We start from the raw sequence: 57671 nt of genomic DNA on the forward strand, positions 1-57671 counted from the left end.
ACGATTTAGCTAAGTCTCTTGGATCAGACTTGTGATCAAGAGACAGCTTTTTAGCGCCTTTTTTATTAACTTTCTCAACCTCAATGTATTTTTAACCTATCAGAAATTCCTCAACGTCTTCTTTTATATCGGTATAATCATCATCACTTAAATCCAAAGACAGCATCACATCATCTCGAAACGCATACCAATCCGCACAACTTCTGAAATGCTTTATTTCGAACGTAAAATTTTCTGCAAGTTTTAGAATCGCCATAGTCTGTTTTTCTAATTCTGATTCGCTGTCTTGAAAGAACATCGCATCGTGATGACGTAAAATAATTTGGCAAACACGTTTTGGTAAATGCCAAGAGCTCGCTAAGTAATATCCCACTACTGTGTGGTTAGTTGGATACTGTTGCTCTTCATACTGCATTAACGTGTGCTCGGGTCGCTGTGCTGCTTTTGACAACACATCCCCATAATCATCAAACCTCATTGCCATTGCAGGAATGCCGGCATCGTGAAATAGGCCAAGTAATTGTAAGTCTTCAATAGGCGTTTGTGCGCGAACTTTCTTACCGATCAGCATCGCCACTTGAGAAATTTCAGATGCGCTATCCCAAAAACGCTGCAAAGAAATACAGCTATCATTTTGATCAAACGCGCTTTTCAATAAGTGCCCTGTCACTACTTGAGTGATGCAATTCATGCCAAGGAACATAACGGCCTGCTTAATGTCCGTAATGGTTCTTGACATACCATACGCCGGCGAGTTTATTACCTTCAACACGGCCGCCGAGGTAGCTACATCTATTGAGATGATATCGGCAACTCGGTTTAATTCAGGCTCATCTTGATTTAATTCATTTTGCAAACTCTGCAAAATCTCAGGCTTAGCAGGGAGATTAAATCCAGATCGTAAATCCGCTAGAACCTTGTCATCAATATCTATCATAGGTCAACAATCGGGTGGCTTTGATTTTAGTGTAGTAGATGAAAATTACCCTGTCGCCACTATTTCAAAATCCATCACAATCACCGGGAAGTAACGTCCAATCAGTAAACAATATAGGGCTTTCAGACAGTCTTATTTTTAAAGAATCTAGCATGCTCTTGGTATTTTTGAGTGATGCCATATTTGCTATCCAGTTTGGTACAGCGCCATTGAGCTTGGCCTGCGCTATATAAGTGATGTTCAGGCCGGAGGAAACTTCTAAAAATACCCAATTGATATCTATGTCTGTGATTTGCAAACGTGACATAGTCCCACTTTTAGTTTCTACAGAACGTACTTTCAAAATATATTGATGTTCGCCTAATTGGCTAAAGCAGGACAGTGTGAGCATCTCTCTATCTGCAACAGGCCAAGGAAGATTCAACTTAGTATGGACAAGGGATTGATGTGATTCAGGTTGTGCTAATAATGTGACTGATTGCACATTGCTGACCCATTCAGGAATAGACTCAGTGTCGGTAAGCACATTGATAACCGACTTCGTTGAAGTATTTTCTAACCTAGCTTGTCCTTTAACTTTCGCAAGCCCATTTGGTAGTTCCTTATAATGAATTTCTAGCCAATCATTAGATTTATACAACGTCCATGACTCACTTCCATTCGCAGTGCTCATGGTTGCGGCGCACATTAATGCGCCGACTAAACAACTTCTACCAGTATGGCTCACAATTAAGCGAAGCATGTCGGCTCTGCTCCATCGCGCTGATTAAGAAATCAGCTTTTTGTTGAAGCCAAGTCAGGATTTCTACAAAAGAGGTCTCTTTTTGTCCTTCACATAACTGTTTTAGGTAATGCAATGTTTCTAATTCATGAATACCAAATACGATGTCCACCCAAGGCGCTCTAAAGTCATGCCGTTGTGGCGAATCATACAAGCTACCAAAACAATTACCGCTCAGCAGCATCTCTTCTAGCACTCCCCTACCCTGCAAATACTCTCCCACAGACAGTGATTTGCTTTCAGAAAAGGTATTGCGCAAACTCTTCCAATCTGTATCAAAAGTTCTTTTAGCTTTCGACTTTGCACTACTTTGCGCAGCTTTTATAGCTTGTTGATCCCAATTCTGACGCCAACTTTTTTCCAGTAACCAGCGCGTTAAATCGAGTATCAACTTGTTGTATCTAGAACAGTGAAACAAATCTTCTAAGTCAGTTGGAGTTGGCTGTACATCTTTAAGGTCATTGATCACTTGCGCCAATTCTGGTGCACCATTAATACGTTTGTAATACGCATGACGCTTGGACGTGTAGGTTTTTAAATAGCTTGCGCTTTCAACCCACTGAAGTTCACCTAACAGCCATTTAAGTTCTTTCTTTAGTGACTCTGTTGACTCCTTCGCAACGAAGTCATCAAACAACCAAAAAGCATGCCTGATCAGTTGTACTCCATCAATGATTCGCTTCAGCGCTTTTAGCGTCGGTTCATTGACATAGCATTGTTCGTGTTTTTGTACAAACTCAATCGCGTAGTTCACTGTTGCAATCAGTGCTTGCTCCTGAGTACAATCATCGGCCAACGGCACGAAACCAATCGCTTTATCGACCGTCAATGGTAAGTTATCTGCCAGTCGATAACCCCTTGCCGCTTTCGAATAAAAGCCCAACCTCAGACCAATATGAGAGAGTAATTGTTCGGCCAGCTTAAACAAGTCACTTCTATCACCTTCGACCAACTCGATTTCTAGTTCACAGATCTGTTCTGTTTGGCCTCTAGCCGAAATCTCACCTTTATCTAAAACAACCTCAATTTTACCGCCGTTGTTGGTTTCAATAAGCCAAGTTCTGCGAATAAAGTTAGTGCTAAATATAGGGTATAGATTTTGCGCTATTGATTCCAAACGCATGCCCATTGGCCAGATATTGGCATTAAAAGCAAAAATATCTGGTTTATTACCAGACAACGGTAAATTATATTCTGGACGTTGATGAAGTCCCCCAACGACTTCTCCCGAGAGCTTAATCGTCTGCTCACAATTGTTATCAGCACATCTTGTACGCAGACCGATATCTAATGCGCGCAATTCTCGACTTGGAGAATCATAGTAGGCATTTTGAAGGTTTTTTGCTGGCTTATTATTTACCCGCTTTGCAAATTGTGTGATTAAAGCCGGGATCAAGGGAACTTCATTATCTGAAACCAAAAACTTCAGTTCTATTTCAGTGTCCATTAGGGCGAGATTTACCTTTGTAATTTGAGAACAACCAAAATATACAAAGGTATCCACATTTGCAATCTTTTTACTCTTACAGCGACCTAAATGCACTAAAAATTACAGAGTGTTATCATCTTAGATATATATGTCACTATCAATCCAATCAGCAGGTCAATTTAGCCAGATTTCCCTTAATCAGAGCGCTAAATACATAATCAACATAATAATATATCAAACATACCAATTAGCGATTGATTACATATGTGCTAAAAGCGCCTGTTTGTGCTTTAAGCGCTTGCCAAGCGCTACTTAAATCCATACTATTTTGATAATTGTATATAAAACTTAAAAATAAAGGCTCGCGAATGTTCAAAAAGCTCGCACTGCCACTTTTGTTTGTTTTTACTCCTCTTACGTTGCATGCACAAGATTTAGAAGAGGCAAACCTACAAGAACAAACGGCACAGCAAAGCACGCCTAACGGCTATATCGTTGATAACCTCTACTTATACGTACATTCGGGTCCAGGTAAAAACTATCGCATACTAGGCTCCGTCGAAGCAGGAACCGCGGTGACAATTACGAATGAACAAAATAATGACTTTGTCCGTATTATCGACGATAAGAACCGTAGTGGCTGGGTAGAATCTAAGTTTGTAACAGCTGATCCGGGTCTCAAGCAGCAAGTCAACGATCTGACTCAGCAGCTTGCTGTGTCACAAGAGCAGTTGACAACTTTGCAAACAACAATGCCACAGTTGCAAAATGATTATGACTCGCTAGAAACACAAAATAGCGAACTGCAGAAAACAATAAGAGATTTAAATCAGCAAGTCGAACTAGAAGCTCAACAGAACCAAAACAAAGTAGAGCGAGAGCAGCACCAACTTTTGACATATGGCGGTGCAATCGCCTTAGGTGGTGTTCTGCTAGGAGTGATACTCACCTTACTACTGTCTCGTCGTAAGAGGTATGACGGCTGGAGTTAATAAAAAAAACCCACTTTGATATGAAAGTGGGTTTTCATCTAAAGTACGAGTATTAATAGAGAAAAGAAAAAAATAGCGCCCAACGAGAAAAATATACATCCTACATCAGCGAAATACTTATCTAAAAGTAACTCTTTTAATCTTGTATCATCTAGATTGTGTAATTTGTCTTTAAGTGAAGGCTTTGACAGATTAAAAGCAAACGCTTCTGCCTGCCCAATATCAAACCTATCTACTGAAAGCTCGTAGTAAAAATTTGGGTAAGAAGAAGATAAGTAATTTTGAATTATCATCAGTTTATTATTACTTGCTCTTCGACAATAAATCCCTCCCATAAAACTACATATAATTAAAAACAGATACCCCAAGTATCACCTCCTTGCCATTGACGATACCTGTCCCCATTAAAATAACAAAATAATCAAAAATCAAGCTTTATTTTACATTTAAATGTACATAACAACCGAAAATAGATTATTTAATCTTGAGCAATTCCACCTCAAAAATTATTAGAGAGCCAGCACCTATCTTTCCCGCAGCACTGTCTCCATACGCAAGGTCCGGATGTATGAATAAACGAAACTTATCGCCTTCAACCATCAGTTGCAACGCTTCTGTCCAGCCTGTAATCACCTGCTTTGGACTAAACGTAAGCGCTTCGCCTCTGTCTACCGAACTATCAAATACCATCCCACTGAGCAAGGTGCCATGGTAGTGCACCGTCACTGAATCATTTATAGATGGTGAGGCACTGCCCTCACCTTTGTGAATAATTTCATACTGCAGCCCACTTGCAGTTGTGATGACGCCTTCTTTCGAGGCATTTTTTGCTAGAAACTCTTCTGCATCAATACGGTTAATCTGCGCTATTTGTTTTTGCTTTTGATTACCACTGTAAATGAACCATGCAAGCCCTAAAGCCAATACAGTGACAATAATACTCGTTACTGACATATCTACCTCTATTAACCTTCTTCCGAAGTGTCTTTATCTTCACCATTTACGACTTGTGCAATTTGCTCTAGCCTATTCAACGCTCGCTGATTTATTGAACCTTCAGGGTACGCACCAGTTTGCGTGTCACCAGCTGGTACTCCCATTAACAGCTCTAATGCTTCATCCACATTTTTCACTGCATAGATTTGAAATTTGTTGGTTCCAATCGCTTCAATAACCTCATCTTCTAGCACTAAGTTAATCAAGTTAGAATGCGGAATAATAACGCCTTGTTTGCCAGTCAGCCCACGCATTTTGCACAGTTTAAAGAACCCTTCGACCTTTTCATTCACACCACCAACCGCCTGAACTTCACCATGCTGATTAATTGAACCTGTGAGCGCTAATGATTGATCAATAGGAATTTGAGTTATCGCCGAAATCAGTCCACACAATTCAGCCAAAGAGGCGCTATCGCCATCTATGTATCCATAGCTTTGCTCAATCGCAATATTTGCACTTAAAGTCAAACTGAAGTTTTGCGCGTACCTGTTGCCTAGATATCCAGTTAACAACATAACGCCTTTAGAGTGAATTGATTTACCAAGTTCAGCCTCTCGCTCAACATCAATCACGCCATCGGAACCGGCATACACAGTCGCGGTTATCCTCGCAGGGTTACCAAATGAGGTGTCGCCAATATGTAATACGGTTAAACCATTCACTATACCTACAACTTTACCCTGAGTCGCAATTAACGTATGACCCTCTTCGATATCACTGAGCATATTTTCACTCAGCTGCCCTGTTCGATATTGCTTACCGACAAGTGCTTCATTGATGTGGTGTGCATCAATTTCATCTTCATCGTCTTGTTTAGCGTAGTAACTCGCTTCTGCAACGAGCTCTAGCACATCTGCAAACCGTGCAGATAACTTACTCTGATGCTCTGCTTGGCGATAACTAAACTTTAGCAGTCGCGCTAAAGCTTCTTCTGATAAGCTGCATTTGAGCGTTTGCTCACAATAGTCCTGAACCTTGGACACGAACTGATATTGTAGTCTGTCACTTGAAGGCAAGTAATAATCGAAGTCTGACAAGACTCTAAATAACTCTCCGAACTCCTCATCATATTCGCTAATCGTGTAATACAAATCTCTGGAGCCAAGCAAAATAATTTTTACATCCATCGGGATTAACTGGGGCTTGAGAGTAAAACTGCTACCAACCGAACTGTCTTGGTATGGTAGATCATTTTTTATTTGGTGTGTCTTTAACGACAGCTTCAACCCATCCCAAACCTGTGGTGATGAGATCACCTTGTCCGCATCCATTATCAAATAACCACCATTTGCTCTGTGCAAAGCACCAGCTTGAATAGAGCGATAGCTAGTGATCAGAGAGCCTTGTGCGCTTTCATACTCAATTTTGCCAAAAATGTTACCAAAGGTCGGGTTTGGCTCATAAACGACAGGAGCAGGCGCGCCTTCTTTGTACTCAATTAAGATGTTTGGTGCAAAAAAGTCCGTCAGCATCCCTTTCGCGTCAAAATCGTCTTTTTGCTCTTCGGATGCTGCGGACTCGTCATCAAGCCAATCCAAGACCGCTTCGACAACTTCTACTCTCAAGTCTTTTAAATATCGAATTACGCCAATATGACTCGCATATTTGTGCTCAAGCGCTTTGAGTAATGGCTTGGTAGCAAGCTCAATAGTGGTTTTTTTAAGCTTTCGCAGCTTCTCTGATGACTCGCGCTTCCAACGTGGCAACTCAATGAGCGCCTCGATGAGTCCATCTTCCAATTCATCTATTGAATCGTAAAACTGCGCTTGTACTTGCTCTTCTAATGCGGCGAATTCATTGTCATCTAATTGCTTACCATTGATAACTGGAGCAAAACTCACTACACCGTTTTCTTCCATCATGACAACGCTTTTCTCTATTGCCATTTGTTCGACAGCGGCTAGCGCCGCGTTGTATTTATTATCAAAGTCTCTATCTATCGACTTTTTCTTACGCTGATAACCTGGGTTATCAAATGCTGCTGGAAAAGTATCCACAACCTCATCTAAAAGTGCGTCAACATCATCTGCGAGTTTGCGACTTTCTCCAGGTTGCATGAACATGGTAATTGGCTCACGGTGATCTTCGTAGTTATTAACGTAAAGCCACTCTTTAGGGGTAGGTCTAGATTTACTGTGTGCTTCGAGTTTTTCCTTTACCATTGTAAAGCGCCCAGTAGCAGCCTCTCCCATTACAAACACATTGTAACCGGGTAAGTCCATACCAAGTGCAAAATCTAAGGCGCTTTGCGCACGCTGCTGACCTATGAAGGGCAAAGACTCTGGGTAAGGGTTTTGCATGCACGAGCGAATGTGTTGCAAAGAAACACTCGGTGCGAGTTGCTCCGAGAGAAGCGGCTTTATTGTCTTAGTCATTCCTGAATTCTTTATTGTTAATACCCGATTGATAACGAGTTTTTAGGGGGTCAGCGCCTTACGATTGAAACTACCGTGTCCACACTCGCTACAAGCTGTGATCTCAAAGGCGTGATATATATCAATTTTATTCCCGCAATTCTTACATACTAATTGCCCCAAAGCTATCCATTCACCTTGTTTATAAACTCCATCATGTTCAAAATCAGACATTAGCGCTTGCCACTCCAGTTGAGTACGATCTTCGAGGTAAGCCAACTCGTATAATATGGATGCTTTAAATTCTTCCCAAGCAACTCCCTCATAATGCTCATGGTGGTTATTAATATGCTCCAAGTCACGCTTGAAATAGTGACGGTAATCATTGATTTTGTTTTGTCCGAATTCTCGCCACTTTTCCTCTTCTTGAATGAAGTTGTCCACGAGTTTTTTCAACTCATGCTCTTTAATATCTTTCATCCAAGTCGAAAAATCGCTTAGCCACTGCTTATAATCAGCCATTGCGCCTCCTTATCAAGCTCCCCAATTAACTTAAGGATTTGATGGGTTAAGTTTGGCACTCTCATTCAGTTAGTAATCAATGTAAAATCAACACTCTCGATATCAAAGTGATACACGCTTACATTAGACACATATACAGAGAACATCACACTATTAAGAGTATAGAACAGTCACCCAAAAGAGCCATTTTCCGTGCTCTGAGGCCACATATATCCAGTCTGCCAAATGGAAACCGGCATTTCTGCCAAAAAACTCACAATTACTTGCAAAATGACCATATGGAACTGTGATCAGGTCAAGTTTTCGGGTATGCTATTGGCCAATTTTTATTATTAGTTTGCAAGAAGTCTGGAAACGTCAATGCAAGAGCAATACAACCCACAAGAAATCGAACCCAAGGTTCAGTCCTATTGGGAAGAAAACAAAACATTTAAAGTAGTCGAAGACGAAAACAAAGAAAAATACTACTGCTTATCTATGTTCCCTTACCCAAGCGGTCGACTCCACATGGGTCACGTTCGTAATTACACAATCGGCGATGTGGTATCACGCTTCCAACGTTTGCAAGGTAAAAATGTCATGCAGCCAATGGGCTGGGATGCATTTGGTCTACCAGCAGAAAACGCAGCAATTAAAAATAATACTGCACCTGCTAAGTGGACTTATGAAAATATCGATTACATGCGTAATCAATTAAAGCAACTTGGATTTGGCTACGACTGGGATCGCGAAATTGCTACCTGTCACCCAGAATACTACAAGTGGGAACAATGGTTCTTTACCAAACTTTATGAAAAGGGTTTAGTTTACAAGAAAATGTCTACCGTAAACTGGGATCCAGTTGACCAAACTGTACTTGCAAACGAGCAAGTAATTGATGGTCGCGGTTGGCGCTCAGGTGCACTTGTGGAACAAAAAGAAATTCCGCAGTGGTTTATTAAAATTACAGACTATGCACAAGAGTTACTTGACGATCTTGATAAACTAGAGCACTGGCCTGAACAAGTCAAAACCATGCAGCGCAACTGGATTGGTCGTTCTGAAGGCTTAGAGATTGACTTCAAACGCGCAGACAATGGCGAACACTTCACGGTTTATACAACTCGTCCAGATACTTTTATGGGTGTTACTTATGTTGCAGTAGCGGCTGGGCACCCAATCGCGTTAGAAGCGGCAGAAAACAATACAGCAGTTGCAGAGTTTGTTGAAGAGTGCAAAAACACCAAAGTGGCTGAAGCTGACCTTGCGACTATGGATAAAAAAGGCATCGCGACAGGCTTTACAGCAGTCCACCCTCTAACAGGGCAAGAAGTGCCGATCTGGATCGCAAACTTTGTACTGATGGATTATGGTTCTGGCGCAGTGATGGCAGTACCAGGACACGATCAGCGTGACTACGAGTTCGCAACTGCATACGGTCTTGAGATTAAACAAGTTATCAGCGCAGAAGAAATTGCAGATTTAGAAAACGCCGCATTCACTGAAAAAGGCGTATTGGTTAATTCTGGTGAGTTTGATGGTCTAGACTTTGACGCTGCATTCAACGCGATTGCAGACAAATTAGAAGGTCTAGGTGCAGGCAAACGTAAAGTAAACTTCCGTCTTCGTGATTGGGGGGTAAGCCGCCAACGTTACTGGGGTTCACCGATCCCAATGCTAAACAAAGAAGATGGCTCTGAGCTGGCTGCAACCGAAGACATGTTGCCTGTTCGTTTGCCTGAAGATGTCGTTATGGACGGCGTAACATCGCCTATCAAAGCAGACCCTGAATGGGCAAAAGCAACCGTAAATGGTGAGTCTGTATTCCACGAAACAGATACCTTTGATACCTTTATGGAATCGTCTTGGTATTACGCACGTTACTGCAGCCCACGCTACGATGAAGGGATGCTTGAGCCTGGTGCTGCAAATTACTGGCTACCAGTTAACCAGTATATCGGTGGTATCGAGCATGCAATTCTACACTTACTATACGCTCGCTTCTTCCACAAGTTACTACGTGACTTTGGTTTAGTTAACTCTGATGAGCCATTTGAGCGTTTACTATGTCAAGGCATGGTATTGGCTGAAACCTATTTCCGTAAAGACGAAAAAGGTGGTGATATCTGGATCTCACCATTGGATGTAGAAACAGAAAAAGACGACAAAGGCAGAATTACAAAAGCTTGGCACAAAGGCGACGAAGAGCCAGTCATCTCTGCAGGCATGAGCAAGATGTCTAAGTCTAAGAATAACGGTATCGACCCTCAAACTGTAATTAAACAGTACGGTGCAGATACAGTTCGCTTGTTTATGATGTTTACAGCACCACCAGAGCAAACGCTTGAATGGTCTGACTCTGGTGTAGAAGGCGCACAAAGATTCTTGCGTCGTATCTGGAAATACGCAGTAGACGTTAAGAATGCAGGTGCATCAAGCCTAGATTTAGCTGCGTTAAATAGCAACCAAAAAGCGCTTCGTCGTGAAGTACATAAAGCAATTGCTAAAGTCACCGATGACGTAGAGCGTCGTCAGACATTCAACACAGCAATCGCAGCTATTATGGAACTTTCTAACAAGCTTGCAAAAGCGCCGTTAGAAGACGCACAAGATATCGCGCTGGCGAATGAAGCACTTAATGCAATTGTTATCATGCTGGCACCAATTACGCCGCATATGTGTCATGAGTTGTGGGAGCAACTTGGCCATGAGGGTGACGTACTTGATGCAGCTTGGCCGCAAGTAGACCAAAGTGCGCTTGTAGAAGATGAAAAGCTCATTGTTGTGCAGGTGAATGGTAAACTTCGTGCCAAACTGACAGTGGCAGCAGATGCGACTAAAGAGCAAGTTGAAGCACTGGCATTTAGCGAAGAAAACGTGACTAAATTTACCGATGGTAAAACTATTCGTAAGGTTATTTACGTGCCAGGTAAATTACTCAACGTGGTTGCCAACTAATGGTCGCCTTTACGCCGCGAGTAAAAATAGCAGCAAGCCGTCGTGGCTTGGCTGCTTTGCGTGCGCTACGAAATGGACTGGCAATGTTGCTGGTCTGTTTCTTAATCACAGGTTGTGGATTTCACTTAAAACAGGCTTCTTATTTGCCTGAAGACCTACGAACACTGCAATTAACTGGTGATGATCAAAAGTCAGCGTTGTACGAACAACTAAAATACGAATTACAGCGTTCTCAAGTTAAAATCGATGAGGCCGACAGTGCTACACACACTGGCCCTGCGCCGGAGCTGCACCTCTATAAAGACTCTCTTAGCAGACAGACTCTTAGCCTATTTTCAAATGGTCAGGTAGCACAGTATGAACTGGCGTATGTCGTTTCCTATCGACTAACTCGACCTGGCCGAGAACCTTATGAGCAAAGCTTTGAGTTATATCGCAACTATCAAGACGACCCAAACAACTCGCTTGCCAAATCAAAAGAATTAGAAATCATTTTGAGTGAAATGCGCAAGCTAGCCACAAAACGAATCCTTCGAGAATTGTCACAACTCTAATGCGCTGTTATGCAAATCAATTAGCAGGCCAATTAAAACAAGGCCTGCAACCATTCTATATCATTTTGGGCGAAGAACCTTTTCAAGAGGGAAACTGCGCGTTAAGCGTACGCAAAGCTGCTAAAAAACAAGGCTTTGATGAAGTTATCAAGTTTGCGATTTTACCTGGCTTTGACTGGCAAGAACTCTTAGCTCAATATAACAGCATGTCACTTTTTAGCGCAAAAACGCTCATTGAGCTGGATTTAAATCAACAAAAGCCTCCAACACAGGGCACTGCTATCCTCAAAGAGATAGCCAGCAATATCAACCCAGATGTCATCTTGATTGTAAAAGGCAACAAAGCCAGTCAAGAAATACAGCGTACAGCTTGGTTTAAGGGCCTTGAAAAGAGTGGTGTATTCGTTCCCTGCTATCCACTAACAGGATACCACCTAGAAAAATGGCTCGACGAAGAGTGTAAACGTCTCAAAGTCAACTTAAAACACGATGCAAAACGCAGCCTATTAGCCGCCACTGAGGGGAATTTGCTGGCAGCTTCTCAGGAATTGGAAAAGCTATCCTTACTATACAAAGACAATCTGATTGATCAGCAGCAATTAATGAGTGGTCTACTGAATCAGGCGAAGTTTGATATATTCGATTTAAATGAAGGGCTGTTAAAAGGCAACCCCGGGTATATTATTAAAATTCTCAACAAACTTGCCGCGGATAATGTGGAGCCCACCAGCGTTGCTTGGACACTTCAGAATCAAGCAAATGTATTGTTGACCATTAAACGCGGAATGGTTAACGGGCAGCCCATTAGCCAACTTTTCAAACAAAACAATGTCTGGAAAAATCAGCAACAAGTTACCCAGCAAGCACTTGATCGAATTACCATTGCTCAACTTGAAAAAATTATCACTCTGCTCGCACAATATGATTCTGCCTTCAAACGTAATGTGCTTGTGGCACCTTATCAAGGCCTCGCTCATATTGCTTTAAGCTTTTGCCAATCACTCCCCTTTGTCATACCTTACGAAGGTGCACATGAAGAGCGTAATAGTGGCGTGTACAAATCATGATAGCAATATTTGGCGGCACGTTTGACCCTATCCACCTTGGCCATCTCAATATGGCCAAACATTGCACTGAAGAGTTATCGCTTGATCGACTGCACTTTTTGCCAAATGCTGCACCTGTTCATAAAAAAGGGCCGGGAGTAAGCACCCAACACCGTCTTGAGATGTTGCGTATCGCGATAAGCGGCAACCCTAAATTTGCACTGGATGATAGAGAATTAAAACGCGTCGAGCCTTCCTATTCAGTCCTCACATTACAAGAGTTAAGAAAAGAGCATCCATTACAGCCAATTGTGTTTTTAATGGGTATGGATTCTTTTAATAGCTTGGATAAATGGCATCAATGGGAAGAAATTACTCAGCTATGCCACATTGTTGTATATCGCCGTCCAGGAGACGAGTACACTGCAACCCCTGCCCTGTCGTCTTTTTTAAAACAGTCTCAAGCTCGCTCCCCAGCAGAGTTGCATGATTGCCTCTTTGGTAAATGTTATTTTCTCTCCGGAGCGCCTTTTTCAGCCGCCTCCAGTAAGATAAGAAAAGCAATAAAATCAGGGGCAAGTGTGGAACCTTGGCTCTGCCCTAATGTCCTAAACTATATAGATAAAAACAAACTGTACTCTGATTAGTATTTAAATGGGCTTGGGAAATATAGAGAAAAGCGTGTTAGAATTACGCCCTTATTTGTAAGTATATGTAGCAAAGAGATTCTGATTTGGATTCAAAACAACTTTTAGACTTCGCCATCGATAAAGTCGATGATATGAAAGCCCGTGATATCGTTCAATTAGACGTACGTGAAACCTCTTCAATAACTGACTATTTAGTGATTTGTTCTGGCAACTCAAAGCGCCATGTCCAATCAATTGCTGAGCATGTTGCAAAAGAAGCTCGTCATGCAGGTGAAACACCGCTTGGTCACGAGGGGCAAGATGCCGGTGAATGGGTGCTAGTTGACTTGGGTGATGTGGTAGTTCATGTCATGCAGGATCAGACACGCGACTTTTACGACTTGGAAAAGCTTTGGGGATAGTGTGAAAATCCAGTTGATTGCTGTAGGCACCAAGATGCCAGCCTGGGTGGAAACAGGCTTCAAAGAGTATCAGCGTCGTTTTCCAAAAGATATGCCACTGGAGCTGATTGAAATTACAGCTGGTAAGCGCGGAAAAAACGCTGATATTAAGCGTATTTTGCAGCAAGAAGGTGAAAAAACGCTCTCAGCAATTCCTAAAGGAAACCGTGTTGTCACTTTAGAGGTCACAGGGAAGCCATGGGATACACACCAACTTGCGAACAATATGGAAAAGTGGCAACTTGATGGACGTGATGTCAGTTTGCTAATCGGTGGACCCGAAGGTCTAGCACCAGAGTGCATTGCGGTATCTGAACAGAAATGGTCGCTCTCAAACTTAACGCTACCACATCCACTTGTCAGAATTGTAGTCGCTGAAAGCCTGTATAGAGGCTGGAGCTTAAATAATAACCACCCTTATCACAGAGAATAATAATTCTATGCTCAAAACAAGGCCAACGATCCGCGATCATAGTGCAGAGGCAAACCTGTTTGCGCGACGAGCTTTTGTTGGCTTTGTTTTTGTGGTTATTCTCATCGGCATCCTATTAAATAATATTTATAACCTTCAAGTTGAGAAACACGAAACTTACCAGACGCGCTCCAATGATAACCGTATTAAAGTGATCCCTATTGCGCCTAATAGAGGACTCATCTATGACAGAAATGGGATATTACTTGCCGAAAACAGGCCGGTGTATAATCTAGAAGTGATTCCAGAGCAGGTAGCTGACTTAGAAACAGCATTGGACCTTCTAGATGACATCATTGCAATAACAGACGCGCAAAAAGCCGCCGTAATTAAAAGCAATCGCCGCTCTAGACGATTCAAAAGTCAAGTTTTGAAAGCACGCCTAAATGAAGACGAAGTTGCAATTTTCTCCGTCAATCAACATCGTTTTCCTGGTTTCAGTGTCGAGGCCAGATTGGCTCGCCACTACCCGTATGGCGATGCATTGACACATGCACTAGGTTACGTGTCTCGTCTCAATAAAAAAGAACTCAATGAATTAGAGTCACAAGGACGAGCGAAAAACTACAGAGCAACTCACGATTTTGGCAAATTAGGCATTGAAAAGTTTTATGAAGAACGCCTGCATGGCCAAGTTGGCTCGCAACGTGTAGAAGTTAATAATCGCGGAAGGATCATTCGCTCGTTGAGTGTTGAGCCCCCAAAACCTGGACAAGACTTGGTGCTCACATTAGATATCGGCCTGCAAAAAATAGCGCAAGACGTGCTCCAAGGCGTGCGCGGTGCAATCGTCGTGATGGACCCAAAAGATGGCGGGATCCTAGCATTGTACTCTAACCCCAGTTATGACCCTAACTTGTTTGTGCACGGGATAAGCAGCAAAGATTACCGAGCTTTGTTAAATCCTGATAGGCCACTGATCAACCGGGCTACACAAGGCCGATACGCACCCGCATCGACTGTAAAACCTCATTTAGCTATCCTTGCACTGGAAGAAGGTGTGGTGACAGAGCAAACAAAAATTTGGGATCCTGGCTTTTTCCAAATTCCCAACGTAGAACACCGCTGGCGTGACTGGCTTCGCTGGGGACACGGACACGTGGACGTATACAAAGCCATAGAAGAATCCTGTGATACTTACTTCTATGAAACCGCTTACAAGCTCGGGATCACTAAAATCAGTAACTTCATGAGTCAATTTGGGTTTGGCGACTTGTCTGGAATTGACATACATGAAGAGACCCCTGCTATCTTGCCCACTACGGACTGGAAACGCCAACGCTTCAATGAAGCTTGGTGGCCAGGCGATACGATATCAGTCGGCATTGGCCAAGGGTATTGGACAGCAACACCTATGCAGATTACGAATGCTGCCTCAATTTTGGTCAACAAGGGGATACATCGCCCACCTCACCTAGTCCAAGTTGCTAAGCAAAACAACGATGTTGAACAGATGTACACCGAAGAGAAACCTCCGGTCGTCTTAAAAGTGCCACACAATTGGCAAATTGCACTTGATGCAATGCACAATACGGTGAAAAAAACAACGGGGACAGCAAACAAGGCATTCAAAGGAGCAACATATGATCCAGCAGGCAAAACCGGCACAGCGCAAGTCGTAAGTATCGCTCAGGGTGAAAAGTATGTGGCAGAAAACCTCAAAGAAAAGCATCGTGACAATGGCATCTACGTGGGCTTTGCGCCTTTTGACAATCCAAGGATTGTCGTCACTGTGATTGTTGAAAACCAAGGTGGTGGTTCGGCCATTGCCGCGCCCATCGCTCGAAAGCTCATGGACTACTACTTTGAAACTTACCCAAGCGACACGGAGGGTAAATGAATCAACTAAGAAATAAGCGCTCGTTTTGGCAACGTATTCATATTGACCTTCCCCTACTCACTGCCTTGCTGATCATGATGGTAGGTAGCTTAGCGGTGGTGTACAGTGCCAGCGGGCAAAACATGGACATGATGACGCGTCATGCAACAAGGATGCTCGGCGCAGTTATCGCGCTCGTTGTGATGGCTCAGATTTCACCTAATACCCTAAAAAGGTTAGTGATCCCCCTTTATTTTGTCGGGTTAATTACGCTGATAGGTGTGTTTTTCTTTGGTGTGACCATCAACGGCGCTAAGCGCTGGTTAGATATCGGAATTACTCGCTTTCAGCCTTCTGAGATCATGAAAATTGCCGTCCCTATGATGGTTGCGTGGTATATCGGGCGCCAACAATTACCACCTAAAATTTTGCATCTCATAATCGGCTTTGCGATTGTTATCGTCCCAACAATATTAATACAAAAGCAACCCGATCTTGGCACCTCATTACTAATCGCAAGTTCCGGTGTATTCGTTTTGTTCCTTTCTGGACTCAGCTGGAAATTGATTGGTTCTGGCATACTGCTGGCCATACCTGGTGCATTTGCGATGTGGCACTTTGTGATGCATGAATACCAAAAACAACGTGTACTCACGCTGTTAGATCCTGAGAGCGATCCATTAGGTGCTGGTTATCATATTATTCAATCTAAAATCGCAATCGGCTCAGGGGGCATAGAAGGTAAGGGTTGGCTTCAAGGCACTCAATCCCAGCTCGAATTTCTACCCGAGCGTCATACAGACTTTATATTTTCCGTTTTAAGTGAAGAGTTTGGGCTACTCGGCGTTGTAATGTTGCTAAGCGTCTACCTATTTATTATAGGTCGAGGGTTATACATCGCCGTTAATGCACAAGAGGCATTCAGCAAACTACTTGCCGGCGCACTTACCCTCACTTTTTTCGTCTATATTTTTGTTAATATTGGTATGGTGTCAGGATTGTTACCTGTGGTAGGTGTCCCACTACCATTAGTCAGCTATGGTGGCACTTCAATGGTAACCCTCATGGCTGGTTTCGGTATAATCATGGCCATAGCTACAGATAAAAGAATGTTATTAAAATAATGAAATCTATTCAGCTCCTATTGATACTTGTCGCATTGCTCACACAAGCTGCATGTAGCAACCGTTACCACACGCGCCAAGATAAGGCTCCTTTACGCGCTCCGACACAATTGGAAATGCAAGATGCAAAGGTCACTAACGAAGTAAAAAGTGTTAGCGCTGGACGCCCTTATAAAGTGCTAGGAAAACACTACTCTCCGATCTCTGATGAAAAAGGCTTCGTGCAACAAGGTACAGCATCTTGGTATGGCAGAAAGTTTCATGGTTACTACACTTCCAATGGCGAAACTTTTAACATGTTTGATATGACCGCGGCACACAAGACATTACCGCTACCAAGTTTTGTCAAAGTGACTAATTTAGCAAACAATAAGTCGGCCATAGTGAGAGTGAATGATCGCGGACCTTTTCATGATGATAGGGCTATTGACTTATCTTATGCGGCAGCCTACAAACTAGGCTATCACTTACAAGGTACAGCGCAGGTTAAGATAGAGGCTATTACCATTGACCGTAAAACTCCTCGACTGACCTATGTGCAGGTTGCGGCTGCAAGCAACGAAGTGAATGTACAAGCACTTGCAACCAAATTGGCTGGCCAATTTAACCTCGGAGCACCTATCGCATTTGAAGATAATCTCTACAAGTTGCGACTTGGACCGATTTTAGATGACCAAAAGGCGCAAAAAGTGCTAAAAGTCTTACAAGAAGGTGAATTTAACAAAGCTTTCTTGCTTTACACGGAGCAGGAACTTTAGAATAACCTAAAACCAATTAAATGGTTCTTGTTCAAAAGCACAGAGTCTGCAAATTAGAAGAATGCACACGTTGGACAAGAAGGAAATCAACTGGTCCGTCAATCTATAAGAACTGGCCAGAACAAATTAAAAAAAGCGAGCATGATGACAGTATTTAAACCAAAAGTTGTTAAAAAAATCCTTGGTGTTGTGTGTTCTTTGTCACTGTTTTCAGCAAGTGCACAGATCATCCCATCTCCACCTCAAATTAATGCAAAAGGCTATTTCCTTGTTGACTTCACAACTGGCAAAGTCATAGCTGAAGGCGAAGCAGATACTAAGTTACTTCCAGCTAGCTTAACAAAAATGATGACAAGTTATGTTATTGGTACAGAAATTTCTGCCGGAAATATTGCACCAACAGACATGGTTACAATCAGTGAAAATGCTTGGGCAAAGAACTTCCCTGGCTCTTCGGTAATGTTCATTGAAGTTGGCAAAAAAGTAAGTGTCGATGATCTAAACCACGGGATCATCATCCAATCAGGTAACGACGCTTGTGTTGCAATGGCTGAACATATCGCCGGAAGTGAAAGCGCATTTGCCGATCTAATGAACGCACATGCTGAAAAGCTGGGAATGACCAATAGTTACTTCATTAACAGCCATGGTTTAGATGCACCACAACAGTTCACAACACCGCGTGATATGGCCATGCTTGGTGCTGCACTTATCAGAGATGTCCCTGAAGAATATTCGCTGTATAAACAAAAGTCGTTCACATTCAATGGCATTAAGCAATATAACCGTAATTCTCTACTTTGGGATGCAAGCCTTGATGTTGATGGCATTAAAACAGGCCATACAGCTGAGGCTGGTTATAGTCTTGTGACCTCAGCAACCAAAGGTGACATGCGACTCATTGCAGTAGTGATGGGTACCTCGAGCGAACGAGCAAGAAAAGTAGAAAGTAAAAAGCTTCTAAACTATGGATTTAGATTCTTTGAGACGATTACACCTTATAAGGCTGGCGACAGTTTTGCTGACCAACAAATTTGGATGGGTAACAAAAAAACAGTATCTCTCGGAATTACACAAGATACGCCTATTACTATCCCTCGTGGCCAGCGTAAAAACCTGAAAGCGCACTTCGAGCTAGATCAGACCCTGACTGCGCCTTTGGCGAAAGGCAGTAAAGTAGGTACGTTATTCCTTCAACTTGAAGGTGAAGACATTGCAGAGTACCCGTTAGTAACGCTAGAAGAAATTGAAGAAGGTAGTTTCTTTAGCCGCATATACGACTACTTACGTTTACAGATCATGCAATAACCCTGAGCTAAGTAAGTATATAAACACATGACGCCTCTCTTTGAGGCGTTTTTTTTTTCTGCAAAAATGATAGAATGCCCGCCATTATTGAGGTGATGATGCCTAAGTGAAAACGATTCACATTACATAATCATTGCTTAGTATCTGTAGTGAGGAAACCGTCGTGGTAAAACCTGTAAAAAACACTAAGTTTGATGAGTACTTAGAATTTCCATGCCCATTTACTTTCAAAATAATGGGCTTGGCCAATGTCAATCTTACGGATCAAATTCTTGCTAAACTGCAAACTATTGCGCCTGGTGATTATGCACCTAAGGTCAAGCCAAGCAGTAAGGGCACTTATGAGTCGGTAACACTAGTTGCGACAGTGACATCAAAAGAGCACATTGAGCAAATTTACACAGAACTCGGCAGCATTGAAGCTGTCCGTTACGTACTGTAGTAAGTAAAGGAAGTCCATGAGCAACCAAAGCGTCATCATTCGCCAACTTGGGCGGCAAAGCTATGAACCAATCTGGCAAAAAATGCAGACGTTCACTGATCAACGTGATGAGTCTGACGCAGATGAAATCTGGCTAGTGGAACACGAGCCTGTCTTTACACAAGGACAAGCTGGCAAGTCTGAACATCTGCTTGCGCCCGGAGATATCCCCGTTGTCAAAGTCGACCGTGGAGGTCAAGTAACCTACCATGGTCCTGGCCAACAAATGATGTATGTTTTGTTCAATCTGCGTCGTTTGAAAATAGGTGTTCGCGAGCTGGTTACTTGGCTTGAAGAAACCATTATCGACGCTTTGAAAGAATATGACATCAATGCCTATGCAAAGTCAGATGCGCCTGGGGTTTATGTCGATAATTGCAAAGTTGCTTCACTGGGTCTAAGAGTAAGAAGAGGCTGCTCATTTCATGGGTTAGCACTTAACGTTAATATGGACTTAAGCCCATTCCTGCGTATCAACCCATGTGGTTACGCAGGTATGCTAATGGTCCAAACGAGCGAAATTAATGGTCCTGCCTCGCTTGAACAAGCAGGTCAAGGGCTAATAAAACATATGCTAAAGCGAATAAACGCCGAGCATGTTGTTCACACTGAAGGGTTTGAGAACGAATGAGTAAGCCAGTCAAAATGGAACCGGGTGTAAAGCTGCGTGATGCCGAAAAAATGGCATTAATCCCGGTGAAAGTCCTACCAACTGAGCGCGAGCAAATGCTGCGTAAGCCTGAGTGGCTTAAAATACGTCTGCCTAAATCAAGCGAGCGAATTGAAGGGATAAAAAGTGCCATGAGAAAACATGGCCTCCATTCAGTATGTGAAGAAGCATCTTGTCCAAACTTATCGGAGTGCTTCAATCACGGTACTGCTACATTCATGATTTTAGGTGCAATATGTACTCGTCGTTGCCCTTTCTGTGATGTAGCGCACGGCCGACCGTTAAAGCCAGATGCTGCGGAGCCAGAAAAGCTAGCACTTACTATTAAAGACATGAAGCTGAAGTATGTTGTAATCACATCAGTAGACCGCGACGATCTACGTGATGGCGGTGCACAGCATTTCGCAGACTGTATCAGAGAGATCCGCAAGCACAATCCTGGTATCACTATCGAGATCTTAGTACCAGACTTCCGTGGCCGTATGGAACGCGCGTTGGAGATCCTTGCAGAGACGCCGCCTGATGTCTTCAACCACAACTTGGAGACAGCACCAAGGCTTTATAAGCTAGCGCGTCCAGGCGCAGATTATAAATGGTCTCTAGAATTATTGCGTCGTTTTAAAGAAGCACACCCTGAAGTAAAGACTAAATCAGGGCTGATGGTAGGCTTAGGGGAAGAGATCCCTGAGATTGAAGAAGTGCTGAGAGATTTGCGTGAGCACAACGTTGATATGCTGACAGTTGGCCAATACCTTGCGCCTTCTAAGCATCACCTTCCAGTAAAACGTTACGTGCCACCAGCAGAATTTGATGCATTAAAAGAGTATGCCGACGAAATAGGCTTCTCACATGCAGCTTGTGGACCATTCGTTCGCTCAAGTTATCATGCTGATCAACAAGCAGCTGGTAAAGAAGTGAAATAAACTTCTAGTGCTCAAATCAAGTAATCAAAAGCAAGCCAGCCGGGCTTGCTTTTTACTTTTCTGGCCAGTTATTTAATTATGAGCTGATCTTCCCAAGTATGGATAAAGTTAGGATTAGTTAAATTGAACACTTTGACAGCCATTGTCTTACCTGCAGCATTTTCACACTCGATGATCTGATAAAGTACCGGCTGAGCATAATTTACTACTACATCATTTTTCACAAAAACATCTGAGTGAAAAGGTCCCTTCCTATCTTCACCATTAAACAACCCAAGCGACACACCTCGATTAGCTAGCGTTGTACAATAGGATTGAGTGTTTTGATTATTGACTCTGAGCAAGCTTTTTATTTTATATGCGGAGTGATAGCCAAAAGAATAAGGCTGGTAAATAAACTCTCCTGTAGGCTCTAAAGATATTTGCCAGTCAACTACAGGAGCACCCGGTATGTTGACCTGTACAGTGTAATTGCTTCCATGTGCGTCGGTACAATTGATATGCACTGTCTTAGAATCTAATAGCGCAGATTCATCATTGAGCTCTGCTTCTAAAAGCAGAGTACTTGCATTGTCCACATCTTTAGAAACATTTAATGTACTCAAGTGAGAGTAACTTTTAATCGAATATACGTTGGCAAACCCACAATCGCTTTGCTCACCTCGCAGCTTTACATGTAAAGATAATTTATGTGCTCGCTCACTGACAATGATCGCTGATTGTACAGGACCATATGCATAATTAGTTACGCGCTCAAATCCATCCACATCGACAATGTTCTGCTGTACAGCAAATAAACTAAAACTTGAAAACAAAGCAGCTAATAAAGACATTCTTGAATAGTTCATAACAATTTCCTTTCGCAGTAAGTTTTAATAACGATACCGTTTACCAATTCGCGCTAGCGATTAGCAAAACGCTAGCAAACAACTTAGGCAACCGCAAAGGTCATGTTTAGTCACAGAAAACACTATGAATACTCTATATAATTCATTACCTTATTATGCAATAAAAATATTCAGTAACATACTATCAATAATGCATAACGTTTTCCCATCACTTCCAAAATGAAACGTTGGGCCTCCTAATTAAACCTTTGATAAAAATCATTGAAAGCTGAGAGCCTAAAGCAACCTCTTACTGTTCTCAAAAAGTACTCCGCTGAAATTTGCTTTTTTCAATTTATTACGCACTAAGCATAGTGCGTAATAAATTGAATGCGATACATGGTATTTCCTGTGTTTAAAAAATTACGCAACCAACTCAGGGTTATTACGAACACCATCTATGGCTTGGGTTATATTCATTAAATAAACATCTTCTATAAGTGAAATGACATCGTTCCAGCGCGGGTTATATTCATTGTTTTCCCAACGCCTCAGCGTACGCTCTTCAATACCATAGCAAGCAGCCGACTCTGCCTGTGTAAACCCACGACATTTTCGCGCATACTTAAGCAACTGTGCCCCTTTAGGCGTGCGTAAAAGTTCGCTCGCATTAGCACTTACATCCGTAGTTTGCTGAGTCGCTACTAAGTTTTGCGACAGTCTTGCTTTCATTTGGGTATTAAAAATTGATTGTTTGGCCATTTCCACTTTCCTTATTTTATTACGCAGGTGAATTAAAGTGACTATTCTTAATCGTTATAACTCACTGCTGTTAATACATCCTGAATTGAAAACCATCAGGTGCGTAATTTATTAAGAATTGTAGCTCAATTTATTACGCATTTCAATGTAAGACTTGCTATTTTTTGCGTAAAAAATTGCATTGAGTTTATTTTTAAAGCGCTTTATAATGCGCCTATTACTGCGTAATAAGATGTAATGTAGGACTTAAAAACCGAATATGGACGAATCAAATACCTTAAATAGCTTATCCTCACGGGTAGAACACGCTATAAAACCACATAGTATCAGAGCATTTGCGTCAAAAATTGATGTATCTGAGGGCACATTACGTCGAATTTTAAAAGGCGAAGACCCAAAACTGAGTATTGTAGAACGTATAGCTGACGAAGCTGATGTGAGTTTACTTTGGCTTATTACGGGCGATGAAGACGCAACAACAGCAGACTCACCGGCATCGATGCACCCGATTGTAAAACTAGATGAGTTTAACGAAGCCTTTGTACTTGTTCCCGGTTATCACGTGTCAGTCAGTACAGGCCATGGCGCATTCAATGGCCATACGCAAATAGCAAGACACCTCGCATTTAGAAAAAAGTGGCTGGAATATAAAAATCTAGAAAAAAGTGAACTGGCTGTTGTTTTCGCTAAAGGCGATTCAATGGAACCAACTATCCACAATAATAATACCATTCTGGTCGATCTTTCAGACAAGAAACTCAGTGAAGGGCTTATTTATGTTGTCCGCTTAGGGGAAGAACTGTACGCAAAACGCTTGCAACAGTATTTAGATGGATCTGTGAGACTAATAAGCGATAACAAAGAATATGTGGAGCAAGTGGTTAAACCTGATGAAATGGAACAGCTAGAGATTATTGGTAAAGTCGTTTGGATAGGTAAAGATTTAACCTAAGTAGCCTGTAGAAGTGCAGCCTAAGTGGGTCTCAACCCCACCTAGGCAATTTCTCAATTAAAGCTTTTGCCAAGCACTGCTATGACCCGGCTCATCTCCTTTGGTCCACCACAGCGACTTGTAACGCGCACATTGATTTGCAGCATCGCAGTAAGATACTTCAGCCCCCGTATTGTATGCAACATTCACATGCCACGGAAACTCTGCTTGGCTTAACAATTTCCAGGCGTCTGCAAAACGCGTTGGTTCGACACCTGATACCCAATATTTTGCTTCCCAAATCAGTGTTTGTTTGACTTCTTGGTCAAAGTGACTCACTTTATCACCCGTATTGTAAACAGCATTCGCATCATAAGCTGGCTGGCCACCAGTCCCTTTTGGTGCCACAGTAACGATAACCGTATCGCTGTAGGTATCTACACTATTATCTGATACGCTTAAACGAAAGACTAACTGCTCTATTTGATTCACAGAAGGAGCAACAAAGCTTGCTTTTTTCGTATCCGCCGCCGATATCACGACTGTCGAACCTGAAACTTGTATCCAACTGTATGTCAAAGTGTCACCATCTGCGTCTGTTGTCGCACTGCCATCTAAAACAACATTGTGTGCAGCAGACTCAACTAGCTGATCTGCACCTGCATTGACAACTGGTGGTGTATTAACTTTGCTATCTGTCACGGTGATTTGTACTTCATCGCTGGTGTTACCGCCTTTGCCATCAGTGGCGCTAAAACGTAACACAACCGTTGCTTCACCTAACACATCAGGCGCAACAAACTCAGCGTTTAAAGTCGTCGTTATACCCAAGCTAACGGCTGGCCCAGATACTTGTTGCCATTGGTAAGTCAGTGCGTCATTGTCCGCATCATTTGCTGTTGCAGCTAGCTGAACCACAGAACCAGACAATACACTTTGATCGACACCCGCGTTAACGGCTGGTGCACTGTTAGAACCATCTACTTGAGGGTGACCTAACGACTCATGCATCCAGTTTAGAATGTCGCCATTGTCAGTATCAATTTCCCAACCAAACATGCCACCAAGGCCTTCTTGTTGAACAAGCTGCCCCTTAGCTGTAACCGACCTTTGATCATCATATGAGATTAAATCTCCGGTACTTGGGCGATAGATATAAGCAGCCTGCGCAACCGTGTCATAGTGAGATTCCCAATCTGGGTGCGTTGCCCACTGCGCAATATTGGCATACATTAGCGTGCCAGGTTCTAATTTAAAGGCATCCGCAGGCGCTGATGGACCTGTTGCCTTACCTTGCATATGGTGCGTCCCAGGTGTATGGTCAACACCTGTCCAACCTCGACCGTACATTGCCACACCGGCCACTAGTTTGTTTCCAGGTACACCTTGTGCTTTTAATAAATCAATACCCGTTTTTAAGTTGTAATGAGTGGTACGTTTATCTGACGGCTTAAAGTCTGATGGATAGACTGCTGTTTGGTGACCTAGACCTTCCAAGTCCCAAGCCCCAAAGTAGTCATATGACATCATAAGGATGTAATCCATATACTTGATGGCTTCACCATAATTTACTTTTTCTAACTTGTCGTAACCAACATTAATGGCGGAAGTAAGTTCATATTTACGCCCCGTACGCGCTTCCTCTTCATCTAACATGGTGCGAAGCTCACGCATAAGCTTAATATAGGTTTCGCCATCACTTGGCGACCCTAAGTTAGGATTGGCAGCTGCGACTCCCGGGAACTCCCAATCAATATCAATACCATCCCAAAATTGCCATGTTCTTAAGAATTTGCGACATGACTCAACAAACGTTTTTCGTTTGACATCATCAGCCATAAAGTAAAATGGATCAGACAGCGTCCAACCACCAATTGATGGGATAATTTTCAAGTCAGGATAACGCTGCTTTAACGCCATCATTTGACCGTAGTTACCTTTTATCGCATCTTGGTTCACCTGTTCACCAACAGGCTTCATATACGCAGCCCACGGATCTGGTGGCGCCAATTCAAAATCCGTTAGGCCAGCCGTAACCTTTTGAAATGTGTTATAGCCAGTTGGGTTTTCCGTTTTAAAAGATTCATTAGGCCCAGTGATTGCAACAAAGCCATAGAAGATGTGCGTCAAGTTTTCAGCAGGAATATTATCAATATAATAGTCCATTCCCTCAACACGATATATCGACCACTCTGCAGCATATGCAGCAACCATTTTGCCTGTTGTATTGATGTACGACCGATTGGTCATTTCGATAGGGAATCTAGGATCGTTAACTCTCATAGACAATGGATCTAAATGAGTACCCGCTGTATCAGCGACAATTAAGGTCTTTGAGTTTGCACTCTGCGTACAACCATTAAGATTACACAACTGCACTGTCAGATTAAATTTACCACCTTTTTCGAACGTTAAAGTTTCAACACCCGACTGTGAATTGCCCACTACTGTTAATGCTCGACTATGAACAACTTTGCCATCCAATAAGATTTTAACCGTTTCACCAGCTTCACCCGTCCATTTGGACCACGGCACAGGCACTTCGACACTTGGCGCGACCACAACATCTTTATATGCAAGTGAATCGGTAATTGTGACAAGACTATACTTTTCCACCATCCACTCTACTTTTGGAGCACCTGGCGCAGCAGCCAGTGACGGTAAAGCGGCGACTAAGCCGGAGAGTAACATGGCCTTTTTAACATGGCTTAAAACCCTGTTGTTCGTATTTATCATTAGAATTCCTTCTACATGTTATTGTTATTTATGCTGTTCTTAAGGTAATTACTTACCTGCTTTTTTAAATTTCAAAGGGCCCTTTTCGCCCCCCGAAAAATATTCTCCTATTAAATATTGCCCATCATCAGAAAGCGTTAGAGTATGCACCCCCTTGGTCGTCCAACCAGGGATTTGCTGCGTCACTTGAACATTAATAGTAATGGTATCTTTGTCTCGAAACCCAGAACCGTGCTCCACGAAAGGGCTACCCTTAAATTCTAAGTAGTGCGCAGTAAAAATTTCATCCCCGAATTGAGACACTATCAAATGACCGTTTGCAAAGTTGCTATCGTTTACATCGTGCCACAGGCCTGCTATTCGTCGTTTTTCATCTACTTTTTGGCTTACAGAAAACGACGAGACAACGCTGTCATCAGCTTGTGAAAAAAATGTCATTCCCAGTGTCAAAGAAATGGAAATAAAAGAGATTACTCGGAGCATATTTGAATGTACCTTATATTTGTATCCGTTAACAAAAAGCGGTATTTATTAACACCAATGTACCTAATATCTTTAAAAATACAACCCAATTAATTACAATATAGGTACAAATTTATTACAATCTGTACCTAACATCTTCTGCTAATAATTTAAATAGCACATTAATCAGCTGAATTATCGACTTATTATATTTCCAATTTGTAACAAACTAAGTCTTATTGAACTGCTACCAATAGAACAAATCAACCTTGATACCAATCACTAACCAAGTTATGTAGATTTTATATTCATTATCTGACCCTTTACTTGCTTAACAACTAGGCACTCACTTCTGATTAAGGTGCTCTATTCTTTTTGAGTGGACTGTGAGCGTATATTGGGATTTTCTCGGTCTACACACTTTAGTATTTGATAGATAACTTCATTTTGAATAAAGGAACCAGCATGTCTAATCAACCCTATTCACCGGATAAAGTATGGCAATGGAAAGAGGGCAACGGCGGCAAATTTGCCAATATTAATCGACCGACATCAGGTTCTCGATTTGATCAGCCACTTCCTAAAGGAGAGCACTCTCTGCAACTCTATTCACTCGCAACACCAAATGGCATTAAAGTCACTATTTTATTAGAAGAGCTGTTAGAAGCTGGCATGTCGGAGGCCAATTATGATGCATACACAATAGATATCATGGAGGGAGAACAATTTTCCAGTGGGTTTGCGCAAGTAAACCCTAACTCAAAGATCCCAGCTTTGATTGACGCCTCTCAAAATCCCCCCTTGCGCGTTTTTGAATCAGGCTCAATATTGCTCTATCTCGCAGAAAAGTTCGCGGCATTCTTGCCTAAAGATATTGCAGCAAAAACCGAGTGTTTAAACTGGCTGTTCTGGCAAATGGGCTCAGCCCCTATTTTGGGAGGTGGCTTTGGCCATTTTTACGCCTATGCTCCTGAAAAATTTGAATACCCTATCGATCGCTACACCATGGAAGTAAAACGCCAACTTGATGTGCTGAACAAACACCTTGCTAGCAATAAATTCCTGTGTGGAAATGACTACACCATTGCAGATATAGCCATTTGGCCCTGGTACGGCCAACTTGTTGACGGCAAGCTATACGATGCGGCAGAATTTTTGGATGTTAATAAGTACGCCAACGTACAAAGGTGGAGCAATGAAATTGCTGCCAGACCAGCTGTAAAACGCGGCTGTATAGTAAACAAAACATGGGGTGAGCCACATGAACAGCTCCACCAACGCCATCACAGTATTGATTTTGAGTTAAAAACACAAGACAAGCTATTCAAAGAATAACTTCTACACTACTTAAGTAAGGGCCGATTGAACTGGCCCTTATTAAACTATGTTTGCTTGGACATAAACTCACTCATACGCTCTTGCAATTCTAATTCGCTGAGATCTTCAATGTGTGTTCCAATCGTCCAGACATGACCAAATGGGTCTTCCAGAGTACCAGCTCTATCACCGTAAAACTGATTTTCAACTGCTCTCAGCTCCTTTGCGCCCATTGCCAAGGCCTGAGCGAATACCATGTCTACATCTTCCACATAATGCATCAAAGACACCGCTGTTCCGCCCAATTGTTTTGGCCCTTGAAAGTGCATATCTGGGCATTCATCACTGATCATTAAGTGCGAGTTACCGACCTTAATTTCCGCATGAGCAATACGCCCATTGGGCAAGTTCATCTGCATCACAAGTTGTGCATCAAATGCTTTTTGATAGAAGTTAATAGCGTCACTTGCGCCATCAACTATCAAATATGGCGTGAGAGAGTGATACCCCTCTGGAATCGCTTTTATACTCATAGTAAGTCCCTTAATTTATATGACTGTCACTAAAATTAGACGATAAATACCAAAGTACAACCTTAAGCACGTTATCAAGCAAAAAGTAAACTTCTTAACAAGAATCTGGGTAGGTCTCTTTTCTTCCCTTTAAAAAGCGCTAAACTATGCGTTTTTATCATATCTAGGTAGCAACATGCAGCGTACAAAATTGGTCAATCAATTAACTGAATTACTTAAACCCTTCCAGATAAATGACTATTGTCCAAATGGCCTGCAGGTTGAAGGCAAAGCCGAGATAAAAAAATTAGTCACCGGTGTGACAGCTAGCCAAGCTTTGATCGATGCTGCAATTGAAAAGCGCGCTGATGCTATATTGGTTCACCATGGTTATTTTTGGAAAGGTGAAGATCAAACCATTACAGGAATGAAACAGCGCAGAATTAAAAGTCTCCTTGCACATGACATTAATCTACTCGCCTACCACTTGCCACTCGATGTCCACCCTGAACTCGGTAACAATGCGCAACTTGGTGAGTTACTCGACCTTATCGTGGAGCGCCCGCTTGAACCTTGGAATAAACATAGCGTCGCCGTAAAAGGAAAACTGAAAAAGCCAATGACAGTCGCAGAGTTTTCAGCGTTAATCGAACAGAAACTGGATAGAGTACCTTTGGTTAATCAAGCTGGTAACCACGAAATAAAGACGATAGCTTGGTGTACTGGTGGAGGCCAGAGTTTTATCGACCTAGCTGCAAGCCAAGGAATAGATGCTTATTTAACGGGTGAAGCGTCGGAGCAAACAATCCACAGCTCAGCTGAGCAAGGTATTCACTTTTTCGCGGCAGGGCATCACGCAACAGAAAGGTATGGGGTTAAAGCGCTCGGTGAGTATCTAGCAGATAAATATGATTTGGACGTTGAATTTGTTGATATTCATAACCCAGTGTAAAGAGTATGCCAAAGAAAAAACAGCAACCGAAAAGCGTTACACCCCATGACCGTAATTTCTGTGATATCGCAAGTAAGTTTAAAAACAACATTTATGGCACAACCAAAGGTAAGATCCGTGAAGCTGTACTACAAAGGGATCTAAATGACATATTATCAAAGTTGAAACAATCAGCGCCGCTTCGAATACTCGATGTGGGTGGAGGGCAAGGCCAACTTGCTCTTTACCTCGCAAATAAGGGGCACCAAGTTACTTTGATAGATATCTCTGAGCAAATGCTAAATTTGGCTAAGGAGCGCTCGGTAGCCGCCAATGTGTCACATAGCATGACTTTTATACACGCGCAGTTACAAGCGATCCCTGAATTAAATATGGGGAAATTTGACCTTGTACTGTGTCACGCTGTACTTGAATGGGTTGTTGATCAGCCTGAAGCGCTCGGCATTTTACGCGCCTCCTTAAAACCCGAGGGTATATTGTCGCTGATGTACTTCAATAAATCTGCACAAAGGTTGGCCAACATGGTTTACGGTAACTTTGACTATGTCGCGAGCGGACTTAAAGTGAAGCAAAAAGTCGGCTTGAGTCCTAACCAGCCACTTGAAAGCGAACACGTTGACCATTGGCTTCAAGAGTTGAATTTAAATCAGATTAGCAAAACTGGCGTAAGGTGTTTTCATGACTACCTTCGCGAATTGGACAAGGCTGAAAGCCAATTTGATGAACTATTGGCCATGGAACTGAAATATAACCAGACAGAACCCTACGCATCAATCGGTCGTTACACTCACCTTGTGCTCAACCACAAAAAATAAAGGTATCTTTTGGAAAAATGGCCTTAACAGAATATACCCACCACAGTATAGCCGTTAAGGCCAAGACATGTGCTGAAAGAGAGCAGCAACCTCACGTTGCCATAGGTGCACGAATATGTCTCTTGAATCCCTTTGATTTAAATTGAAAAGTAAATATATCAATAAGTTAAAAAGATATTTTTAAAGTATTTCATTATGAAAATGCAGTAATACAAACTCATATAGGTCCACTTTTTTGGTAGCAACGCCTTGACCACCAGCCGCTTTGATCACACTGATTTGATTTTCAGACTGTACCCAAGTGTATACATAAAATGGGGTATCATCACCTCGTGAGCGCATCGCTCTGAGTAGTTTTAGTCCTGCGAGCGGTTCCCCCTGTCGACCCATATCTGAAATCACTACATTGTATTCATACATGCTCAGCAATAACAGGGCTTCTTGGGTAGAAGTAGTGTTGTAAACGCCAATTTTATGTTTTAGAAAATAGCCTTGCTCTTTTTTGTTATTTGTAGGGTTATCATCAACCCATAGGATTCGACCTATCGCATCAAGAGGCTCACTCGACTTGAACTCTTTGTCATTCAAATGCTCAAAGGAGTGATTGATAATCAGCCAGATACAAACAGAGCACATCAGGAGGGTAACACCAATCCAGAACTTCAGATGCGCCCCGTCTGAATGACGATCTGCGCTCAACAATTCTAAATTAAGCTGCGTTTCATCTCTGGGACTTTGCTGTAATACTTTTAATTCGGGGTTACATTTGTAGCCTTGGCCTCGCACTGTAACAATAATATCTTGTTCTACACCAAGGCGCTGTAGCAAGCTGCGCGTATCTGAGACTAATCGAGGTAGTGACCAAGGGGATACCACAGAATCGGGCCAGAGAAATGCAACTAACTCTTGCTGATTGCATACTTTAGGACGTGTATCTAATAAGTACAAAAGCAAATTAAACACGCGCTCCTCAAGCACGACTTTTTTATCTTCTACGTCTAGTGTTTGCGTCTTTGCATTTAACGTTACATTAGAAAATCGATACTCCATTTCACAGCCATTTCCATTTAATTTACTAATAACTAAAAGAATTAATAGACTATACCAAACTCAGCAACAGAGCTACCCCTATCATTTAGTAATAATGTCTAATGGAAAGTGTTGGCGGACAGTACCTTATATGGAGTCTGCTATAAGTGCGCCTGATTTTCATGGCGCTCACTGTACAGTAATACGCCCTAGGTGAATCTAAAATAACAAATCAAAGAAATTTATAACAACACGTTTTAGCCAATTATCATGCCACATCATTTGCATACATCGTTGAGTAATTGTCGAGCGATAGCAGAAATCACTTTTGGGTCCTTTTGCGCCTGAGAATAGGTTCTTAGTCCATATATTCCAACAATCAGGCTTTGCGCCCTTTGCTCTGCAGAACGCTCACCAATCAGTCCGCCTTCTCGCTCTATTTGACCAAATACTTCGCACATAAAACGTTGCCAAAGTGTACATTGATTACTTAACACGCCCTGCGCTTCATCGTCCTGCTGCGCAATTTCGTTAATTGCTTTTTGACTCAAACATGCTTGCGTTGGATCACCACTGATACACTCAGATACGATACTATCTAAATAGGCTTGTAATCCGCTCTTAGCCCTACTTTGAGCTGCAAATATGTCTTTTAATTCCGCCGTTCGATCTTGATTATACTGCTCCAATGCGGCTAACAGCAGCCCTTTTTTATTTTCGAAAGCACAATAAATCGATCCTGGGTGTAGGTTTGTTGCCCTTTTAAGATCTTGCATACTGGTTTTGTTATAGCCTTTTTCCATAAAAGCATTCATTGCCGCTCTCAAAACTTGCTCACGATCAAATGCTGCGCTTCTCATATCTCATCCAAATAGCTTGCTTGAAATTCATTTTAAACAATATTGAACAAATGTTCAAAAAAGGGGTTGAATGATCGTTCAAATATGGATATCTTGAATGAACATTCAAAAAAGAGTTTAAATCCTATGACAGAGAGATTATTTCAACCGTACCGCCTAAATAGCTTAATAACTTTGCAAAACAAATTATTAATGGCTCCATTAACGCGCTGCATGGCAGACGACGACCTTGTGCCAACCGAAGACATGGCAAAGTACTACGCACGTCGAGCAGATTCTGGTCTTATCATTTCGGAGGCAACTATCATTCGACCCGATGGTCAAGGGTACCCCAACACACCCGGACTGTTCAGCCCTGAGCAAATCGACGGTTGGAGAAAAGTAACAGACGCAGTGCATGAAAAGGGAGGGAAAATCTTTGCCCAACTATGGCATACAGGACGTGTTGCTCATCCTCACTTCTATAATGGCAGTGAAGTGCTTGCCCCCAGTGCTGAAACTTTAGAAGGTACAGTACCACGGATGCGAGCGCTCACTTACATCACTCCAACACCGGCATCACATGAGCAAATTCAACAGCTTGTTCTAGATTATACTCAAGCTGCTGCTAACGCGATAGAAGCAGGATTCGATGGTGTAGAGATCCATGGTGCGAATGGTTATCTTATCGACCAGTTTTTACATTACGACAGTAATAAACGTACAGACCAATACGGCCAATCACCAGAGAATATGAGTCGTTTTGCGTTGGAGGTAGTAGATGCAATAGCTGCAAGAATTGGCAATGAAAGAACTGCGCTACGCATCTCTCCGGGTGCCTACTTTAATATGGCACCAGACGCTAGAGATACAACTGTATTTGATTATTTGCTACCTGAGCTTGAAAAACGCCAGCTCGCGTATTTACATATTGGGATTTTTGATGATGAGATGCAGTTTGAACACTTGGGCGGGCGCGCCTCAGATTATGTTCGAACACACTATAACCAAACCCTTGTCGGCAATGGTGGTTTCACGGCAAGCGCGGGTGACACCGCTATTGCAGAAAACCGCTTTGACCTTCTGGCAATTGGTCGTCCTTTTATTGCAAATCCAGACTACATCGCCAGAGTCAAAAGTAAGCAAGAACCAGTTCCTTACAATGAAGACATGCTTTCAACTCTATATTAATACCTAAATAGTGATGTTCAACATGGTATATCCAACGCTCAGTTGCTACGTATAAGTGGTAGCTGGGCTGATTTCCAAGCAAGAAAGTCACCTTCAAGGTGCTTTAGGTCAAAGCCTCTTTTATGCAAGATATCTTCAAATATGCGCGCCCTTCTACCTGAACGGCAATAGACAACAAGCGTATATGGCTTTAAGGTTTGAAGTAGCGCCATTTGCGCTTCTATTTGGTCATAAGGAATATTAATAGCCCCTTTAATGTGACCTGAAGCAAACTCTTCTGGCGTTCTCACATCAATAATCTTAAATGCTACGTCAGACATTTGATTAACAATGAGTTCGTTTGCAGAAATCGATGTTACATTTGCGCATGCTAAGTGTGAGATTGTAAACAATAAACCCACACAGAAAAGGTTGATGAGTGGTTGCATTTTAGAGATGTCTCAAAATTACTTTCTGTGAGCTTTACTTTAATTCAATTCAACTACACACGCAAAAGTTTCATATGAAAATTCACGTTATTAATCCACCAAAAAAAAACTAAACAACCTTTAATATTCAATAAGTTGAAAAAAAATCAAGATTTAAAGCCGAGTCTACTATCCATTAGTCTAATACCGGAATTACAAATAGAGTCTATTACTTATTGCACGCGCGTTAGAGCTTATAAACCATAGTCTAGTAATTCAGCTTAATTTGAATTTGAGTTTTTACTCTAAAGTACTAGACTATTTTTTAGCTAATGAGCGAATTAAACGCATAGTGCCTAAAGTACATACAAAATAATGATGTTTTGTCTTTTATATTAAACAAATTGGTTATTATTTCGTCATAAAAGGCATGAACAATAGCGTTAGTTACAACCCTACATGAGCACTATCTGCTCTGGTAATTTGTGGCTTAGTAGTCCAGTAGTTTTGCCACTACATGTTCGGAAAAGCACATATGGAAAATAAAAAAATAGCAGTTGTTACAGGCGCATTAGGCGGCATAGGTACAGCCATTGTTCAACAGTTTGTCGACCAAAACTACCTCGTAGTTGCCGTTGCAAGCACACGAAGAAATGAGTCAGATTTTGATAGATGGTGTAATGAATCTAATCTTAACCCAAATCTAGTTGAGCCGCTGTTTCTTGACGTGACCAATGCGCAAGTTTGCCTGAATAGCATCGAGTCAATTATTGAAAAGCACGGCAAAATCGATGTACTTGTGAATAATGCAGGGATAACGCGTGACTCTTCTTTCAAGAAGATGAACGTTAAACAATGGCAAGAAGTCATAGATACCAACCTCAACTCCATGTTCAACATGACACAACCGCTGTTTGCACATATGTGTGCCAATAAATCAGGCCGCATCATTAATATCTCCAGTGTGAATGGCCAAAAAGGTCAATTTGGACAAGCGAATTATGCCGCAGCAAAAGCAGGCATGATTGGTTTTAGCAAGTCTTTAGCATACGAAGGCGCAAAGGCAGGAGTAACCGTCAACGTGGTTGCGCCTGGATATACCGAAACCCCGATGGTTGCAAAGATGCGTGAAGACGTGCTGGAAAGCATTAAAGCACAAGTTCCGATGCAAAGGCTTGCAACGCCTTTGGAAGTTGCTCAGACAGTAACTTTCCTTGCATCAGAAGGTGCGGCATATATTACAGGTGAAACGTTAGCCTTAAATGGCGGTCTGTATATGAATTAGTAATCACAGTGACTCCATTTAGAAAAGCGCGCTTTTCTGTAGTAGGTGGAAATTGCATTTTTTAACGGAATAACTCTCAATAGGAAGCAAGCCATGTACAACGACTTTTTCAAATCAATCACTGAGCAAAGCGAAAAGTTTTTCTCTCCTGCGATTCAGTTCAATCAATTAGTTGCTAAAAATATTGAGCAACTAGCTAAGATCCAACTAGATGCAGCTCACTCTTTTACTGAAACATCAGTAGAGCAATTGAAAACAGCAGCAGAAGTAAAAGATGTTAAATCTTTCATCGACTTCAATTCAAGTCAACTGAGTGCAGTTAATAAGCTAAGTCAACAGCTTATCGAAGATGGCCAAAAATTAACTCAATTGGGTCAAGACTTCAAAGACAATATTGAAACTATCTCAAAAGAAAGCGTTAAAGCTGCAAAAGCTTAATGTATTAAGCAGCCTAGCCAAATATTCTTGTGCTGGGCTGACATTCAACTTGGTAACATCGTGATAATTAGATTAATGCATGCCAGTGCGAGTAAACATTCACTGATAGCAATTTACTAGACAGGTCATTTTTAAACTCCAGTTTAAACAATATGAATTATCAGGTTGTACACAAGGACACAATTGAATTTGCTTTTCGAAGCGACAACTAACCTGTCACACCTAAGACTAGGAAGCAAAAAATGGATATCGACAATAAAGATTTTACTCAGACCATGACCGCTTGGTGGCAGTATAATCAAGATCTCTACAGTATTTTCTCCAGCAACCTATTTAAAAACAGCCCAGTCCAAAAAGCACTCAACGAACAAAGTGCCGAAGACTTTGGTCGATGGGCTCAAGAAATTACAAAGCAACCAGAATTATTCGCAAAACAACAGTTAAACTGGTGGCAAGAGCAACTAAAAATTGTTCAGCAAACTTGCGAACAAAGTATCAATGCTTCAACCGAGGAAGTCATCTCAACAGAACGAGGAGACAAACGTTTCTTAGCCAATGAGTGGCAAGACAACCCTTGGTTTAGCTACATCAAACAAAGCTATTTACTTTTTGGCCAGTCATTACTCGAATCAATCCGTCAAACCCCAGGGCTTGATGAAAAACTAAAAGAGCGGCTCGAGTTTTTTGCCAGACAAGTCATTAATTCAATTTCTCCAAGTAACTTTATTACGACAAACCCAGAATTATTAAAGCTCACGATTGAATCGGAAGGGCAAAACCTAATCAATGGTTTAGAGCTGTTTAAAAAAGACATGGCAATAAGTGGTGACATGCTAAGGATTAGCATGACCAACGAAAATGCTTATGAACTGGGTAAAGACCTTGCAACGACTGCTGGTCGAGTCGTATTTCAAAATCACTTGTTTGAACTTATTCAATACAAAGCAACAACCAAAGACGTATACAAAACACCGCTCTTATTTGTTCCGCCATATGTTAACAAATTCTACATACTCGACTTAAAAGAAGAGAATTCTTATGTGAAGTGGGCTGTGGACAACGGCCATACCGTGTTCATGATTTCATGGAAGAACCCAGACCCAAGTATGTCAGAAGTTGGTTTTGAAGATTACGTAGTCGATGGTGTTATTGCCGCATTAGACGAAATAGAAAAGCTAACAGGTGAGGCATATGTCAATGCTATTGGCTATTGTATCGCTGGCACCTTAGTTGCTACTGCCATGGCATATTTTACGTCAAAGCGCATGAAGCAAAAAATAAAGAGCGCCACGCTCTTAACAACTTTACTCGACTTTTCGCAACCCGGTGAACTGGGCGTTTTTGTGAATGAGGGCACGGTTTCTGCGCTTGAAGCATACAATAGGCAAAATGGTGTGATGCACGGCCATTTACTAGGTGTATCGTTTAGCATGCTCAGGGAAAATAGCCTGTACTGGAACTACTACGTCAATAACTACCTAAAAGGTCAGCCTCCCATGGATTTAGACCTGCTTTATTGGAATGGCGACAGTACTAACCTCACAGCCAAGTGCCACAATTTTATGCTAAGAGATCTTTATTTGGAGAATCGATTAATCGACTCTAAAGAGGTCGATATCCGAGGTACAAAAATTGATCTTGCAAAAGTAAAGCAGCCTATTTACGCGCTGTCTACTCGAGATGACCACATCGCGCTTTGGCAAGCAACATTCAAAGGTTTTCAATTTACAAGTTCGAAAACCACGTTTGTACTTGGTGAATCCGGACATATTGCTGGCGTAATTAACCCACCTAAAGCAAATAAATACGGCTTTTGGAGTGGCCCAACTCCAGAGGGGGAGGCAAATGACTGGCTAGAGAAAGCTATGCATAACAAAGGCTCCTGGTGGCCTCACTGGGGTAAGTGGATCATGCAATTCACAGAAGAAAAGGTACCTGCAAGACCTATTAAAACCAAGGCGAATCCTGGAATATATGATGCACCTGGTGAATATGTAAAAGCTAGGCTATAAGTTTTCACTGCATGTTGCCTTGCTTATATAAATCAGGCTAACGCGGTGAATATATTTTGATGAGCAGCTCAAGTTGCTCATCATCTATATCAGGAAACCCCTTTTCATACCTATAACGCTTGTATAGTGGCAAAAACACCTTTGTACCTGACAGACTGTCTAACTGAGCAACAAATTTGTAGGCACTTTTAGATGCACCTTCACTTTCACCCATGCGACAGCATGCTTGGTACAGCGCCAATAATTGAGCGACACTATATTTTGCCCCTACTTTTTTCAGAAACGTTTCTGCCTCGACAAAAAATGCAGCCCCCGTCCAATACACTCTTTGGTAAGCTCGTAAACGCCACATATTCACTGACACCTTGTCCAATGGACCCATGTAAGAACGCGTAGCCACCTTACCTCTTTCTAGCCCATCCCGCATACGCCTAAGAAACTCAGCTTGGCTATAAATACCATTTTGTAACATAACCACATTCTGAAAATAAGTTGCCAACCCCTCGGCGAGCCAAAAATCTTGGTATGCAAACAGCGGATGATACAAGTGAGACAACTCATGATAAAGGGTCCAATCGGATGTTAAGTCGTCTATAGCTGCAAATTCGCCCGTATGCATATCAATGCCATCTATATGCCCTCTTACAACTTGACCCCAAGGAACTGGCTCCTTGGCTGACGTCATGCTAACGTTGATGGGAACTGTCGATTGAGATATAGGGCCAAGAGTTTTCTCAACAGCATTTAAACCGTAACTTAACCACTCTGATATAACGGCTTGTTGCTTTCGACTTGGCGATTTGCCATTGAAATCGACAACAACTTCTCGGCTGAATGTTGCTTGATGGGAAATTAGCAGGCATAAGCAAAGTAGCTTAGCGAAACTACGAAATGTAACTCTTTGCTTGGTCATTTGCACTCTCGGCAGGTTAAACGCAAAACAATAGACCAAGTAAAGCACGCATATCTTTCGTTGGATATACATGCTATTTATTTCTTATTAGTGAGCTACTTGCAAGCCATCGTATGAGGCTTCTGTATGTGCGCCTTTTTTAATCGTGAAATGCTTACCACCAAACCTCACCCTGCCTCGCTTACGCTCAATAATTTTTTCCGCTAGGCTTTTGTCATCGACTAAATCCACAAACTGCTTTCGAGCACGGTGGATCTGAATGTTGATGTGGCTTTCGCTGATCCCCAAGTCTTTTGACAATTGTGATACAGAAACCCAACCTCTCTCTTGCTCTTCTTCAACAGCGGCCTCATCTCGCGCTTTATATCTCGCTAATAGGGCGGTCAGGTAGTGATGCGTTCTGATATCAAAATCGAGAGATGCGCCATTGTGATTAACTTTAAGCTCTGTTATCTCTTCATCTAAGCTGATATCAAATAAAAACTCCAAGCTCGATTGATGCGCATTATCTATTGGCATCGTTGCTTCTTGTGAAGCCGCTTCAACTTGGAATAAATACCATAGTTCGTCCGCAACACTTAAGTTGTCACTATCGGTCAAAGCGACAATTTTGCCTGATTCTAAATGCTCGTAACACCAACACACTTTTTCATTGTCATAAAAAACGACAATTTCAGGGTCGCTTTCTGAAGGCAGGAAATGATATTTTTCAAGAGAAATAACGTCGTCTGGCTGCTCATTATTAGTTGGGATCAAAAGATCTTTAGGAGGAGAGGTTGAATATACGATAAAGGTTTGAGGGTGCATTTCAGAAAATGTGATCTCATCATCTACCTTCAATGCAATTGCCTGATTATAGGCAATCCGCTGCCCGTTCATCCAAACTCCATTCTTGCTCAGATCTCTAAGCTCCCAATTATCACCATTGTGCTCAATCACGGCGTGAATGCGAGATATTTCTACGCCGCTAACTTGCGTATCAACAGAATAAATAAGTCTCCCAAAACGATGAAACGCTTTGAGGTAAATCACTTCTGTGCTGTCCTTTACTCTGAGCTTTGCCATAAATCACCTTGCTTCAATTCCTCTAAAGACATATGCATAGCATAATATCTTTTTAGACTATCTTATGGGTTCATTCTAGCTATTAATGCTACGCAAATAAATTACGCCTTATTACAGTGTCGAAAGATTACTCAAGAGGATGAATTAACAGCGAATAACCATAACTCTGGTAATCTGCATTATAATTGCCTAAAGTTATCAATGATTCCCATCAATTGATCATCATTATGCATGCTTTATTGCGTCAGTTTTTGATACTTATCTTTCTCACCATGATTGCATGCCCTAGCCTGCATGCTGCTCAAAGGCACATTGATGCTAAGCCTAGAGTAACTATTTTGGTTGATGACAGTTATCCTCCGTATTCATACGTTAGTAATGGTTACTTGTATGGTATTTATGTTGAACAAGTGAAATTAGCAGCAAGACAACTGTCAGATCATTATCAAATAACACTTGAAGCCATTCCTTGGAAAAGAGGTGTAGCCGCAATGGAAAGCGGTGAAGCATTCGCGTTAATGCCTCCCTATATCCATAAAGACAAAAGGCCATATATCTGGCCGTATTCCGTTTCATTGGGCGAAGAAGCTGTCGTTGCCTTTTGTAATGAAGGCATCACATTACAAAATATTCTTCGTCGAAAGGCTGGATCTAGGCCGATTAATATTGGTATTAATGCCGGGTTTTTAATCTTGGATGATGAACTTGCAAGTGCGAGAGAAAGGGGCTTGATAAAGATTTGGGAAAACAAGGATACTCGTTCAAATATAAGAAAGCTGGCAAAAAACCGCCTCGACTGTTATTTAAATGATAGATTATCTACCGTGATGGGCATAGAATCGTTGCAATCGGAATTGCAAACGTTAGATATCAGCCAATTTCAAGAGGTCCGAGTAGTTTTAACTCGTACAGCCCATATCGGATACACGAAAGAGAATGGTGATAAATTTCCTTACAAGCTAGATTTCATTGAAAAAATGAATAAGGCACTGCAAACCATTCAGAAAAAAAGCGAACGTTGATTTTCCCTACTTGTTGACGCTTTCAATCTAAGTAAATAGTATTAACTTGCTCAATCAGTCATTGGGCTCATATTCACTTCGCGAGGCAACTTTATTCGCTTCAGGTAACAAGCAGACCTCATAGCCAAATAGTGAATATCCAATCAAATATTTAAGTGCGAGCAAGGATATATTGCTCATTTTATTTATAAGGAAAATCAATGAAACTTTTACTAAAAAAGAACAAACTCAAAAACCTCAGCAAATCAAATACACTCCAGTTCAACCACACGCCCAAAATAGCAGGCGGCTTTGACCTTACAGCAGGTGGTTGTATGTCAAACAAGTGCCGCATCTCAATTGAAATTTGCCCAGTATCTGAGGTAGGGGATTGCCATACAAAAGACTTGGACTGCGTGATAGTGACATTAGTAACCTGCAAGTGCTAATGCGCGCGTAAGGCACATTTAAAAGTGAGAAAGTAGTTGCTCTCTCACTTTATCGCATCCAAACTTTAATCTCAGCTAATCCATTGGTTTGTAAAAGCTGTAACTGCGACTCAACATTTTGACTATGTTCGAATTCAAAGGCATCTAGCTCATCATCAAACATAACGGTCGCAGCTCCATCACCACCACTGCGTTTGACTTGATGCAACGCAATATCAGCTAAATTAACTGACGCTTCCCAACCAATAACATGACCACCAAGCATTTGCAGTGGATAGAATGACCAACCAACTGACACTGTCATATTCGTCGACCTGCCATTGGGCAAAGTAAAATCAAATTCGCCAATTGCCTTACAGAGCTCTTTGACATACTCATCTACATCACTGCATTGAAAGTCCCTCAGTAGCAAAAGGAACTCATCGCCGCTCCATCTAGCAACATAGTCCGACCCCTGAGTGCGCGTGTTTAACAAGGTCGCCAGTTGTTGTAAGCAGCTATCACCGCCAATGGGACCATTCGCGTCGTTTACTTTGCTAAATTTATCGATATTGAGGATCATTAATACTAAGCTCTTTCCTTGCTCCCGTAAGGACTGGGCATTTCGTTGATAATGCTCAATATCTTTGGGCAATTGATCAAATAAGAATCGCCTACTTTTCAGGCCTGTTAATTCATCTGAATGACTGACAAGCTTAAGCTGTGTATTAACTTTGTTGAGCTTTTCATTGGCTTTTCTAAGTTCAGTCGTGCGCTCTGTAACCAGTGCTTCCAATGCTGCCTGCTTTCTTCTTTCTTGTGCTCTGAATACCCAAAAAACGAGATAAAACAAGAAAATAAAACCACAGGTAATGATCAATCTGAAAAACACAGTTTCATCAAATCGACGCGGCAGAACCAGCTTAACCGCCTTCAAATGCGCCTCCTGCCAATCCTCTCCTCGACGTTTCACTTCCAGTTTAAAAGTAAACTCACCGGGTGGTAGATTCGTGTAGATCGCCTCTCTGCGCGCCAGAGCGTCTCGCCAATGCTCGTCGTGACCTTCTAACTTGTAGCGAAATTCAATGCTTTGCGGCGCATAAAAATCTATCGCGGTATAGCGAATCGTTAAGTCCCGCTCATTAGTATCTAAGGTAATACTGTCAACAATTTTATTTGGTGTCAGTTCCCTACTTGGTGTCGTGATACCTTCGAATCGCGGTTCAAGTTCGCTGTCACTGAATAACTTAACACTTTTAGGAATACGCACGACGCCTTGTAAGCTCGGATATAACAACACATCATCCACCTCAACCACTGAATCATGCCCAAGACCCGTGCAGCACTGGCTTGGCATACCATCTAACTGCCTATCAAATGGATTGATCACCTGTTCTACTTTTAAGTTTTCAATCTCGCTGGTGAATTGCTCTATCGACATACGATAGACACCCTTCATAGAGCTCACCCAAATAAAATGCTGCTTCTTATCATAGTGCAAAGACAATATAGGACCATAAGGCAAACCATGAGATGCATCTAATTGAAACCAGTCACCGCTCGCGGTTTTGTAATAGAGACCATCATAGAAGGTGCCTACCAAGGTTGTGTAAGTGTCGACATGCAGAATGCTGGTTACATAGGCAGACTCCAGTGAGGTTTGCCCACCGATTTTTTCGATGCCACGCTCGTTGTACTTATAAGCACCTTTATCAGTCCCTATAAATCCAAACCTTGGGAAGTCTACAACGTAAGTGACAAATTGGCTGCCTAAAAACGCATTGTAGGTAAAAGGGGTTAACCCGTTATAGTCGAGTCTATACAAGCCTCTGCCCGTTCCAATCCACAGGCCACCTTGGTTGGATGGACTGATCGTAAATACCTGAGTTTGACGAAATTCTCTATTTGGAATAGCGAATAGCCGTCCATCGTCATATATGACCACACCGCGTCCAGTTCCGAGGTATAGACGACCGTCTAAAAACTCCATGTCGTGAACTTCAACACCCTTGAGCTGAGCAGGTGTAATAATGGGCTGATAGTTATCATCTTGATCTAGCATCCCCACACCTTCGCGGGTAGCCACCCACACGTTACCTTTAGGGCCCATGGTCATAGCAGAGATAGCTTGCTTTCCTCTCAACCCGGCTTGAAATCGTTCGACTCGTCCAGCGTGTGCGAGCCAGAGCCCTTCATTAATACTCGCAAGCCAAACATTATTACTTTTATCGATAAATAAGTCGGTAAACCAAATACCTTGATCTAACTGAACAAGATCTACAGACTGCCACTCACCGCCACTTTCTTTGTAAAGTAATCGGCCATAGGTTGACACCCAAAGTCCACCTTGGTCGTCACTTAAAAATTTGTATACAGCACTATTTCCTATCTCATCAAAGCGTCGCAATACCTCGTCAAAGTCGAGGAAAAACGCCCCGAGCTGAGAAGCCAAATACAGTTTTCCATCGACCCAAGCTAGGTCATGAATATTCGTTTGAGCTAATTGTCTAGGCAACGAGATCTTACTTGATAGCTCCAGACGCATGCCATTGGAGCCTACCGATTGGGCTTCTCCTATGCGCAGAAGGTGACGTTCATTCACAAGCCAGATCCCATCAGGGGACGGGGCCATTTTTGTCACAGCACCGACGATTTGACTAATATGGGTAAGGGAAAGCTTGCTGTCGTCTAGATTGTTTTTATCCAACATCAGACGCTTGGCTGAAATGTAATATAGTCCGTTTGCGGCAACCCAAATATTCCCGCGGGTGTCCTCGATTATATCTTTGACATCAGCTTGGATTTTAAATTTCTGCGCCTTCATTGTTTGAGGGTCTATACGCAATACACCACGGCGTGTACCAACCCATAGCATACCAAAGCGGTCTACAAGCAGCTTATTTATGGCGTTGCTTACCAAAAAGTTGCTATTTTGCGTATTGAAATTGACAAATTGGTGGCCATCAAAACGACTGAGACCAAATTGAGTTCCTAACCAAATATAGCCTTGCTGATCTTGTACCACACTTTTGATACTTTGTGATGGCAAATCATTTTGCATATTCCACTGCTTTACAACATAGTCGTTGATCGCACCATATGCACTTGTTGCGACCAGCATAATTAACAGTAGAAAAAACTTACGCATAGACTCCCTCTTACTCAAACGTTCGTTTAGCCACCAAGGACACCTGTTTTAAACAAAGCTTGGATACAAATTAATGAAAACACACCTGCAAGTACATCATCAGCCATTATCCCTCGGCCACCATGCAGCTTTTTATCTAGCATTCTAATGGGTCCGGGTTTTGCGATATCAAAAAATCGAAATAAGACAAAACCAACCAATAACGACTGCCAGTTGATGGCCGCACCTATCATCGTGATATAAAAGCCAACAACTTCGTCCCATACTATGGCGGGGTGATCATGAACGTCAACATCACGTGCTGTTTTTCCACAGATCCACACTCCAAATACTGTCATCATGATAGCTAAGCTAATTTGAAACCAAACCGGTAAAGTCATGGTTGCAAAAATAAAAGGTAACGCTGCTAACGTACCCACTGTACCAGGTGCTTTCGGTGCTAAACCGGTACCAAAACCCAATGCAAAAAATTGATGTGGGCGTTTGAGATTGAACTTCAACGGCTTATCCAAGCTCACTCCTAATTAAAATGTTCATATCCGATTTGCTCGGGCAAGATATACTTTTCACCATGCTTTAACAGCTCAATATTGCCAACATTATTGGTAATTTGACCAATACATTTTGCCTCGACACCATATTGACTAAGACGCGCTTCAACAGCACTGCGGTTACTATCACTTACCGTAAATAACAGCTGATAGTCATCGCCATACGATAAACTAAGCATATCTATGAGCGCTTGGTCTTCAATAGATTTCAAATCATCCGAAATAGGAACACTGGCAACATCGATATCAGCACCCACTGTCGAATGATTTAATATATGCTGTAAGTCTGCCAACAATCCATCAGAGATATCAATACACGCCGTCGCTAACCCACGTAGTACCTGTCCAGCAGCTACATGAGGCTTTGGATAGTGAAATTTCTCTGTGACGCGCTTGGTTTGCTCTGGAGATAATTCGATACCTCGCTTTCTTGACTCAATTGCCAGTGCAGCATCACCAACCGGTCCAGTTAAGTAAATCCAATCACCTACGTTCGCACCTGCGCGTGTCAACGCTTTATTTTTAGGAATAATTCCTTTAGCACAAATTGTAATTGTCAGCGGCCCCTGAGTCGTATCACCACCTATCAGTTGCACATTGTAGTATTCTGCTATTTCATGCATGCCTTCGGTGAATTGCTCTAGCCAATCTATGTCAACATTAGGCAAAGTCAAGCCAATTGAAACCCAGGTAGGCTCTGCTCCCATAGCCGCGAGGTCGCTTAAGTTGACCGCAAGAACACGATGACCCAAAGCTCTGGCTGGAATATCAGGGAAAAAATGCACACCTTCGACTAGGGTGTCGGTGGTTACTGCAAGTTGACAGTTATCAGGTACTTCAACCACAGCACAATCATCACCTATACCAATGACCACATCACGGCGAGTAATACCGCGGCCTTTGAAGTAATGATTTATTAACTCAAATTCCTTCATACATTAAAAAAGCCGGTCAACGCCGGCTCTCCTCATGACTTTGATTATTTGCGGATTTTCTTAACTGCTTTGTCCAACACGCCATTTACAAACTTATGGCTGTCTTCAGCACCAAATATCTTGGCCAGTTCAATCCCTTCATTAATAGCCACTTTATAAGGTACATCTTGGCGGAACTTAAGCTCGTAAGCACTCACACGCAAGGTAGCCAATTCAACCATGTCTAAGTCGTCAAACGGACGAGACAAATGAGGTTGAATTGCCTCATCTAACTGTTTATGGTTTACCGCAACGCCACGCGCTAAGTCTTTAAAATATTCAACGTCTATTTTAGAAACGTCATTTTCGATTAACATTTGCTGTTCAATATCGGCAATTGGATTGCCGCTAAGCTGCCATGAATAGACAGCTTGCAATGCAAGTACGCGTGCTTTACGTCTAGCTGCTGGTTTCACTGAGATTCCTCTTAAATTTGCTCAAGTACGTTAACCATCTCTAATGCGCCAAGTGCAGCTTCGCCACCCTTGTTGCCCATTTTAGTTCCCGCACGTTCAATAGCTTGCTCAATACTTTCTGTTGTTAATACGCCAAATGCAACAGGGATATCGTAGTCTAATGAAACGCTTGCTAATCCCTTATTAGATTCATTGGCAACAAGATCAAAATGTGGAGTCCCGCCACGAATGATAACGCCTAGTGCAATGATAGCATCGTGCTCTTTTTTCATTGCTAGACGCTTTGCTGCTAGAGGTAACTCTACTGCACCAGGTACATATACCACTGTGATGTCTTCTTCTTTAACACTACCTGTGCGCTTTAATTCATCTACTGCACCTTCTAACAAGCTGCTGCCGATAAAATCGTTAAAGCGAGAAATGACAATGGCAAATTTTTTACCTGGTGTGAATTTGTTACCTTCAATTATTTTCATTAGATGATTCCTAATCAGTTTTAGCAATAGCCAAATTGACGCGCATGATAGCACATCTTAAAGAAAAACACCTACTGTCCAAACCAGCCAGTAGGTGTAAAAGAGAGAAAGCCTTATTATTATTGTGGCTCTACATAACCTACTACTTCCAGGTGGAAACCTGACAATGCGTGATATTTCTTCGGTAAGCTCATTAAGCGCATTTTCTGAATGCCCAGATCGGCTAAAATCTGTGAACCAACGCCCACAGTACGAGAAGTACCTTGGAACTTACGATAGTTAATCTTTTCACCTTGATCTTCTGCTGCAAAAGCTTTGACCAATTGCTCGAGATCTTCTGTTTGTTCATTTTTACCTAAAATGACCAAAACACCATTATTTTCTGCGATGTACTGCATAGCACCATGTAAGGTCCAGCTTCTATCTGCGCTGCGATCGGAGAGCAAAATATCATTGAACGTGCTTTGTAAATGAACACGTACTAGTGTTGCCTCATCGGCTTGTATTTCACCTTTTTGCAAAACATAGTGCAGTTGGTTATCAATAGAGTCTTTATAAGTCACTAAGTCAAACTCACCAAACTCGGTAGGCAGCTTACATTTAGCAACTTTTTCTATCGTGGTTTCATTTAGGTTTCGATATTCAATTAAATCCGCAATTGTGCCGATTTTAATATCATGCTCTTTTGCGAAAACTTCCAGTTCAGGACGTCTCGCCATAGTGCCATCCGGATTCAATATCTCAACAATTACTGATGACGGCTCGAGCCCTGCTAAACGCGCTAAATCGCAGCCCGCTTCTGTGTGCCCAGCACGTGTTAGTACGCCGCCCGGCTGCGCCATAATTGGGAAAATATGACCGGGCTGAACAATATCTTCTGGTAGCGCACCTTTTGCCACAGCTGCTTGAACCGTGCGGGCTCTATCTGCTGCAGAAATACCCGTTGTTACTCCTTTTGCCGCTTCAATAGACAAAGTAAAGTTCGTGGAAAATTGTGCACCGTTATTTCTAACCATAAGCGGTAAGTCAAGCTGCTCACATCGCGCTTGTGTCATAGTCAGACAAATCAAACCTCGACCATAAGTCGCCATAAAGTTAATTGCTTCTGGCGTGATATGTTCAGCGGCGATAATTAAATCACCTTCGTTTTCTCGGTCTTCATCATCCATCAAGATAACCATTTTACCGGCTTTAATATCTTCGATGATCTCTTTTGCGCTGTTTAAGCTCATAATCTTCCCATTAATTACTTTGTTTGTATGGCAATTATTTTATAAAGCCAGCTTGTGCCAACAAACTGGTTGTGAGAGTCGATTCACTGGCTGGCGCTTGTGTACCCTGGATCAAGCGCTCCAAATATCTTGCTATTTGATCAACTTCTAAGTTAACCATAGTCCCTAATTTAAAATCAGCGATAGTTGTTTCTTGCGCTGTATGGGGTACTATGGTGAGTTTAAATCTGTTATCTTCTATGGCATTCACCGTCAAACTAATGCCGTCAATCGCCACAGACCCTTTATATGGAATATACTTGAGCAGCTCTCTTGGTGCAGATAACCAGTAGTCAGTCGCTCGTGCGTTAGTCTCGATAGTAACAATCGTGGCGACGCCATCAATATGACCTGATACCAAATGACCGCCCAGACGAGATATAGGCTGTAATGCTTTTTCTAAGTTCACTTTCTGGCCAACGCTGTATTCGCCAAAGCGAGTCAGCAACAAAGTTTCATTCGACACGTCAGCACGAAAGCCATCTGTATATTTTTCTACAACCGTTAAACATACGCCATTAGTTGCAATACTGTCTCCGAGCGCAACATCTGCCATGTCCAGTGAGCTTGACTTTACACGCACACTTAAATCACCTTGCTTCAAAGTTATTTCAGTGAGCGTACCTGTTGCTTCAATAATGCCTGTAAACATAGTTTCTCTTATTTCTTAATGGCGCTAATACGAATGTCATTACCAACTTGCGTACAATCTGTTAGTTGGAGCTCTTGGATTTGGTTCATTTCAGTCAAAATATTACTTTGAAATAATCCCTTTCCACCTTCCCCTATGATCTTGGGAGCAAAATACACAATATACTCATCAATCAAGCCTTGTTCGTGCATTACCCCACATAAGGTAGCGCCCGCTTCTAGCCACACTAAGTTAATGTCTCTGCTGGCTAAAAACTGTAGCACTGCCTTTAAATCCAATTTGTTTTTCACTGTTGGAAGACAGACTTGTTCTACAAAATGTGGCCAGTTATGCTGATTATCAAGTTCTGAGCGTAAAATAATGATTTTTGACTGGCTTTGAAAAAGTGCAAGTACTGGTGAAAGGCGGTTTTGAGTATCAATAATAACGCGAATTGGCTGGCGCACATCGTTACATTCTAGCGTCTTAGGTAAATCGGGCAGTTCTTCTTTTCGTACATTAAGACGCGCATCATCTATAAGTACAGTATCAGCACCTGACAAAATAGCGCAGCTTTTAGCTCTAAATGCCTGCACATCTCTCCTTGCATCTGGCCCGGTTATCCATTTACTTTTGCCGTTTTGCAATGCCGTTTTGCCGTCTAAGCTCGCAGCGAGCTTTGCGATTACGTAGGGAGCGCCATGCTCCATACGCTTGAGAAAACCTTTATTAAGTGCCCTAGCCTCTTGCTCTAAAAGCCCAGAAGCTGTTTCAATACCTGCCTGTTGCAACATTTTTAGACCATTGCCAGCAACTTCAGGGTTAGGGTCCACCATAGCGCAAATAACTTTACTGACGCCCGCATCTATCAAGCCTTTAGCACAAGGGGGAGTTCGACCATAATGGCTACAAGGCTCGAGTGTTACATAGGCAGTAGCGCCACGCGCCCGCCCAGCTGCTTCGCGTAGTGCAAAAACTTCAGCATGCGGACCACCAGCTTGGGCATGAAAACCCTCCCCAACGATTTCACCTTCTTTAACTATGACGCAGCCCACGTTTGGGTTTGGCGTTGTCGTATTGAAGCCCTGCTTAGCAAGCGCGATGGCTTTCGCCATAAAATCATAATCAGCCTGGGTAAAATGCATCAGTCACCAAGCCTCGCGATTTCTTCACCAAACTCTTTAATGTCTTCAAAACTACGATACACTGAGGCAAAACGAACATATGCAACTTTGTCCAATTTTTTCAAAGCTTCCATGATGCATTCACCGATCATTTGACTGTTTACTTCACGTTCACCAGTGGCTCGGATTTGAGATTTGATCTGATGTACCACTTCTTCAATCTGCTCGGTACTTACTGGGCGCTTTTCCAGTGCTCTATGTAAACCATTGAGTAGCTTATCTTCATTAAAGGGCTCTCTTGTACCATCTTGCTTGATGACTCTCGGCATAAGGAGTTCCGCGCCTTCAAAAGTTGTAAAGCGTTCATGACAAACAATACACTCACGACGACGACGTACTTGGTGACCAGAGGCCACTAATCGCGAATCAATAACTTTGGTATCTTTCGCCGTACAAAAAGGACAATGCATATATTCTCACTGTATAGTCAATCTCTACAATGCGGCGCTTTGTGGTTGGCAGCTAACATTTAATCCGTTGAGTTAACTCTCGTTTTAAATGCAGCAAGTGATTTTAAATAAAATAAAAAAGGCCGCATAATTGCGGCCTTCATAATATCAAAAATAACGCTAATTGTGACTTAAATTATGCGTAAACTGGTAATTTAGCACAGATAGCTTTTACCTTTTCTTTAACTTCTACTTGTACTGACTCATCATTGATGTTGTCTAGTACATCACAGATCCAACCCGCTAGCTCACCAGCTTCAGCTTCTTTGAAACCACGGCGAGTGATTGCAGGAGAACCAATACGAAGGCCAGATGTTACAAACGGTGAACGAGGGTCATTTGGTACTGAGTTCTTGTTAACCGTGATATTTGCACGGCCAAGTGCTGCATCAGCATCTTTACCAGTGATATCTTTATCAATTAAATCAAGAAGGAATAAATGGTTGTCAGTCTTACCAGAAACCACTTTATAACCACGCTCTTGAAGCACTGCAACCATCGCTTGTGCATTTTTCACAACTTGCGTTTGGTACGCTTTGAACTCTGGCTCTAGGGCTTCTTTGAATGCAACTGCTTTAGCAGCAATAACGTGACAGAGAGGTCCACCTTGACCACCAGGGAATACTGCACTGTTTAGTTTCTTGTAAATATCTTCATCACCACAAGCTGAAACAATCAACCCACCACGAGGGCCCGCTAGTGTTTTATGCGTTGTCGTTGTTACAACGTGAGCGTGAGGTACTGGGTTAGGGTAAACGCCCGCGGCAACTAGACCGGCTACGTGTGCCATATCAACTAACAAGTATGCACCTACTTTGTCAGCAATTTCACGGAATTTAGCCCAATCAACAATACCTGAGTATGCTGAGAAACCACCAATGATCATTTTTGGTTTGTGCTCAAGTGCCTGCGCTTCAACTTGTGCGTAATCAATTTCGCCTGTCTCTTCATTTAGGCCGTACTGAATTGCATTATAGGTTTTACCTGAGAAGTTAACATGAGAACCGTGAGTAAGGTGACCACCATGAGCAAGGCTCATACCTAGTACAGTATCATGTGGCTGAAGTAACGCTTGGAAAACCGCAGCGTTTGCTTGAGAACCTGCGTGCGGTTGTACGTTTGCGTAATCGGCGCCAAAAAGCTCACATGCGCGGTCAATTGCTAGTTGCTCAACGACATCTACGTGCTCACAACCGCCATAATAACGCTTGCCTGGGTAACCTTCAGCATATTTATTTGTAAGCTGTGACCCCTGAGCCTCTAGTACACGTGGGCTACAGTAGTTTTCAGATGCGATTAGTTCGATATGCTCTTCTTGACGAGTTGTTTCTGACTGGATCGCTTGATGTAATTCAGGGTCAAAATCTGCAATATTCATGTTACGTTCTAACATGGTTTCTCCTAGGTGCACGTATGATTAAGTTTATCGTCTGCAATTGTACGCAATTTATGGTCAGTTGCCTACGAAATCTGCGTGAGCATATTTAAGCAGGGATTGAATTTATTTCACAGTCTTTGTGGGATGATATTTTTTTATTTAAACATAAAATTTATTTATGAAATAACGGGATTACATTTGAAATTAAAATATGCATGTGCACGATTGGCAGCATCATGCGCATGCAAAACCCAAAACTAAAACAACATATTTTATGCTAGTTTGTCGAATATACGCCGCTTAAGCTGTGCGTAATTGGCATCAACGGTTTCTGCTAAGCAGGGCTTGGCCAGTGCATCAGACAGTACTTTCGGCATGTCAAGCTGTTGTTGTAAAACGGTTTCTACAGACTCTTTAAACTTCGCTGGATGCGCAGTTGCTAAGAAAATTCCTGTTTCATCTGCTTCACTATTTATAGTAAGCCCTTCATAGGCTATGGCCGTATGAGGTTCAGCAACATACCCATTCGAGTTGATTTTTTGCATCACCTCACGGGTGCGAGACTCCGAAACTGAACTTGAATAAAAGTAATCTTTATCAAAGATCCCATTTTTAATCATACTTTCCACTCGAGTCCAATTATTAGGTTTACTCACATCCATCGCATTAGATAGTGACTCTAATGTAGCATTTGGGTCCCAGTTTCCAGACTGCAAATACCGTGGAACAGTATCGTTCTGATTAGTTGTCGCACTGAGCTTTTTTACTGGCAGACCGATTGCTGCGGCAATCATCGCGGCACACACATTGCCAAAGTTACCACTGGGAACTGAAATGTGGACATTGTTACGCTTGTCCTGTGGGACTTGTGCAAATGCCTCAAAATAATAGCAAACTTGCGCCAATAGACGGCTAATATTAATTGAATTTGCAGAATTAAGCCCTAATTCACTTTTTACTTCCTCATCAAGAAATGCTTGTTTAACAATGGCTTGACAATCATCAAAGCTACCTTCAACTGCATAGCAATAAATATTTTTACCTAGTGTTGTAAACAGTTTTTGCTGCGCGAGAGAAATCTTACCTTTAGGATAAAGTATAACGACATCAACATTTTCTTTTTCATAAAACGCATGTGCGACAGCCGCCCCAGTATCGCCGCTGGTGGCTGTCAGTATAGTTACCCGTTCACCTTGGCTGAACAAACTAATACACTCAGACATAAAACGCCCGCCAAAATCTTTAAATGCCAAAGTTGGGCCATGGAACAACTCCAAGCAATATTTATTTTCTTCAACTTGAACAAGTGGTGCTGGAAAGTTAAATGCACGGGTTACCATGTCATTTATAGTATCTTCTGGTAACTCATCCCCGATTAAATGTTGTAAAATCTTGCCACTACGCTGTGCGAAAGGGAGCGCCAACAAAGTCTCAATATCAGAAAGCTTATGAAGCTCGGCAGGAAAGAATACACCTTGCTTACGGCCAAGCCCCTCTTTAACGGCTTCTGTAAACGAAACCTGTTGCTCTGGGTCCATTAAATTTACTAAATTCATATTAATTCCTTAGGCAAGTTCTCGTGTGCCTTGATTATCAAACTTACAGATATGGCTAAAGCCATTTTCGTTTACATAGTGCTGGCTTAGCCAATCTTGGCAGCGTTTTGCAACCTCATATGATGTGCACAGCGCAAAGAGTGTTGGACCCGCACCAGAAATGCTTACCACTTCAGCCCCTAGCTCTGGCAGGCTTACCGACGCGTCTGCGTAGCCTTGTATTAAAGGTGCACGACTTGGCTCAGCTATCGCATCTTGCATCAGCTTTACCGCGTCGCTAAAACGCTGTTGTTGCAGCAAGGTAGTGTAAGCCGCTAGTCGCTGTGCAAACTCGACGCTTTGACTAAGACTTAAAGACTCAGGTAACACAGATCTAGCCTGAGCGGTATTCAATGCAAACCCAGGAAAAGCAACAACGATGTGCCAATTTTGATCTGTAGCTAATGCAACAGCACGATCGGGCACTATCTCAGACGTCAATTGCAAGCCACCTAAATAACAAGGTGTAATATTGTCATAATGGCGCGCGCCACTCACTTTTGCTTCAAAGTCAGCCATCAATTCGATCATTTGCACTTGAGACAACTGTGTTCCGCTGTATGCATTAAGTGCTGCAAATGTTGCTACTACTGAGCATGCACTTGACCCAAGGCCGGAACCGATTGGCAAACGCTTATCAAGAGTCAGTGCAACACAGGGCATATCTACTTTTACGTGAGCCCTAAAATGTGTCAAACACTGATAGGCTAAATTATGTTCCTGATTACTTGGTAATTTATGTGCATATTCGCCAACGCACTTAAATGTATCTTGTTCAGCTTCTTCAATATAAACAACATCTCCTAGTAACTGACCGTCCAAAGGCGCTATTGCAGCGCCTAACGAATCAAAGCCGACACAAAAGTTGCCAATTGATGCTGGAGCAAAAAACTTTCTCATCGATTCTTCCTTACCTAGATAAAGTCTTCAGTATGTCAGCAAAAACGCCTGCGGCTGTAACTTCTGCGCCAGCACCATAACCTCTGATAACAAAAGGTTTTGGTTGGTAATACTGACTTAAAATAGCCAAGGCGTTTTCTCCATCTCGAATATCAAACAACGCATGCTGCGTATCAACCGCTTCAATACCAACCCTACACTTGCCATTTACAATACTGCCAACATAACGGAGCTTTTTCCCATCACTTGCCGCACTTTGCACTCTATCTGCAAAGGCTGCGTCCAGCTCCGGTAAACGTGCCATAAATTCATCTACATTTGTTCCTATGGCAAAGTCATTGGGCACCACAGACTCAACTTCAATGTCCTCTAGTTCTAATTCAAGGCCAGCCTCGCGCGCAATAATTAGCAGCTTGCGAGCTACATCAGTGCCGGACAAATCATCCCTTGGATCCGGCTCCGTAAAACCATTTTGTTTAGCTTGTGCAGTCGCCTGTGACAAGGATAACCCGTCTTCAATGGCACCAAACATATAAGAAAGCGAACCAGATAAAATGCCGCTGAATGATAACAGCTCATCGCCAGCCCCAAACAAAAGTTGCAAGTTGTCTAATACGGGCAACCCCGCACCGACATTCGTTTCGTAGAGAAACTTCCTGCCAGAATCAACAGCTGCTTGTTTTAGTTCTCGGTAATAAGCCATGTCACCTGTATTGGCTTTTTTATTCGCAGCTACGACATGGAATCCAGCTTGCAAAAATTGACTATATTGATCAGCGAGAAGTTGAGAAGAGCTACAATCTACAATCACTGGATTAATTAAATGATTGGATTTAACAAAATGCTCCAGTCTATCAATGGAGAAAGATACTTCTGAGGATTCAAGCTGTGCCTGCCAATCATCAGATTGAATACCTTCAGCAGACAACAAGCTCTTTTTGGAGTTTGCAACACCGTATAGATTCAACTTAATATTTCTGTTAGCAAGCCAGTCTTGTTGCTTTTTCAACTGTTGGACGAGCTCGGTGCCTACCAGCCCGCAGCCTAATAAAAATACGTCGATGGACGGTACATGTGTAAAGAAGTTTTCATGACAAACCTTCATTGCATCTTTACATAGCTCACCAGACACTACAGCAGAAATCGCACTTTCAGTTGAATCTTGCGCAATGGCCACAATGTTCACTTGCGCTTGTGCCAATGAAGCGAAGAATTTAGCGGCCAGTCCTTTATGCGAGCGCATGTTGTCGCCCACTAGGGTGACAATTGCGAGATCTTTTTGAACTTCAATGGGTTCAATAAGGCCTGCTTTCGTTTCAAGTTCGAATGCAGACTGTAAAGCTTGCATCGCGAGTGGCAGGTCTTGCTCATACACACAGAAACTAATACTGAACTCACACGAGGATTGTGTAATGAGCACAATAGAAACGTTGTCATTTGCTAGTGCCGAAAATACCCGTGCAGCCATCCCCACTTTGCCTTTCATGCCCGGCCCAGAGACCGTTAACATCGCGAGTTTATCCAAGCTAGAAAGCGCCTTCACCGGTGAGTCATTATCGCTTTGAGCTGAAATCATTGAGCCTGGGACATCTGGATCATGCGTATTTTTAATTTCACAAGGTACATTCGCTTTGGCACATGGCAAAATTGTTTTAGGATGCAGTACTTTTGCACCAAAATATGCCAGCTCCATAGCTTCTTTGTAAGACAACTTCGCTACTTTCGTTGCCTTTTTGATAAGACGAGGGTCAGCACTATAGACGCCATCCACATCTGTCCATATTTGGCAGATTTCTGCATTGATGCTCGCTGCGATTACGGCTGCTGAGTAGTCTGAGCCGTTGCGACCCAGTGTCGTAAGTTCACCTAACTCATTACTCCCAGTAAACCCGGCTACGATGTATATTCCAGATCCGTTTGAGTCTATTTGCTGGGCAAGCGCAACCTTTGTTTGTTCCAGTTGAACTTCTGAATCTAAGTATTGCGATTGAGTTTTAATGCATTGGGTAGCATCTAATGCGCGTGCATTTTGGCTTTTCAACATTTTTACCATTAACGCAACACTGATACGCTCACCAAAACTGATTATAAATGCGTTAACAGCTTCGGGGCATTGCTTCAGTAATTTAACGCCAGCTAATTTATCTTTTAACGACTCTAAATCAGGCCACCCAACCAACGACCCATATTCTGATTCAACAACTTCCTTTAGACTCAAACAACGAGACTCGAAAGCAGCCCAAAGCGCTTCATAATCTGCGCCTTTAGCTGCACAGTCAGCTAAGCTGACTAGCTGATCTGTCATACCCCCTGGTGCTGAAAGCACGACTACTGCGTTACCATTACTATAATTTGATACTAGAGATTGTACTCGCTGCAGACAATCAAAGTCCGCTAAAGAAGATCCCCCAAACTTTAAAACTCGCATACTGTGTTTTTCCTCATTCCTAAAACGAAAAAAGGCCTGTGCTCTCGGTGAGCACAGGCCTTTATTAATACGCACGGACCTATGCCACTATCCAGTATGGATGGTGGTCTTAATAATAATTGTCACGTTACGTGTGATTCGGTTCATTGTTTCTTTGATTAACCTACTTCAAAGTTGATTAAAAATTGCTTACCTGAACTAGACTGCCTGATCATTAGGCAATCTGTCAAGCAGCTAGAAGTAAATTAAATATGCAAAAAGTTCAAGATACGTACTAAGAAAGGGAGAGGCTATCTAACGAATACCATATTCACTCAATAATGAGAGTAACTGTTCTGATTTGACGGGCTTTTCTAAAAACTTGATCGCGCCAAGTTCCGCCACTTTAGTTTTCATTTGGACTTGGATATCCGCGGAGATTACAACGACAAAAGTCTCTATTTTGTGCGCTTTAATCGCTTCGAGTACACCCACGCCATCAAGTTCAGGCATGGTGAGATCTAAACACAACAAATCAATTTGCGATTTTTGCAATATTTCTAGTGCCTCTCGACCATTTTTAGCCTGGCATACATCTACATCAAGGTTTGATGTTAGACAGCGCACCACTTGCTTACGGGCAACAGTAGAATCGTCGCACACTAACACAGAATAGCTCATAAGAAGGTAAATCTTTATTGTTCTAGTAACAAATAAACGTTATTGTTATTCTAATCTTATAACACAATAATCAACATCCAGTAAGTTTTTTATCTCTACTTGTATGTTGTAAAGATAGCAAGATAAACATTTATTTTTAGCCATTTATTGGCTAACTTTAAGTTTAACACGCGCGCATTTATTTGGTTGTCAGGAGCTAAGAATACTCCATGCTACAAAAAAGTCTGTCGAAAAAATTGCTCACAAATGTTCTGTCAGTTTACTTCCTACTAACGTTTGTGGTGACTTGTGGTCAAGTTGTCGCAGAATACGTAAACACCAAAGACTATATTCGCAATGAGCTGACTATGCTGCAAAAGACCTTTAGTCGCAGCTTGACCCGTGCTATTTGGGAACTCAATACCAAACAAACCGTTACCACTGCTGAGGGTCTCTTAGCCATTCCAATGATAGAGGGGATCATCGTCCGGGATGACAGTGGAGAAATCATTT

Annotated in this window: 55 protein-coding genes (1 of these 55 running past the window's edge); 25 read left to right on the forward strand and 30 right to left on the reverse strand. The window is 42.2% G+C overall.

All coding sequences use genetic code 11. The features are described from left to right. Positions 1-91 precede the first annotated feature (91 nt). From N482_RS20730 to N482_RS20740, 3 genes are all read right to left on the reverse strand, one after another. Complete coding sequence (locus tag N482_RS20730; protein ID WP_063378880.1) at positions 92-937, reverse strand: HDOD domain-containing protein; 846 nt, start codon at positions 935-937, stop codon at positions 92-94. Between the two features lie 64 nt (positions 938-1001). Beyond that, positions 1002-1679 (reverse strand): START domain-containing protein, encoded by a 678-nt coding sequence (locus N482_RS20735; protein WP_063378881.1) that lies wholly within the window; start codon positions 1677-1679, stop codon positions 1002-1004. After that, on the reverse strand, positions 1648-3165 hold the full coding sequence (locus N482_RS20740; protein ID WP_063378882.1) for a CYTH and CHAD domain-containing protein: 1518 nt from the start codon (positions 3163-3165) through the stop codon (positions 1648-1650). The genes N482_RS20735 and N482_RS20740 overlap by 32 nt, the downstream gene beginning before the upstream one ends. A 350-nt stretch (positions 3166-3515) precedes the next feature. On the opposite strand from N482_RS20740, the gene N482_RS20745 reads away from it, so the two are divergent. Then, the gene (locus N482_RS20745) at positions 3516-4139 is read left to right on the forward strand and encodes a TIGR04211 family SH3 domain-containing protein (RefSeq protein ID WP_063378883.1); all 624 of its coding nucleotides are present in this window, start codon (positions 3516-3518) and stop codon (positions 4137-4139) included. A gap of 474 nt (positions 4140-4613) precedes the next feature. Here the strand turns inward: N482_RS20745 and N482_RS20755 are convergent, their stop codons facing one another. The 3 genes from N482_RS20755 to N482_RS20765 are packed head-to-tail and all read right to left on the reverse strand — an operon-like array spanning position 4614 to position 8014. Beyond that, positions 4614-5093 carry an FKBP-type peptidyl-prolyl cis-trans isomerase gene (locus N482_RS20755; RefSeq protein WP_063378885.1) on the reverse strand — a complete coding sequence of 160 codons (480 nt, stop codon included), beginning with the start codon at positions 5091-5093 and terminating at the stop codon, positions 4614-4616. Between the two features lie 11 nt (positions 5094-5104). Beyond that, positions 5105-7513: a Lon protease family protein gene (locus N482_RS20760; RefSeq protein ID WP_063378886.1), complete on the reverse strand. Its 2409-nt coding sequence runs from the start codon at positions 7511-7513 to the stop codon at positions 5105-5107. Positions 7514-7555: 42 nt separating this feature from the next. After that, positions 7556-8014, reverse strand: coding sequence for a zinc ribbon-containing protein (locus N482_RS20765; protein WP_063378887.1), 459 nt, complete (start codon positions 8012-8014; stop codon positions 7556-7558). A 360-nt stretch (positions 8015-8374) separates the two neighbouring features. On the opposite strand from N482_RS20765, the gene leuS reads away from it, so the two are divergent. The 13 genes from leuS (at position 8375) to lipA (ending at position 21196) form a co-directional block, all read left to right on the forward strand. Beyond that, the gene (gene leuS / locus N482_RS20770) at positions 8375-10951 is read left to right on the forward strand and encodes a leucine--tRNA ligase (RefSeq protein ID WP_063378888.1); all 2577 of its coding nucleotides are present in this window, start codon (positions 8375-8377) and stop codon (positions 10949-10951) included. 47 nt (positions 10952-10998) lie between these two features. Beyond that, positions 10999-11505, forward strand: coding sequence for an LPS assembly lipoprotein LptE (lptE, locus tag N482_RS20775; protein ID WP_063378941.1), 507 nt, complete (start codon positions 10999-11001; stop codon positions 11503-11505). Further along, positions 11505-12572 (forward strand): DNA polymerase III subunit delta, encoded by a 1068-nt coding sequence (holA, locus tag N482_RS20780; protein ID WP_063378889.1) that lies wholly within the window; start codon positions 11505-11507, stop codon positions 12570-12572. The genes lptE and holA overlap by 1 nt, the downstream gene beginning before the upstream one ends. Next, positions 12569-13198 carry a nicotinate-nucleotide adenylyltransferase gene (gene nadD, locus N482_RS20785; protein ID WP_063378890.1) on the forward strand — a complete coding sequence of 210 codons (630 nt, stop codon included), beginning with the start codon at positions 12569-12571 and terminating at the stop codon, positions 13196-13198. Before holA ends, nadD begins: the two co-directional genes overlap by 4 nt. Before the next feature lie 86 nt (positions 13199-13284). After that, positions 13285-13602, forward strand: a complete 318-nt coding sequence (rsfS, locus tag N482_RS20790) for a ribosome silencing factor (RefSeq protein ID WP_063370839.1) — start codon at positions 13285-13287, stop codon at positions 13600-13602. A gap of 1 nt (position 13603) precedes the next feature. Next, positions 13604-14074 (forward strand): 23S rRNA (pseudouridine(1915)-N(3))-methyltransferase RlmH, encoded by a 471-nt coding sequence (rlmH, locus tag N482_RS20795; protein ID WP_063378891.1) that lies wholly within the window; start codon positions 13604-13606, stop codon positions 14072-14074. Between the two features lie 7 nt (positions 14075-14081). Next, on the forward strand, positions 14082-15953 hold the full coding sequence (gene mrdA, locus N482_RS20800) for a penicillin-binding protein 2 (protein ID WP_063378892.1): 1872 nt from the start codon (positions 14082-14084) through the stop codon (positions 15951-15953). Next, entirely contained in the window at positions 15950-17056 is a 1107-nt protein-coding gene (gene rodA, locus N482_RS20805; protein WP_063378893.1) for a rod shape-determining protein RodA, read from the forward strand. The genes mrdA and rodA overlap by 4 nt, the downstream gene beginning before the upstream one ends. Further along, positions 17056-17814 (forward strand): septal ring lytic transglycosylase RlpA family protein, encoded by a 759-nt coding sequence (locus N482_RS20810; RefSeq protein WP_063378894.1) that lies wholly within the window; start codon positions 17056-17058, stop codon positions 17812-17814. The genes rodA and N482_RS20810 overlap by 1 nt, the downstream gene beginning before the upstream one ends. A gap of 144 nt (positions 17815-17958) precedes the next feature. After that, on the forward strand, positions 17959-19122 hold the full coding sequence (locus N482_RS20815) for a serine hydrolase (protein ID WP_063378895.1): 1164 nt from the start codon (positions 17959-17961) through the stop codon (positions 19120-19122). A gap of 163 nt (positions 19123-19285) precedes the next feature. Next, positions 19286-19564: a DUF493 family protein YbeD gene (gene ybeD, locus N482_RS20820; RefSeq protein WP_063370834.1), complete on the forward strand. Its 279-nt coding sequence runs from the start codon at positions 19286-19288 to the stop codon at positions 19562-19564. Positions 19565-19580: 16 nt separating this feature from the next. Beyond that, on the forward strand, positions 19581-20234 hold the full coding sequence (gene lipB / locus N482_RS20825; protein ID WP_063378896.1) for a lipoyl(octanoyl) transferase LipB: 654 nt from the start codon (positions 19581-19583) through the stop codon (positions 20232-20234). Then, complete coding sequence (gene lipA / locus N482_RS20830) at positions 20231-21196, forward strand: lipoyl synthase (protein ID WP_063378897.1); 966 nt, start codon at positions 20231-20233, stop codon at positions 21194-21196. Before lipB ends, lipA begins: the two co-directional genes overlap by 4 nt. A gap of 68 nt (positions 21197-21264) precedes the next feature. Here lipA and N482_RS20835 read toward each other — a convergent pair whose 3' ends face one another. Together N482_RS20835 and N482_RS20840 are read right to left on the reverse strand one after the other, a co-directional pair. After that, positions 21265-22044 carry a hypothetical protein gene (locus tag N482_RS20835; protein ID WP_063378898.1) on the reverse strand — a complete coding sequence of 260 codons (780 nt, stop codon included), beginning with the start codon at positions 22042-22044 and terminating at the stop codon, positions 21265-21267. 402 nt (positions 22045-22446) lie between these two features. After that, complete coding sequence (locus tag N482_RS20840; RefSeq protein WP_231100908.1) at positions 22447-22785, reverse strand: helix-turn-helix domain-containing protein; 339 nt, start codon at positions 22783-22785, stop codon at positions 22447-22449. 259 nt (positions 22786-23044) lie between these two features. On the opposite strand from N482_RS20840, the gene N482_RS20845 reads away from it, so the two are divergent. Continuing rightward, positions 23045-23737: an XRE family transcriptional regulator gene (locus tag N482_RS20845; RefSeq protein ID WP_063378899.1), complete on the forward strand. Its 693-nt coding sequence runs from the start codon at positions 23045-23047 to the stop codon at positions 23735-23737. 57 nt (positions 23738-23794) lie between these two features. Here N482_RS20845 and N482_RS20850 read toward each other — a convergent pair whose 3' ends face one another. Both N482_RS20850 and N482_RS20855 read right to left on the reverse strand, forming a co-directional pair. Then, positions 23795-26452: a glycosyl hydrolase family 18 protein gene (locus N482_RS20850; protein ID WP_063378900.1), complete on the reverse strand. Its 2658-nt coding sequence runs from the start codon at positions 26450-26452 to the stop codon at positions 23795-23797. Positions 26453-26500: 48 nt separating this feature from the next. Beyond that, positions 26501-26935 carry a hypothetical protein gene (locus tag N482_RS20855; RefSeq protein WP_063378901.1) on the reverse strand — a complete coding sequence of 145 codons (435 nt, stop codon included), beginning with the start codon at positions 26933-26935 and terminating at the stop codon, positions 26501-26503. A 444-nt stretch (positions 26936-27379) separates the two neighbouring features. Between N482_RS20855 and yghU the strand changes: the two genes are divergently transcribed. Next, positions 27380-28249, forward strand: a complete 870-nt coding sequence (gene yghU, locus N482_RS20860) for a glutathione-dependent disulfide-bond oxidoreductase (protein WP_063378902.1) — start codon at positions 27380-27382, stop codon at positions 28247-28249. A gap of 47 nt (positions 28250-28296) precedes the next feature. Here yghU and N482_RS20865 read toward each other — a convergent pair whose 3' ends face one another. Continuing rightward, positions 28297-28764 carry a VOC family protein gene (locus N482_RS20865; RefSeq protein WP_063378903.1) on the reverse strand — a complete coding sequence of 156 codons (468 nt, stop codon included), beginning with the start codon at positions 28762-28764 and terminating at the stop codon, positions 28297-28299. 175 nt (positions 28765-28939) lie between these two features. On the opposite strand from N482_RS20865, the gene N482_RS20870 reads away from it, so the two are divergent. Both N482_RS20870 and N482_RS20875 read left to right on the forward strand, forming a co-directional pair. Further along, positions 28940-29695, forward strand: a complete 756-nt coding sequence (locus N482_RS20870) for a Nif3-like dinuclear metal center hexameric protein (RefSeq protein WP_063378904.1) — start codon at positions 28940-28942, stop codon at positions 29693-29695. A 5-nt stretch (positions 29696-29700) separates the two neighbouring features. Further along, positions 29701-30510: a methyltransferase domain-containing protein gene (locus N482_RS20875; protein ID WP_063378905.1), complete on the forward strand. Its 810-nt coding sequence runs from the start codon at positions 29701-29703 to the stop codon at positions 30508-30510. A 180-nt stretch (positions 30511-30690) separates the two neighbouring features. Here N482_RS20875 and N482_RS20880 read toward each other — a convergent pair whose 3' ends face one another. Both N482_RS20880 and N482_RS20885 read right to left on the reverse strand, forming a co-directional pair. Beyond that, positions 30691-31560: a winged helix-turn-helix domain-containing protein gene (locus N482_RS20880; RefSeq protein ID WP_063378906.1), complete on the reverse strand. Its 870-nt coding sequence runs from the start codon at positions 31558-31560 to the stop codon at positions 30691-30693. A gap of 257 nt (positions 31561-31817) precedes the next feature. Continuing rightward, positions 31818-32399, reverse strand: a complete 582-nt coding sequence (locus N482_RS20885; RefSeq protein ID WP_063378907.1) for a TetR/AcrR family transcriptional regulator — start codon at positions 32397-32399, stop codon at positions 31818-31820. Positions 32400-32525: 126 nt separating this feature from the next. On the opposite strand from N482_RS20885, the gene N482_RS20890 reads away from it, so the two are divergent. Beyond that, positions 32526-33569, forward strand: coding sequence for an alkene reductase (locus tag N482_RS20890; protein ID WP_063378942.1), 1044 nt, complete (start codon positions 32526-32528; stop codon positions 33567-33569). 38 nt (positions 33570-33607) lie between these two features. Here N482_RS20890 and N482_RS20895 read toward each other — a convergent pair whose 3' ends face one another. After that, complete coding sequence (locus N482_RS20895; protein WP_063378908.1) at positions 33608-33997, reverse strand: rhodanese-like domain-containing protein; 390 nt, start codon at positions 33995-33997, stop codon at positions 33608-33610. Between the two features lie 514 nt (positions 33998-34511). Between N482_RS20895 and N482_RS20900 the strand changes: the two genes are divergently transcribed. The 3 genes from N482_RS20900 (at position 34512) to phaC (ending at position 37711) form a co-directional block, all read left to right on the forward strand. Next, positions 34512-35261 carry a 3-oxoacyl-ACP reductase gene (locus tag N482_RS20900; protein ID WP_063378909.1) on the forward strand — a complete coding sequence of 250 codons (750 nt, stop codon included), beginning with the start codon at positions 34512-34514 and terminating at the stop codon, positions 35259-35261. A gap of 93 nt (positions 35262-35354) precedes the next feature. Then, positions 35355-35699 carry a phasin family protein gene (locus tag N482_RS20905; protein WP_063378910.1) on the forward strand — a complete coding sequence of 115 codons (345 nt, stop codon included), beginning with the start codon at positions 35355-35357 and terminating at the stop codon, positions 35697-35699. Between the two features lie 242 nt (positions 35700-35941). Then, the gene (gene phaC, locus N482_RS20910) at positions 35942-37711 is read left to right on the forward strand and encodes a class I poly(R)-hydroxyalkanoic acid synthase (RefSeq protein WP_063378911.1); all 1770 of its coding nucleotides are present in this window, start codon (positions 35942-35944) and stop codon (positions 37709-37711) included. 37 nt (positions 37712-37748) lie between these two features. On the opposite strand, the gene N482_RS20915 is transcribed toward phaC, so the two are convergent. Further along, the gene (locus N482_RS20915; protein WP_063378943.1) at positions 37749-38624 is read right to left on the reverse strand and encodes a hypothetical protein; all 876 of its coding nucleotides are present in this window, start codon (positions 38622-38624) and stop codon (positions 37749-37751) included. A gap of 87 nt (positions 38625-38711) precedes the next feature. Continuing rightward, positions 38712-39689, reverse strand: a complete 978-nt coding sequence (locus N482_RS20920; RefSeq protein ID WP_063378912.1) for an FHA domain-containing protein — start codon at positions 39687-39689, stop codon at positions 38712-38714. A 227-nt stretch (positions 39690-39916) separates the two neighbouring features. Between N482_RS20920 and N482_RS20925 the strand changes: the two genes are divergently transcribed. Next, complete coding sequence (locus N482_RS20925) at positions 39917-40711, forward strand: substrate-binding periplasmic protein (protein WP_231100909.1); 795 nt, start codon at positions 39917-39919, stop codon at positions 40709-40711. Positions 40712-40911: 200 nt separating this feature from the next. Next, positions 40912-41139, forward strand: a complete 228-nt coding sequence (locus N482_RS20930) for a hypothetical protein (RefSeq protein WP_063378913.1) — start codon at positions 40912-40914, stop codon at positions 41137-41139. 49 nt (positions 41140-41188) lie between these two features. On the opposite strand, the gene N482_RS20935 is transcribed toward N482_RS20930, so the two are convergent. The 14 genes from N482_RS20935 to N482_RS21000 form a co-directional block, all read right to left on the reverse strand. Next, positions 41189-44266 (reverse strand): ligand-binding sensor domain-containing diguanylate cyclase, encoded by a 3078-nt coding sequence (locus N482_RS20935; protein ID WP_063378914.1) that lies wholly within the window; start codon positions 44264-44266, stop codon positions 41189-41191. Between the two features lie 26 nt (positions 44267-44292). Further along, positions 44293-44778 carry a phosphatidylglycerophosphatase A gene (locus tag N482_RS20940; protein WP_063378915.1) on the reverse strand — a complete coding sequence of 162 codons (486 nt, stop codon included), beginning with the start codon at positions 44776-44778 and terminating at the stop codon, positions 44293-44295. 8 nt (positions 44779-44786) lie between these two features. Beyond that, the gene (thiL, locus tag N482_RS20945) at positions 44787-45752 is read right to left on the reverse strand and encodes a thiamine-phosphate kinase (RefSeq protein ID WP_063378916.1); all 966 of its coding nucleotides are present in this window, start codon (positions 45750-45752) and stop codon (positions 44787-44789) included. 44 nt (positions 45753-45796) lie between these two features. Further along, positions 45797-46207, reverse strand: coding sequence for a transcription antitermination factor NusB (gene nusB / locus N482_RS20950; protein ID WP_063378917.1), 411 nt, complete (start codon positions 46205-46207; stop codon positions 45797-45799). 11 nt (positions 46208-46218) lie between these two features. Then, a complete protein-coding gene (gene ribE, locus N482_RS20955; RefSeq protein WP_063378918.1) occupies positions 46219-46683 on the reverse strand; it encodes a 6,7-dimethyl-8-ribityllumazine synthase in 465 nt (154 codons plus the stop codon). A 119-nt stretch (positions 46684-46802) separates the two neighbouring features. Further along, on the reverse strand, positions 46803-47915 hold the full coding sequence (gene ribBA / locus N482_RS20960; protein WP_063378919.1) for a bifunctional 3,4-dihydroxy-2-butanone-4-phosphate synthase/GTP cyclohydrolase II: 1113 nt from the start codon (positions 47913-47915) through the stop codon (positions 46803-46805). 34 nt (positions 47916-47949) lie between these two features. Then, entirely contained in the window at positions 47950-48606 is a 657-nt protein-coding gene (locus N482_RS20965; protein ID WP_063378920.1) for a riboflavin synthase, read from the reverse strand. Positions 48607-48614: 8 nt separating this feature from the next. Further along, positions 48615-49730 carry a bifunctional diaminohydroxyphosphoribosylaminopyrimidine deaminase/5-amino-6-(5-phosphoribosylamino)uracil reductase RibD gene (gene ribD / locus N482_RS20970; protein WP_063378921.1) on the reverse strand — a complete coding sequence of 372 codons (1116 nt, stop codon included), beginning with the start codon at positions 49728-49730 and terminating at the stop codon, positions 48615-48617. Next, a complete protein-coding gene (gene nrdR, locus N482_RS20975; RefSeq protein ID WP_063370806.1) occupies positions 49730-50179 on the reverse strand; it encodes a transcriptional regulator NrdR in 450 nt (149 codons plus the stop codon). Before nrdR ends, ribD begins: the two co-directional genes overlap by 1 nt. Before the next feature lie 175 nt (positions 50180-50354). Further along, on the reverse strand, positions 50355-51611 hold the full coding sequence (glyA, locus tag N482_RS20980; RefSeq protein WP_063378922.1) for a serine hydroxymethyltransferase: 1257 nt from the start codon (positions 51609-51611) through the stop codon (positions 50355-50357). Between the two features lie 257 nt (positions 51612-51868). After that, positions 51869-53152, reverse strand: coding sequence for a threonine synthase (gene thrC, locus N482_RS20985; RefSeq protein WP_063378923.1), 1284 nt, complete (start codon positions 53150-53152; stop codon positions 51869-51871). A gap of 9 nt (positions 53153-53161) precedes the next feature. Further along, positions 53162-54091 carry a homoserine kinase gene (gene thrB / locus N482_RS20990; RefSeq protein WP_063378924.1) on the reverse strand — a complete coding sequence of 310 codons (930 nt, stop codon included), beginning with the start codon at positions 54089-54091 and terminating at the stop codon, positions 53162-53164. A 10-nt stretch (positions 54092-54101) separates the two neighbouring features. Then, entirely contained in the window at positions 54102-56519 is a 2418-nt protein-coding gene (gene thrA / locus N482_RS20995) for a bifunctional aspartate kinase/homoserine dehydrogenase I (protein WP_063378925.1), read from the reverse strand. 294 nt (positions 56520-56813) lie between these two features. Then, the gene (locus N482_RS21000) at positions 56814-57179 is read right to left on the reverse strand and encodes a response regulator (protein WP_063378926.1); all 366 of its coding nucleotides are present in this window, start codon (positions 57177-57179) and stop codon (positions 56814-56816) included. Positions 57180-57388: 209 nt separating this feature from the next. Between N482_RS21000 and N482_RS21005 the strand changes: the two genes are divergently transcribed. Then, positions 57389-57671, forward strand: the beginning of a protein-coding gene (locus N482_RS21005) for a sensor histidine kinase (RefSeq protein ID WP_063378927.1). 1478 nt of this gene lie beyond the right edge of the window; only the first 283 of its 1761 coding nucleotides appear in the window; its start codon is at positions 57389-57391; its stop codon lies off the right edge, out of view.

Origin of the sequence: Pseudoalteromonas luteoviolacea NCIMB 1942 (assembly GCF_001625595.1) — a bacterium.
Lineage (GTDB): Bacteria > Pseudomonadota > Gammaproteobacteria > Enterobacterales > Alteromonadaceae > Pseudoalteromonas > Pseudoalteromonas luteoviolacea_A.

Excerpts from the sequence above, each read along its gene's own strand:
- thrA (WP_063378925.1), bottom strand. The coding sequence starts at position 56,519 with ATGCGAGTTTTAAAGTTTGGGGGATCTTCTTTAGCGGACTTTGATTGT.
- rodA (WP_063378893.1), top strand. The coding sequence starts at position 15,950 with ATGAATCAACTAAGAAATAAGCGCTCGTTTTGGCAACGTATTCATATT.
- ribBA (WP_063378919.1), bottom strand. The coding sequence starts at position 47,915 with ATGAGCTTAAACAGCGCAAAAGAGATCATCGAAGATATTAAAGCCGGT.
- holA (WP_063378889.1), top strand. The coding sequence starts at position 11,505 with ATGCGCTGTTATGCAAATCAATTAGCAGGCCAATTAAAACAAGGCCTG.
- N482_RS20890 (WP_063378942.1), top strand. The coding sequence starts at position 32,526 with ATGACAGAGAGATTATTTCAACCGTACCGCCTAAATAGCTTAATAACT.
- N482_RS20765 (WP_063378887.1), bottom strand. The coding sequence starts at position 8,014 with ATGGCTGATTATAAGCAGTGGCTAAGCGATTTTTCGACTTGGATGAAA.
- N482_RS20810 (WP_063378894.1), top strand. The coding sequence starts at position 17,056 with ATGAAATCTATTCAGCTCCTATTGATACTTGTCGCATTGCTCACACAA.
- N482_RS20850 (WP_063378900.1), bottom strand. The coding sequence starts at position 26,452 with ATGATAAATACGAACAACAGGGTTTTAAGCCATGTTAAAAAGGCCATG.
- yghU (WP_063378902.1), top strand. The coding sequence starts at position 27,380 with ATGTCTAATCAACCCTATTCACCGGATAAAGTATGGCAATGGAAAGAG.
- phaC (WP_063378911.1), top strand. The coding sequence starts at position 35,942 with ATGGATATCGACAATAAAGATTTTACTCAGACCATGACCGCTTGGTGG.
- N482_RS20875 (WP_063378905.1), top strand. The coding sequence starts at position 29,701 with ATGCCAAAGAAAAAACAGCAACCGAAAAGCGTTACACCCCATGACCGT.
- N482_RS20880 (WP_063378906.1), bottom strand. The coding sequence starts at position 31,560 with ATGGAGTATCGATTTTCTAATGTAACGTTAAATGCAAAGACGCAAACA.
- N482_RS20965 (WP_063378920.1), bottom strand. The coding sequence starts at position 48,606 with ATGTTTACAGGCATTATTGAAGCAACAGGTACGCTCACTGAAATAACT.
- thiL (WP_063378916.1), bottom strand. The coding sequence starts at position 45,752 with ATGAAGGAATTTGAGTTAATAAATCATTACTTCAAAGGCCGCGGTATT.
- N482_RS20920 (WP_063378912.1), bottom strand. The coding sequence starts at position 39,689 with ATGGCAAAGCTCAGAGTAAAGGACAGCACAGAAGTGATTTACCTCAAA.
- thrC (WP_063378923.1), bottom strand. The coding sequence starts at position 53,152 with ATGAATTTAGTAAATTTAATGGACCCAGAGCAACAGGTTTCGTTTACA.
- N482_RS20865 (WP_063378903.1), bottom strand. The coding sequence starts at position 28,764 with ATGAGTATAAAAGCGATTCCAGAGGGGTATCACTCTCTCACGCCATAT.
- N482_RS20900 (WP_063378909.1), top strand. The coding sequence starts at position 34,512 with ATGGAAAATAAAAAAATAGCAGTTGTTACAGGCGCATTAGGCGGCATA.
- N482_RS20755 (WP_063378885.1), bottom strand. The coding sequence starts at position 5,093 with ATGTCAGTAACGAGTATTATTGTCACTGTATTGGCTTTAGGGCTTGCA.
- N482_RS20745 (WP_063378883.1), top strand. The coding sequence starts at position 3,516 with ATGTTCAAAAAGCTCGCACTGCCACTTTTGTTTGTTTTTACTCCTCTT.
- N482_RS20845 (WP_063378899.1), top strand. The coding sequence starts at position 23,045 with ATGGACGAATCAAATACCTTAAATAGCTTATCCTCACGGGTAGAACAC.
- thrB (WP_063378924.1), bottom strand. The coding sequence starts at position 54,091 with ATGAGAAAGTTTTTTGCTCCAGCATCAATTGGCAACTTTTGTGTCGGC.
- N482_RS20840 (WP_231100908.1), bottom strand. The coding sequence starts at position 22,785 with ATGGCCAAACAATCAATTTTTAATACCCAAATGAAAGCAAGACTGTCG.
- N482_RS20855 (WP_063378901.1), bottom strand. The coding sequence starts at position 26,935 with ATGCTCCGAGTAATCTCTTTTATTTCCATTTCTTTGACACTGGGAATG.
- N482_RS20835 (WP_063378898.1), bottom strand. The coding sequence starts at position 22,044 with ATGAACTATTCAAGAATGTCTTTATTAGCTGCTTTGTTTTCAAGTTTT.
- N482_RS20915 (WP_063378943.1), bottom strand. The coding sequence starts at position 38,624 with ATGACCAAGCAAAGAGTTACATTTCGTAGTTTCGCTAAGCTACTTTGC.
- N482_RS20760 (WP_063378886.1), bottom strand. The coding sequence starts at position 7,513 with ATGACTAAGACAATAAAGCCGCTTCTCTCGGAGCAACTCGCACCGAGT.
- N482_RS20925 (WP_231100909.1), top strand. The coding sequence starts at position 39,917 with ATGCATGCTTTATTGCGTCAGTTTTTGATACTTATCTTTCTCACCATG.
- ribE (WP_063378918.1), bottom strand. The coding sequence starts at position 46,683 with ATGAAAATAATTGAAGGTAACAAATTCACACCAGGTAAAAAATTTGCC.
- N482_RS20730 (WP_063378880.1), bottom strand. The coding sequence starts at position 937 with ATGATAGATATTGATGACAAGGTTCTAGCGGATTTACGATCTGGATTT.
- nadD (WP_063378890.1), top strand. The coding sequence starts at position 12,569 with ATGATAGCAATATTTGGCGGCACGTTTGACCCTATCCACCTTGGCCAT.
- ribD (WP_063378921.1), bottom strand. The coding sequence starts at position 49,730 with ATGCATTTTACCCAGGCTGATTATGATTTTATGGCGAAAGCCATCGCG.
- N482_RS21000 (WP_063378926.1), bottom strand. The coding sequence starts at position 57,179 with ATGAGCTATTCTGTGTTAGTGTGCGACGATTCTACTGTTGCCCGTAAG.
- nrdR (WP_063370806.1), bottom strand. The coding sequence starts at position 50,179 with ATGCATTGTCCTTTTTGTACGGCGAAAGATACCAAAGTTATTGATTCG.
- N482_RS20895 (WP_063378908.1), bottom strand. The coding sequence starts at position 33,997 with ATGCAACCACTCATCAACCTTTTCTGTGTGGGTTTATTGTTTACAATC.
- leuS (WP_063378888.1), top strand. The coding sequence starts at position 8,375 with ATGCAAGAGCAATACAACCCACAAGAAATCGAACCCAAGGTTCAGTCC.
- N482_RS20885 (WP_063378907.1), bottom strand. The coding sequence starts at position 32,399 with ATGAGAAGCGCAGCATTTGATCGTGAGCAAGTTTTGAGAGCGGCAATG.
- N482_RS20735 (WP_063378881.1), bottom strand. The coding sequence starts at position 1,679 with ATGCTTCGCTTAATTGTGAGCCATACTGGTAGAAGTTGTTTAGTCGGC.
- N482_RS20930 (WP_063378913.1), top strand. The coding sequence starts at position 40,912 with ATGAAACTTTTACTAAAAAAGAACAAACTCAAAAACCTCAGCAAATCA.
- N482_RS20815 (WP_063378895.1), top strand. The coding sequence starts at position 17,959 with ATGACAGTATTTAAACCAAAAGTTGTTAAAAAAATCCTTGGTGTTGTG.
- glyA (WP_063378922.1), bottom strand. The coding sequence starts at position 51,611 with ATGTTAGAACGTAACATGAATATTGCAGATTTTGACCCTGAATTACAT.
- N482_RS20870 (WP_063378904.1), top strand. The coding sequence starts at position 28,940 with ATGCAGCGTACAAAATTGGTCAATCAATTAACTGAATTACTTAAACCC.
- mrdA (WP_063378892.1), top strand. The coding sequence starts at position 14,082 with ATGCTCAAAACAAGGCCAACGATCCGCGATCATAGTGCAGAGGCAAAC.
- N482_RS20935 (WP_063378914.1), bottom strand. The coding sequence starts at position 44,266 with ATGCGTAAGTTTTTTCTACTGTTAATTATGCTGGTCGCAACAAGTGCA.
- lipA (WP_063378897.1), top strand. The coding sequence starts at position 20,231 with ATGAGTAAGCCAGTCAAAATGGAACCGGGTGTAAAGCTGCGTGATGCC.
- lipB (WP_063378896.1), top strand. The coding sequence starts at position 19,581 with ATGAGCAACCAAAGCGTCATCATTCGCCAACTTGGGCGGCAAAGCTAT.
- N482_RS20740 (WP_063378882.1), bottom strand. The coding sequence starts at position 3,165 with ATGGACACTGAAATAGAACTGAAGTTTTTGGTTTCAGATAATGAAGTT.
- N482_RS20905 (WP_063378910.1), top strand. The coding sequence starts at position 35,355 with ATGTACAACGACTTTTTCAAATCAATCACTGAGCAAAGCGAAAAGTTT.